The organism is Pseudoduganella sp. GW821-FHT11H04 (genome assembly GCF_058807935.1).
Map to the genome: position 1 here is coordinate 14,231 of NZ_JBXARE010000007.1, position 50,912 is coordinate 65,142.

The 50,912-nt window shown below is 62.4% G+C and carries 43 protein-coding genes; 12 read left to right on the plus strand and 31 right to left on the minus strand.

Annotated elements, in window-relative coordinates; genetic code table 11:
• Window positions 1-93: 93 nt before the first annotated feature.
• Entirely contained in the window at window positions 94-933 is an 840-nt protein-coding gene (locus AC1RTP_RS16545) for an HDOD domain-containing protein (RefSeq protein ID WP_498608728.1), read from the plus strand.
• On the opposite strand, the gene hmpA is transcribed toward AC1RTP_RS16545, so the two are convergent.
• On the minus strand, window positions 930-2,111 hold the full coding sequence (gene hmpA / locus AC1RTP_RS16550; protein WP_498608729.1) for an NO-inducible flavohemoprotein: 1,182 nt from the start codon (window positions 2,109-2,111) through the stop codon (window positions 930-932). The genes AC1RTP_RS16545 and hmpA overlap by 4 nt on opposite strands.
• 73 nt (window positions 2,112-2,184) lie before the next feature.
• Window positions 2,185-2,637 (minus strand): RrF2 family transcriptional regulator, encoded by a 453-nt coding sequence (locus AC1RTP_RS16555; protein ID WP_498608730.1) that lies wholly within the window; start codon window positions 2,635-2,637, stop codon window positions 2,185-2,187.
• A gap of 93 nt (window positions 2,638-2,730) precedes the next feature.
• Here AC1RTP_RS16555 and AC1RTP_RS16560 point away from each other — a divergent pair, with 93 nt between their 5' ends.
• A complete protein-coding gene (locus AC1RTP_RS16560; protein WP_498608731.1) occupies window positions 2,731-3,918 on the plus strand; it encodes an NnrS family protein in 1,188 nt (395 codons plus the stop codon).
• Here the strand turns inward: AC1RTP_RS16560 and AC1RTP_RS16565 are convergent.
• From AC1RTP_RS16565 to AC1RTP_RS16580, 4 genes are read right to left on the minus strand one after another with little or no spacing between them, the layout of a single operon-like run.
• The gene (locus AC1RTP_RS16565) at window positions 3,915-4,553 is read right to left on the minus strand and encodes an FABP family protein (RefSeq protein ID WP_498608732.1); all 639 of its coding nucleotides are present in this window, start codon (window positions 4,551-4,553) and stop codon (window positions 3,915-3,917) included. The two genes, AC1RTP_RS16560 and AC1RTP_RS16565, sit on opposite strands and share 4 nt — an antisense overlap.
• Window positions 4,554-4,582: 29 nt before the next feature.
• Window positions 4,583-7,198 carry a bifunctional diguanylate cyclase/phosphodiesterase gene (locus AC1RTP_RS16570; RefSeq protein WP_498608733.1) on the minus strand — a complete coding sequence of 872 codons (2,616 nt, stop codon included), beginning with the start codon at window positions 7,196-7,198 and terminating at the stop codon, window positions 4,583-4,585.
• Window positions 7,199-7,200: 2 nt separating this feature from the next.
• Complete coding sequence (locus tag AC1RTP_RS16575) at window positions 7,201-7,623, minus strand: type 2 periplasmic-binding domain-containing protein (protein WP_498608734.1); 423 nt, start codon at window positions 7,621-7,623, stop codon at window positions 7,201-7,203.
• A 13-nt stretch (window positions 7,624-7,636) separates the two neighbouring features.
• On the minus strand, window positions 7,637-8,872 hold the full coding sequence (locus AC1RTP_RS16580) for a porin (RefSeq protein WP_498608735.1): 1,236 nt from the start codon (window positions 8,870-8,872) through the stop codon (window positions 7,637-7,639).
• A gap of 195 nt (window positions 8,873-9,067) precedes the next feature.
• Between AC1RTP_RS16580 and AC1RTP_RS16585 the strand changes: the two genes are divergently transcribed.
• A complete protein-coding gene (locus AC1RTP_RS16585; protein WP_498608736.1) occupies window positions 9,068-9,487 on the plus strand; it encodes an NUDIX hydrolase in 420 nt (139 codons plus the stop codon).
• Here AC1RTP_RS16585 and AC1RTP_RS16590 read toward each other — a convergent pair whose 3' ends face one another.
• Window positions 9,488-10,228 carry an SDR family oxidoreductase gene (locus AC1RTP_RS16590; RefSeq protein WP_498608737.1) on the minus strand — a complete coding sequence of 247 codons (741 nt, stop codon included), beginning with the start codon at window positions 10,226-10,228 and terminating at the stop codon, window positions 9,488-9,490.
• Window positions 10,229-10,611: 383 nt separating this feature from the next.
• On the opposite strand from AC1RTP_RS16590, the gene AC1RTP_RS16595 reads away from it, so the two are divergent.
• The 3 genes from AC1RTP_RS16595 (at window position 10,612) to AC1RTP_RS16605 (ending at window position 12,043) form a co-directional block, all read left to right on the plus strand.
• A complete protein-coding gene (locus AC1RTP_RS16595; RefSeq protein WP_498608738.1) occupies window positions 10,612-11,070 on the plus strand; it encodes a hemerythrin domain-containing protein in 459 nt (152 codons plus the stop codon).
• A gap of 97 nt (window positions 11,071-11,167) precedes the next feature.
• On the plus strand, window positions 11,168-11,578 hold the full coding sequence (locus tag AC1RTP_RS16600) for a DoxX family protein (protein ID WP_498608739.1): 411 nt from the start codon (window positions 11,168-11,170) through the stop codon (window positions 11,576-11,578).
• 60 nt (window positions 11,579-11,638) lie between these two features.
• Window positions 11,639-12,043: a universal stress protein gene (locus AC1RTP_RS16605; protein WP_498608740.1), complete on the plus strand. Its 405-nt coding sequence runs from the start codon at window positions 11,639-11,641 to the stop codon at window positions 12,041-12,043.
• Window positions 12,044-12,256: 213 nt separating this feature from the next.
• Here AC1RTP_RS16605 and AC1RTP_RS16610 read toward each other — a convergent pair whose 3' ends face one another.
• From AC1RTP_RS16610 to AC1RTP_RS16635, 6 genes are read right to left on the minus strand one after another with little or no spacing between them, the layout of a single operon-like run.
• Window positions 12,257-13,003 (minus strand): YoaK family protein, encoded by a 747-nt coding sequence (locus AC1RTP_RS16610; RefSeq protein ID WP_498608741.1) that lies wholly within the window; start codon window positions 13,001-13,003, stop codon window positions 12,257-12,259.
• Window positions 13,004-13,025: 22 nt separating this feature from the next.
• Entirely contained in the window at window positions 13,026-13,937 is a 912-nt protein-coding gene (locus AC1RTP_RS16615) for a dihydrodipicolinate synthase family protein (protein WP_498608742.1), read from the minus strand.
• A gap of 1 nt (window position 13,938) precedes the next feature.
• On the minus strand, window positions 13,939-15,204 hold the full coding sequence (locus AC1RTP_RS16620; protein ID WP_498608743.1) for an FAD-dependent oxidoreductase: 1,266 nt from the start codon (window positions 15,202-15,204) through the stop codon (window positions 13,939-13,941).
• Window positions 15,201-15,467, minus strand: coding sequence for a 2Fe-2S iron-sulfur cluster-binding protein (locus AC1RTP_RS16625; RefSeq protein ID WP_498608744.1), 267 nt, complete (start codon window positions 15,465-15,467; stop codon window positions 15,201-15,203). Before AC1RTP_RS16625 ends, AC1RTP_RS16620 begins: the two co-directional genes overlap by 4 nt.
• Entirely contained in the window at window positions 15,460-16,581 is a 1,122-nt protein-coding gene (locus AC1RTP_RS16630; protein WP_498608745.1) for an NAD(P)/FAD-dependent oxidoreductase, read from the minus strand. The genes AC1RTP_RS16625 and AC1RTP_RS16630 overlap by 8 nt, the downstream gene beginning before the upstream one ends.
• Window positions 16,582-16,583: 2 nt before the next feature.
• Window positions 16,584-17,519 (minus strand): 4-hydroxyproline epimerase, encoded by a 936-nt coding sequence (locus AC1RTP_RS16635; protein WP_498608746.1) that lies wholly within the window; start codon window positions 17,517-17,519, stop codon window positions 16,584-16,586.
• 110 nt (window positions 17,520-17,629) lie between these two features.
• On the opposite strand from AC1RTP_RS16635, the gene AC1RTP_RS16640 reads away from it, so the two are divergent.
• Entirely contained in the window at window positions 17,630-18,385 is a 756-nt protein-coding gene (locus AC1RTP_RS16640; RefSeq protein WP_498608747.1) for a helix-turn-helix transcriptional regulator, read from the plus strand.
• Here AC1RTP_RS16640 and AC1RTP_RS16645 read toward each other — a convergent pair.
• Genes AC1RTP_RS16645 through AC1RTP_RS16670 form a run of 6 tightly spaced genes read right to left on the minus strand, consistent with a single transcriptional unit; the run spans window position 18,382 to window position 22,475 of the window.
• Entirely contained in the window at window positions 18,382-18,981 is a 600-nt protein-coding gene (locus tag AC1RTP_RS16645) for a glutathione S-transferase family protein (RefSeq protein ID WP_498608748.1), read from the minus strand. The genes AC1RTP_RS16640 and AC1RTP_RS16645 overlap by 4 nt on opposite strands.
• Before the next feature lies 1 nt (window position 18,982).
• Window positions 18,983-19,711 (minus strand): ABC transporter ATP-binding protein, encoded by a 729-nt coding sequence (locus AC1RTP_RS16650; protein WP_498608749.1) that lies wholly within the window; start codon window positions 19,709-19,711, stop codon window positions 18,983-18,985.
• On the minus strand, window positions 19,701-20,459 hold the full coding sequence (locus tag AC1RTP_RS16655) for an ABC transporter permease (protein WP_498608750.1): 759 nt from the start codon (window positions 20,457-20,459) through the stop codon (window positions 19,701-19,703). The genes AC1RTP_RS16650 and AC1RTP_RS16655 overlap by 11 nt, the downstream gene beginning before the upstream one ends.
• Window positions 20,447-20,884, minus strand: coding sequence for a cupredoxin domain-containing protein (locus tag AC1RTP_RS16660; RefSeq protein WP_498608751.1), 438 nt, complete (start codon window positions 20,882-20,884; stop codon window positions 20,447-20,449). Before AC1RTP_RS16660 ends, AC1RTP_RS16655 begins: the two co-directional genes overlap by 13 nt.
• Entirely contained in the window at window positions 20,881-21,462 is a 582-nt protein-coding gene (locus AC1RTP_RS16665; RefSeq protein WP_498608752.1) for an SCO family protein, read from the minus strand. Before AC1RTP_RS16665 ends, AC1RTP_RS16660 begins: the two co-directional genes overlap by 4 nt.
• Window positions 21,459-22,475: an ABC transporter substrate-binding protein gene (locus AC1RTP_RS16670; protein ID WP_498608753.1), complete on the minus strand. Its 1,017-nt coding sequence runs from the start codon at window positions 22,473-22,475 to the stop codon at window positions 21,459-21,461. Before AC1RTP_RS16670 ends, AC1RTP_RS16665 begins: the two co-directional genes overlap by 4 nt.
• Before the next feature lie 100 nt (window positions 22,476-22,575).
• Here AC1RTP_RS16670 and AC1RTP_RS16675 point away from each other — a divergent pair, with 100 nt between their 5' ends.
• Window positions 22,576-23,019: a universal stress protein gene (locus tag AC1RTP_RS16675; protein ID WP_498608754.1), complete on the plus strand. Its 444-nt coding sequence runs from the start codon at window positions 22,576-22,578 to the stop codon at window positions 23,017-23,019.
• Between the two features lie 223 nt (window positions 23,020-23,242).
• Window positions 23,243-25,660, plus strand: coding sequence for a CehA/McbA family metallohydrolase (locus AC1RTP_RS16680; protein WP_498608755.1), 2,418 nt, complete (start codon window positions 23,243-23,245; stop codon window positions 25,658-25,660).
• Between the two features lie 2 nt (window positions 25,661-25,662).
• Here AC1RTP_RS16680 and AC1RTP_RS16685 read toward each other — a convergent pair whose 3' ends face one another.
• A complete protein-coding gene (locus tag AC1RTP_RS16685) occupies window positions 25,663-26,619 on the minus strand; it encodes a GlxA family transcriptional regulator (RefSeq protein ID WP_498608756.1) in 957 nt (318 codons plus the stop codon).
• A gap of 107 nt (window positions 26,620-26,726) precedes the next feature.
• Here AC1RTP_RS16685 and AC1RTP_RS16690 point away from each other — a divergent pair, with 107 nt between their 5' ends.
• Entirely contained in the window at window positions 26,727-27,026 is a 300-nt protein-coding gene (locus AC1RTP_RS16690; protein WP_498608757.1) for a putative quinol monooxygenase, read from the plus strand.
• On the opposite strand, the gene AC1RTP_RS16695 is transcribed toward AC1RTP_RS16690, so the two are convergent.
• From AC1RTP_RS16695 to AC1RTP_RS16740, 10 genes are all read right to left on the minus strand, one after another.
• Window positions 27,027-27,776, minus strand: coding sequence for a substrate-binding periplasmic protein (locus tag AC1RTP_RS16695; protein ID WP_498608758.1), 750 nt, complete (start codon window positions 27,774-27,776; stop codon window positions 27,027-27,029). It abuts the gene before it with no gap.
• A 12-nt stretch (window positions 27,777-27,788) separates the two neighbouring features.
• Entirely contained in the window at window positions 27,789-29,978 is a 2,190-nt protein-coding gene (locus AC1RTP_RS16700; RefSeq protein ID WP_498608759.1) for an NHL repeat-containing protein, read from the minus strand.
• A gap of 120 nt (window positions 29,979-30,098) precedes the next feature.
• A complete protein-coding gene (locus AC1RTP_RS16705) occupies window positions 30,099-31,811 on the minus strand; it encodes a ShlB/FhaC/HecB family hemolysin secretion/activation protein (RefSeq protein ID WP_498608760.1) in 1,713 nt (570 codons plus the stop codon).
• A gap of 20 nt (window positions 31,812-31,831) precedes the next feature.
• Window positions 31,832-43,159, minus strand: coding sequence for a YDG domain-containing protein (locus AC1RTP_RS16710; RefSeq protein ID WP_498608761.1), 11,328 nt, complete (start codon window positions 43,157-43,159; stop codon window positions 31,832-31,834).
• A gap of 9 nt (window positions 43,160-43,168) precedes the next feature.
• Window positions 43,169-43,591: a DUF6916 family protein gene (locus tag AC1RTP_RS16715; protein ID WP_498608762.1), complete on the minus strand. Its 423-nt coding sequence runs from the start codon at window positions 43,589-43,591 to the stop codon at window positions 43,169-43,171.
• Window positions 43,584-44,051, minus strand: a complete 468-nt coding sequence (locus AC1RTP_RS16720; protein WP_498608763.1) for a GNAT family N-acetyltransferase — start codon at window positions 44,049-44,051, stop codon at window positions 43,584-43,586. Before AC1RTP_RS16720 ends, AC1RTP_RS16715 begins: the two co-directional genes overlap by 8 nt.
• On the minus strand, window positions 44,051-44,578 hold the full coding sequence (locus AC1RTP_RS16725) for a phage tail protein (protein ID WP_498608764.1): 528 nt from the start codon (window positions 44,576-44,578) through the stop codon (window positions 44,051-44,053). The genes AC1RTP_RS16720 and AC1RTP_RS16725 overlap by 1 nt, the downstream gene beginning before the upstream one ends.
• Window positions 44,579-44,588: 10 nt before the next feature.
• A complete protein-coding gene (locus AC1RTP_RS16730) occupies window positions 44,589-45,122 on the minus strand; it encodes a phage tail protein (RefSeq protein WP_498608765.1) in 534 nt (177 codons plus the stop codon).
• Window positions 45,123-45,134: 12 nt separating this feature from the next.
• Complete coding sequence (locus AC1RTP_RS16735) at window positions 45,135-45,641, minus strand: phage tail protein (protein ID WP_498608766.1); 507 nt, start codon at window positions 45,639-45,641, stop codon at window positions 45,135-45,137.
• Between the two features lie 18 nt (window positions 45,642-45,659).
• Window positions 45,660-45,926, minus strand: a complete 267-nt coding sequence (locus AC1RTP_RS16740) for a DUF6916 family protein (RefSeq protein ID WP_498608767.1) — start codon at window positions 45,924-45,926, stop codon at window positions 45,660-45,662.
• Between the two features lie 232 nt (window positions 45,927-46,158).
• On the opposite strand from AC1RTP_RS16740, the gene AC1RTP_RS16745 reads away from it, so the two are divergent.
• Both AC1RTP_RS16745 and AC1RTP_RS16750 read left to right on the plus strand, forming a co-directional pair.
• Window positions 46,159-46,908 (plus strand): substrate-binding periplasmic protein, encoded by a 750-nt coding sequence (locus tag AC1RTP_RS16745; RefSeq protein ID WP_498608768.1) that lies wholly within the window; start codon window positions 46,159-46,161, stop codon window positions 46,906-46,908.
• Window positions 46,905-48,521 (plus strand): sensor histidine kinase, encoded by a 1,617-nt coding sequence (locus AC1RTP_RS16750; RefSeq protein WP_498608769.1) that lies wholly within the window; start codon window positions 46,905-46,907, stop codon window positions 48,519-48,521. Before AC1RTP_RS16745 ends, AC1RTP_RS16750 begins: the two co-directional genes overlap by 4 nt.
• On the opposite strand, the gene AC1RTP_RS16755 is transcribed toward AC1RTP_RS16750, so the two are convergent.
• Window positions 48,505-50,811 (minus strand): FdhF/YdeP family oxidoreductase, encoded by a 2,307-nt coding sequence (locus AC1RTP_RS16755; protein WP_498608770.1) that lies wholly within the window; start codon window positions 50,809-50,811, stop codon window positions 48,505-48,507. The two genes, AC1RTP_RS16750 and AC1RTP_RS16755, sit on opposite strands and share 17 nt — an antisense overlap.
• Window positions 50,812-50,912 lie beyond the last annotated feature (101 nt).

A 50,912-nucleotide genomic window follows, 5' to 3' on the forward strand; every position in this document is an offset into this window, starting at 1 on the left:
AATGGACATTTCGCTGCGCGAAATGTCCATTTGCTCGACCTGACCCCGACTTTCATTTGGCAAGAGAAGTCCCGGGGCCGTATAATTTTCGGCATGAATAAACTGGAAGCCTTTGGACATGTCGCCGCGCTGGCGATCCGCGGAGACCTCGTGTTCCCCACTAGCGTCAACGCTGCCTTGCGAGTGCAGCTCGCGCTGGACGATCCTGACTGTCCGATGGAGGATGCGATCAAGCTGGTGCTGGCCGAGCCGCAACTGGCCGCGCGCACCGTCTCGCTCTCCAACTCCGCCATGTTCAACCGCACCGGCGGTCCTGATATCACCAACGTCCGCAACGCCATCATGCGTGTGGGCTATCACAACCTGTATGCGCTGGCTGCGGCCATGGTGGTGCGCGCCTTCGGCAGCAAGATCGTCGATCCGGAATTGCGCACCAAGGCCGAGCAACTGTGGCAGCACACTATCCACGTTGCTTGCCTGTCGCGCATCATCGCGCGTGAAGTCACTGGTGTGAATCCTGATACCGCGCTGTTCGCGGCCATCGTGCACGAGGTGGGCAGCTTCTACCTGCTGTCGCGCGCTGACGAATTCCCTGGCCTGCTGGAACCTGATCCGGAAAACTGGCAGACCGCCAGCGAGGAAATCATCACCCGCGAAGTGCTGAAGAAGCTGGGCATTCCAGCCGAGGTGGCGGAAGCCATCGAGGGCCTTCGTGGCGGCATGCTGCAAATCCCGCCTGACACGCTGCTCGATACGCTGCTGCTGGCGAACCACTTCGCTACCATCCCGTCGCCGCTGGCGAACCCGGAAACGCAACAGGCTCCTCACGAAGATTCCGTGATGGACCTGTTTATCGATTCCGAAAAGCGCGAAGAAATGCTGGAAGAAGCGGAGGCCGACGCCTCCGCCATGACCGCGGCCCTTCTGGTTTAATCCAGCGCCTTGGCTGGGCCGAAGAACTCGTAGTGAGTCTGTGCTTCCGGCACGCCCAGTTCACGCAGGCTGCGCTTGACGGCCTTCATGAATGGCAGCGGGCCGAGGAAGTACGCGTCGACGTCGCGCGATTGCGGCAGCCATTCTCCCAGTTCCTTATTACCCAGCATGCCGATCGCGTCGGCTTGCGGCTGGCCCGCGCGCTCTTCCGCGTAGATGTAGTGGCGCTTTAACTGCGGGTGGCGTTTGGCCAGGCCGTCGATATGTTCACGGAACGCGTGCACGCCGCCGTGGCGGGCTGCGTGGATGAAGCGGATTTCGCGGCCGGTTTCCAGCGCCTGGTCCAGCATCGCCAGGGTTGGGGTAATGCCGACGCCGCCGGAAATCAGCACGATCGGGCGGTTGCCTTCAGCCAGCGTGAATGCGCCGGTCGGCGGGAACAGGTCCACCGTGTCGCCTTGGTTCACGTGTTCGTGCAGGAAGCCGGATACCTTGCCGCCCTCTTCTCGCTTGACGCTCACCTGGTAGCTCATGCCGTTCGGCGCGGCGGACAGCGAGTATTGGCGGCGCTGCTCTTGGCCATTCACCATCAGTCGCACGCCGATGTATTGGCCTGGTTCGAACGCCATCACTGGCTCGCCGTCGGCAGGACGGAACACGAAGGTGGTGATCTCGTCGCTCTCAATGCGCTTGGTCACGACGATGAATTTGCGTGCGCCTTTCCAGCCGCCCGGTGCTGCCGCTGCGGCTTCGTAGGATTTTCCTTCGGCGCCAATCAGGATCTCGGCCAACTGGCCATACGCTGCGCCCCATGCTTCCAGCACGGCGTCGGTGGCGGTTTCCGCGCCCAGCACTTCGCGGATCGCTTTCAACAGGCTGGCGCCGACCATCGGGTAGTGCTCCGGCAGGATCTGCAAGGCGACGTGCTTGGTCACGATGGTATTCACCAGCGGGCCCAATGCTTCCAGGCGTTCGATATTCTTGGCGTACATCAGGATGCCGTTGGCCAGGGCGCGCTGCTGCTCGCCGCTTTGCTGGTGGGCCGTGTTGAAGAACGGCTTCACCTGAGGAAAGTCGTTAAACAGCGTCTGGTAGAAGTGACGGGTCAAGGCTTCACCGCCCTGCTCCAGGATTGGGACGGTGGCGGTGACGATTGCGCGGTGTTCGGCGGACAGCATGATGCAGCTCCTTCTCGTTAAACATGCATTAATCATACATGTTTACCTTAAGCTGCGTCAATAAAGATGCATATCAGATGCGTATTTTCTGAAGGAGTACAGTTTTTTCGCCAGATTTGCCTTTCGGACCAGGCAGGATATCGGCCAGCGTCATGCCATCAAGTACATGCAGGAAGGCTTCCGTGGCTTCGCTCAGCTTGCGTTTCAAGGCGCAGTCGCGCAGGAAGGCGCAATGGCCCGGGTCCGACTCGAAGCATTCGGCGATGTAGAAGTCCGATTCGCTATCCCGCACCACTTCGCCAATATTGATATCTTCCGGCTCGCGGTTCAGGCGCAAACCGCCATGACGGCCGCGCACGGTTTCCACCAGGCCGCTGGCGCCCAGCTGGTGAATCACCTTGGTCAGGTGGTTCTTCGAAATGTCGTGCAGGTCGGCGATTTCCTGGATGGTGACCAGCTTGTCGCGGTTCATGCCCAGGTACATCAGCGAGCGCAGGGTGTAGTCGGTGAAAGATGTCAGTCGCATGATCTAGGTCATTCAAAGATGCATTTGAAATATTGCTTAACATTAGACGCTAATGTAGCATTCATTATACATCTTAAGAACCTGAGGCCAGCCATGCGCAGCATCCATATTCCCACCGAGCCCACGCCTGCCGGACAACCGCATCCCTTGCTGCGACTGGGTTTCCGCCCCTTCTACCTGCTGGCGGCCGCACTGGCGGCGTTGTCGGTGCCGCTTTGGCTGGCGGGCTACAAAGGCGTCCTGCCCGCGCTACCGGCGGTAAACATGCTGTGGCATATGCATGAAATGGTGTTTGGTTTTGCGGGCGCAGTGATCATCGGCTTCCTGTTCACGGCGGGCCGCAACTGGACCAACCTGCCAACACCCGCCGGCGGCCAGCTGGCCGCACTGTCAGCCCTGTGGATTGCGGGACGCGTGGCGATGCTGCTGGCGCCGGGCTTGCCGGCAATGGTGGTTGATGGCTTGTTCCTGCCTCTGTGCACCCTGGCGTTTGGCCGCGTGCTGGTACAGGCGCAAAGCAAGCGCAATTACCCTATCTGCGGCATCCTGATTCTGCTCTCGGTGGCGAACCTGCTGTTCCATGCGGCGGCGAATGGCTGGATCCCACTGTCCGCGTTCAAGCCGGTGCATGGCGCCATCCTGATGATCACGGTGCTGGAAGCAGTGATCGGCGGCCGCGTGATCCCGATGTTCACGCGTAATGGCGCGCCGGGCAGCCAGCCTGTGACCGTGGCGTGGCGCGAGAAGGCCAGCATCGCCTTGCTGCTGGCGACTGCGCTGGCCTGGGTCGGCGGCTTGCCTGGCGTAGTGGTGGCGGTGGTGGCCTTTGCTGCGGCGGGCGTGAATGCTGTGCGCCTGCATGGCTGGGCGCCGCTTTCCACCGTGCGCGTGCCGCTGCTCTGGATCCTGCACCTCGCCTACGCATGGATCGTGGCGGGCTTGCTGTTGCTGGGTTTTGCGGCGCTGGGAATCGGCTCGGCCAGCAGTGCTTTCCACGCAGTGGCAGTGGGCGGAATGTCGGGTCTGATCATCGGCATGATCACCCGCACGGCGCTTGGCCACACCGGCCGCATGCTGCGCGCGGGCCGCGCCGAAAGCGCCATGTACCTGCTGCTGCAGGTGGGCGCGGTGGCGCGCTTGTGCGCCAACCTGCTGCCTGCCGAAGCCCGCGATGCGATGCTTGGCGTCTCCGGGCTGGCCTGGGCAGCGTCGTTCCTGACCTACTTATTCGTGTACGGGCCTTACCTGGGCAAGGCCCGCGTCGATGGGCGTGAGGGTTAAGCCTTGCGCGCCAGCGGGTTCGGGGTCGGTTCGGCGACCTTGTGCAGCAGGTTGCGGTCGACATGGTGGAATGGCTCCGACTCTTTGCCGCGAATGAGCATGACGGTGTCTTCTTCGTAACCCCAGGTGCCGTCGTCGTTGATGGTGACCTTGATACGGTATTCGGTGGTCTTGAAACCGAATTCCAGGAAGGGGTTGGAGCAGATGCCGTAGTCGTTTTTCTCCCGTTGCGCCACCAGTTCGAAGGTTTTCGCATCCGGCAGAGCGGTGCCTGACGCCATGGCGATCTGGCCGCGCGGGATAGCTAGCGTCTGGATCACGGTATTGGTGGCCGGTTCCCACAGCCAGTAGCCGACCTGCTCGTGGTAGGTCTTGATGTTGTCCGGCTTGTTGATGATCAGGACGTAGCGCAGGCCGTAGAACAGCTGCGGGCCGTTGGTGACCGGGTCGATCGGCTGCAGCTCGATGCGCTCGACGTAGGCTTGCTTGCGTGGGCCGTCGGCCTTGGGCTTGATGTCCAGGCCGCGCTGGCCTTCGAAGATGCCGGCCATGGGGCGCAGCGGGCCGAGGTTGGCCAGCGTGTCCAGGTCGATATTGGAAGGTTCGGTGTAGATGTCGTTGCTAAATTCGGTCATGGCTAGCTGCTCTCGTGTGACGGGAACAACTATTGTACCGGCTCCAGCATCTCCGCGATCTCCGCCGCCGGCACCGGGCAGCTAAACAGGTATCCCTGCACTTCGTCGCAGCCATTGGCGTGCAGGAAGCGGCGCTGCTGCTCCGTCTCCACGCCTTCCGCAATCACCTTCATATCCAGCTGGTGCGACAGCGAGATGATGGCGCAGGTGATGGCCTGGTCGTCCGCGCTGCCGCACAGGTCGCGCACGAAGGACTGGTCGATCTTCAGGCGCGAGATCGGGAAGGACTTGAGCGCAGCCAGGCTGGAATAGCCGGTGCCGAAATCATCGATCGACAGCGCAATGCCCATCGCTTCCAGCTCGCGCATCTTGCCGATGGACTGCTGCACATTGCGCATCACCATCGATTCGGTCAATTCCAGCTCCAGCCAGCAGGAATCCAAGCCGCTCCAGGCGAGGGCCGCGGCAACCCGCTCCACCAGGCGCGGGTCGTCGAACTGGCGCGCCGATACATTGACCGATACCGACAGCGGCGGAAGGCCGGCATCCTGCCAGGCGCGGGCCTGGCGGCAAGCTTCGCGCAGCACCCATTCGCCGATCGGGATGATCAAGCCGTTTTCCTCCGCCAGCGGAATGAACTGGGCCGGCGACACCAGGCCGCGCTCCGGATGCTGCCAGCGCAGCAGCGCCTCCACGCCGAACATGCGGTCGCTGCGCAGGTCGATCTTGGGCTGATAGGCGAGGAACAGCTGCAGTTCATCCAGCGCCTTGCGCAAGCCTTCGGTCAGCGCCAGCTTTTCTTCCAGGCCGGCGTTCATTTCGCGGGTATAGAACTGGCAGTTGTTCTTTCCGCTTTCCTTGGCGCGGTACATGGCGGCGTCGGCGTGCATCATCAAGGTGTCGGCGTCGCGGCCGTCGCGCGGATAAACGGAAACGCCGATCGAGCAGCTGACCTGCACCTTCTGCCCTTCCAGCACGACCGGCTGCACCACCGCTTCCAGGATCTTGGCCAGAAGCGGCTCCAGTACCTGCGGGTTGTCGTTGACATGCGGCAGGACCAGTACGAATTCATCGCCGCCGAAACGGGCAACCGTGTCTTCGCGGCGCACGCAGCCCACCATGCGCTTGGCCACTTCCTTCAGCAGGTCGTCGCCGGCGGTGTGGCCCAGCGTATCATTCACCAGCTTGAAGCTGTCCAGGTCGATGAAGGCCACCAGCACCGATTCCTTATTGCGCTCGGCATGCGCCAGCGACTGTTCCAGGCGGTCGCATATCAGGCTGCGGTTCGGCAGGCCCGTAAGCGTGTCGTGGTGCGCCATGTGGTAGATGCGCTCCTCGGCGCGCTTGCGCTCCGTAATGTCGCGCACGATCGCCACCACGCCGCCTTCCACGCCCACCACCTGCCAGTGCAGCCATTCGGCACGCAGCTGAGGCACCATGTTCGGTCCCTCTTCCTGGTGCACGCCGCCCTGCAGCGTAACGCCCACCAGTTGCTCGAACATGCCGTTGTGCCGGGCGGCCGGCATCCAGGTGCACAGGGTTTGCGCGCGCAGCTCGTTACGGCTGCGGCCAGTCAGTTGCTCGGCGCGCGAATTGACAGCGCTGAACTTGAAGTCCACAACCACGCCGTCCTTGTTGCGGATCGCTCGCAGCACGAAGAAGGCGTCCATATTCGATTCGGAGGCGGCGGCATAGGTTTCCTGCGCACGGCGCACGCGGCGGCGCGCCTTGGCGCCCTGCCACACGCAAGCCCAGACCAGCGCGGCCAAGATGATCAGGACCGCGCTGGCCACGACCGCCTCCCACAGCAACTGGCGGCGTTGCGCGGCGAAGCCCGCCATCTGCTCCTGCTCCGACAGGCCGACCATGGCGCTCAGGCGCAAGCCGCCCAGTTCGCGCACCTGGGTGTAGCGGCGCACGCCATCCAACGTGCTTACGGCTTGCACGCCGGGACGCGATTGCAGCGCCGCCAGGTTCACTTGCTGGCCGAAGGACTGCTTATCACCGACCCGCAGCGCGCGCACAACGCCATCATCGCCGACCAGGCCAAGCATTCCCTGCTCGCCCAGGCGGCTGCGTTCGTAGCCACTGGTGAAATAGGCCGGCTCAACTTCGACGATGACCACGCCGGCGAATTCGCCCTGCTTATCGTCCAGGCGGCGCGTGAAGTGCAAGTGCCAGTCCTGGTTCGCCTCGTCGCGCATGGCCTGCGAAATGAAGGTGTAGCTGCTGCGGTGCTGCTGGTGGAAGCGGAAGTATTCCTGCTGTCCCACGTTGATCGAACGCGCGGCTGGATTGCTGGCGACCGTGTCGCCCTGCGCATCCACAATACTGACCACGAACACCAGGCCAGATGGCAACAGGCTATGCGCCTGGAGCTCCGGCAGCGCGCCTCGTGCACCCTGGCGCTCAGCGCTGTACTTCAGCACTTTCAAGGTCTGCTCGATGCCGTTGATGCTGCGCGCCACCTGCGCTTCGTAGGTGGCGATCAGTTCACTGGCCGATTCGGCCGTCATGTCGCGCGATGCGGCAGCCTCGCTGTCGATGAAATGCAGCGTAGTCGCCCACACCACGGCCAGCAGCACGATGGTGAACAAAGGCAAGGAGACTTGCGTCTCGAGGCACATTCGGAGCCAGCGCTTCATGTTCAATGCACCACCAGAACCGGACGCACGCTGGCATCGAGCGCGCTGCGTTCGATGTAACCAATCAGGGTCGGGTTGTCGGCGATCAGCTTGCGCACCGCCATGCTGTTAGGCAGTTCGCGCGGAGGCTGGCCACGGCCGGTAAAGATTTTCTTGGTCCAGTAGGCCTTCATCAACGCCGGCGTGCGGTTCGCCACCTTCATGTAGAAGTCGTCGCGCAGCGGCGAGCCGATAGGCAAATCGAGCGCTACCACTTCACCGCCGTCGGGGAAGCGCGTCGCCTCGGAAAGGAAGATGTCGGCCACCTGCTCCGCGCGCAGTGTCGTGATCGTGCTGTGCACCGACACGACGACCACCAGTTCGCCAGCGGCGGCGGCGCCGGTTAGCAGCGCTAACATGAGGCAGCAAATGAGTTTCGTGAACATGGCGGGCTTCCCTTTAGAACACGAAGTCCAGCGAAGCGCTGACCACGCCGTAAGAACGGCCATAACGGTAACCCGGCTGGATGTTTTCCAGTGTGCCGCTGCTGCCGCCGTGTGGGCGCACATGATCAAACTGCAGTTTAAGAGCCGTGTTGCTGCCGGCATCCCAGCGCACGCCGACGCTGGTGCTGTCCTGATCCGCGATCATGCTGAGGAGGCCATTCAGTTCCGCGTTCACGCGCTGCGCGGCCGGCACATAGGGCGGCGGCAACATGGACAAGTCCAGGCCCGCAACATTGATCGGGGTATTCGCCACCACCTTGCTGAAGGTGGCATACGGTGTGAAACCACCCAGGCGGTAGCCGCCGCTGACATAGCCGGCCGATTTATCCCCGAGGAAGGAACGCGCATTGATACGCCCCACTTCGCCCATCACGAACCAGTTGCCCGGATCGTAGGAAGCGCCAAGGCTCAGCACCGATGCACGCTTGCGGTCCGGTTCATAACGGCGCGCGAGGGTCTCGCCCTGTGGCCCAAATTGGCGCAGGGCCGCCCACAGGTCTTCCGCCAGGATCATTTCCAGGTCACCCTTGATGGCAGTGGCGCGCACGGTCAGTGCACCGACAGTGCTGGTATTGGAAATGCCGGTCAGGTGATGCGCGGAAGCGCGGCGCGTGTCGGACAGGCGCAACTTGGTGCCGCCATACAGCACCTGCGTGGAATTCTTGACCGCGCCGGCATTCCAGCGGTAGGTGGCGTCGACGCCATCGCTATTACTGATCGGGAGCGCGCCATACAATTCGATCGGCGTGCGCACCCAAGGCAGCGCATAGCTGGCCTTGCGATAATCGCCCGACAGGAACAGCGGCAAGGCAATGCGGCCAAAGCGCAGGCTTAATTCCGGCGTCACCTGATATTGCACATTTGCCCATTCCACCACCGGCTTCCACGAATGCGTGAGGTTGCGCTCGGCGACCACTTGCAACACCGCCGACCAGTGACCACCGTTGTAAGAAAGCTGCGTTCCGAGGCGGCTATCGACGCTATGGCTCCAGTTATCCGTGGCGCCAGCCGTTCCCGGGGTCAAAGGATTTGCCGAATAGTCAGCCTGCTTCTCGCTCGAATGCACCGCGCTGAGGGTGCCGAAACCGCCGAAGGTCCAGCCACTCTCCTGGGCGTGCGCAGTCGACTGAAGCAGCAGTGCTGCTACTGCGGCGGCGATCAGGACAGGCGTCTGGTGCGGCTTTGGCATAATGGCTCTCTTGGCAAGAAACGTCGGCAATACAAAGGCGCCGCTTGCCGGATTGGCATGCGTTACGCGCTTGGGGTGGAGGGGAATTCTCACACTTTATAACAGTGCTTTGTAACTGTCGAGCAATTCCCTAGAGTACTTTCACTATCTCTTTGGAAACACTTAAACATATAAAAAAGCAAAGGAATCAATGACATGCAGCAAGTTTCCTGTGGCACGCTGGTGATAAATGCAGCCCGCCAGCTGTTGCTTTGCCACGTCACCGGAACAGCCAGCTGGGACATTCCCAAGGGCTTGCAGGACGAGGGAGAAACGCCGCTTGAATCGGCGCGGCGCGAACTGTTTGAGGAAGCCGGCCTGGATTTCGACGCCGGCCGTTTTGAGGATTTGGGCGAGTTCACCTACCGCCCCGACAAGCGCCTGCACCTGTTCAAGGTGGAAGTCGGCGAAGACTTGTGCAGCCTGGACCACCTGCGCTGCACCAGCTTCTTCCCCCACCAGCGCACTGGCGAGCCGACGCCCGAAGCGGACGGCTTCCGCTGGGCCTCGCGCGAAGAACTCAGCTCGCTGTGCTGGCCGCGCATGGCATCGCGGCTGCTATCGATGGAGTGGTAATCAGGCGCCGCCCGACACCCTGATCGTAGTGGCTGTAACGTAGCGCGCCGCCGGCGACAGCAGCCACACCGCCGCCTCCGCAATTTCATCCGGCTCGCCGACGCGCAGCATTGGAATGCGCGAAGCAACGCGTGCCGGACGTCCCGGATCTCCCGACGTGGTGTGGATGTCGGTCTGCGTCGTGCCCGGCGCCACGCCGCAAACGCGGATGCCTTCCGGCGCCACTTCCTTCCCCAGGCCCATAGTAAAGGTATCGACCGCCGCCTTGCTGGCCGCGTAAGTCACATACTCGTTCGGGCTACCCGCCGTCGCAGCGGTGGAGCTGATATTCACGATCACCCCGCCCTGCCCATGCGCGCGGAACGCCGCCAGCGCACGGCGGCTCGCTTGCATCAGTCCCAGTACATTGGTGCGGAACACCTGCTCTACCACAGCGGGCGTGGTATCGCCAAAAGTCCCAAGCCCGCCCGTGATGCCCGCGTTATTCACCAGGCCCGCCACCGGACCCAGTTCACGTTCAACGGTCGTGAACATGCGCTCGATATCCTCATCGCGCGCCACGTCAGCCTGCACCGCCAAAGCCCGGCCCCCGGCCGCCTCAATCTCCGCCACCACCCGCGCCGCCGCCTCGGCATCACGCACGTAATTCACGGCCACCACCCAACCATCCGCCGCCGCAAGCCGCGCAATGGCAGCGCCGATGCCGCGGCTCGCACCGGTAACGATCAGTATTTTTTTCATAGCCGTATTGTATTTGATCTGTGACAGGCGAGAGCCGGTGTTAAGAGCCGCTGCCATAGCAAGAGCCGGTGCCAAGAGCCGGTGCCAGGTCTGACAAATGGACAGCTAGCGCTCTCAGTTGAGGAATATCAAAGCGCGAATTCCACCGGTTTCGCGTATTGAGACAAATCAAAGGTTCCGTGCCTGTGTCCAAATGACAGACCTGGCACCGGCTTTTTGGCACCGGCTTTTTGGCACCGGCTTTTGGCACCGGCTTTATTATCTCCGCAATCGCGGGCTAGTTTTTCGGTTAAAGGGACATGCAAGCAACACCCCAATTGATCTGCGTCATGGAATCCCGATCCCCGTCGCGCGAGACTGGTGGAATTGATAAGGAGACCGCCATGCAACGCCTCGAATGGAGCGCCCTGCTGGAAACCGGCGTGGCTGAGATGGATGCTTCCCACCGCGCCTTGCTGCAAGCCATCCACTCAACCATCGACGCGGACGATAGTTCGCTGCCCGTCCGCATCAACGAACTGCTCGCCGCGCTGGCCGCCGATTTCGCGGAGGAAGAGGCGCTGATGGACCAGTTGTATTACCCCACCGACCACGAACACCGCGCCGCGCACCGCCGGGCATTAGCGGCGCTGCAGCACGCGTTGCCCGTGGCGCATAGCGACCCGGCTGGGGCGCGCGCACTGCTGGAGCGCTTGCCGCGCTGGTTCCTCGGCCACTTGAGCGCCATGGATTTGCCGCTGGCCGTGGCGGTAGAAAACACCAGCCATCCCCATAGCCAACCGTCCAACGCCAAGCTGCGGCAGCAGCTGGCGCAATTGCTACAGGAGCAACAATCTATCTGATTTGACGATACATTGCATCTAAATATATTGGCTTCCGGAATATGTCACTGAGGCATAAGATGACTCCATCAACTACATTCCTTGAAGGAGCCAGACCATGAATACCGATAACAAATACCTGCCACTCGCCGCCCGCATCCTGATGGCTGCTATCTTTGTCCTGAGCGGTATCAACAAGATCGCCAACCCGACCGGCACCATCGGCTATATCAGCGCCATGGGCCTGCCCTTCCCTGAACTGGGCCTGGCTGCGGCCATTGCCATTGAGGTGATTGGCGGCGCGCTGCTGATGGTCGGCTTTTACACCCGCCCTGTCGCCCTGGCGCTGGCTGCGTTCTCGATCATCACTGGCTTGATCTTCCACAGCGCGATCGGTGACCAGAACCAGATGATCCATCTGATGAAGAATTTCGCCATGGCTGGCGGCTTGCTGCAGATCGCTGCTTTCGGCGCCGGTAGCCTGAGCCTCGATGCTCGCCGTAATCCGAGCGCCCTGCGCACTGCCTGATCACTTGCAGGTATGTGGCGGAACACTTTAGACTGCGGCACCTGAAGGAGATCCGTACTGATGTTTCGCCACATTTTGATTCCAAGCGACGGTTCCGCCGCTTCGCAACTGGCAGTGAACGCCGCCCTGCGCATGGCCCGCGAAAGCGGTGCCCGTGTCACGGCGGTTCATGTGCTTCCGGAAGAACCGGCGCTGGCCAGCGTCAGCGCGCCACAGCCGGAGAACACCATCCTGGCCGATATCGCGCGGCAGGCCGCTACCCTGCACGTGAACTGCGCTACGATTGAAGTGCGTGCCGACCAGCCGCATGCGGCCATCATCTCCACTGCCCTGCAGCGTGGCTGCGACCTGATTGCGATGGCTTCACGAGGGCGCAGCGGCCTGGCGAGCCTAATGCTGGGCAGCCAGACGCAGAAGGTGCTTACACACAGCAAGATACCGGTGCTGGTCTTCCGCGAAGGTTAGGTCTTTGACGGATTACCCGGAATCCTGTTCTCCGGCCAAGGACCAAAGCAGATCGGGTCTGACCCTGGTTTACCGGGGCTGCTTTGAAAAAAGCATGGGGATCAGGTAGCAAAAGCTTAGAGCTTCACTCTAGCTAACACGAAGGTGCCGATGCCGGTTCAGAAAATTAACCCGGTAAACCTGGGTCATAGCCAACTCGTTTGCAATGGCTGCCTAACGGCGGCGGATGGCTACCAGGTCGTCGTAGATCGGGACGGCGGCCATGGCCAGCAGCACGCAGGCCAGCGGCAGCACGGCGCCAAAGCCGACGGCCTTGAAGCCGAAGGCGCCTGCCACTGCGCCGATAAAGAAGGACGAGACCAGCGAGGCCAGGATGCGTATCCGCTTCCAGTCGGCCGCCACGCGCGGCACGGCCTGGTCGTCGCGATTCCAGTAAAGAGCCTTGCCGGCTTCGATCCCAAGATCGGTCACGATGCCGGTCATGTGGGTGGTGCGGATTTCCGCGTTGGAGAGCTTGGTGATGACGGCGTTCTGCAACCCCATCATGAAGCAGAGGAGCGTCACGGTCGCGGGCAGCACGATCACGTCGATTGTTTGCAGGCGCGCACCCAGTACGCCGAATGCCAGCAGGAGCACGGCTTCCACCAGCAGGGGCAAGGCGAATTCACTGTGCAGGTTGCGGCGACGGGCGAAGTTGACCATGACGGCGCAAGTGGCCGCTCCGGCCAGGAAGGCGAGCAAGGCGCCGGCGCAGTCGATGGCAGCGTCGATGGCGCCCAGCGCCAGGCTGTCTGCTGCGGACGACAGGATGCCTGTCATGTGGGAGGTGTACTGCTTGACGGCGAGGAAGCCGCCAGCGTTAGCCGCCCCCGCTACGAAAGCGAGGGCGACGCCGAGGTGGCGATTAGCCTGGGCGGCGCGCTGCCGCCCTGTAAGGCGTCTTACATAGTTGATCGGCATTCGTCCCCGGCATGGCTTGACCTCAGAGGTAAGCGCTGACGTCAGGACGGGTTGCCAGTGCCTGCTGCACCACTTGCACCACGAATTCACGGTCAGCGCCGCGCAGTGGCTGGCGTGGGCGGCGAACGTTTTCGTTGCCGACACCGACCAGTGCTTCCACCAGTTTCAGATTTTGCACCAGCTTGGTCGAAACGTCGAGGTGCAGCAGAGGCATGAACCATTGGTACAGTTTCAGGGCTTCTGCCAGGCGGCCGGCTTTCACCAGGTTGTACAGGGCCACGGTCTCTTTAGGGAAAGCGACTACCAGGCCGGCCAGCAGGCCGTCGGCACCCAGGGCCAGGCCTTCGAATGCCAGGTCGTCCACGCCCATGAAGATGGCGTAGCGGTCGCCCACGACGTTGCGCAGGTCGGTCACGCGGCGGATGTTGTCGGTCGATTCCTTGATCGCTTCCAGTTCTTCGCAGTCGGACAGTTCTTTGAAGTCGGCTGGGGTCAGGTCGACTTTGTAGGTGACCGGGTTGTTGTACACCATGATCGGCAGCTTGGCGGCCTTGGCGATGGTGCGCAGGTTGGCCTTGGCTTCGAAGGCGTCGGCTGCGTACAGCACGGAAGGCATCACCATGAAGCCGTCCACGCCCAGGTCGCGCGCTTCCTGCACATAGCGTTCGGCGTTGGCGGTGCGGGTTTCGCTGACGTTGGCCAGGACCGGCACGCGGCCGTTCGCTACTTTAACGGCGGTCTTGGCGACCGCCAGCTTCTCGTCGAACGACAGGGTGCTGGCTTCGCCCAGGGAGCCGCAGGTCACCAGGCCGTGGCAGCCGCTGTCGATCATGAAGGAGAAGTGCTTCTCCATTTCTGCGTGGTCCAGTTCCTCGTTCGCGTGGAATTTGGTGGTTACTGCAGGGAATACGCCTTCCCATTTGATTGCTGCCATTTCAAGTCTCCTTGTGAGGTTCGAGGGTGATAATGCTGCCGGCACGTGCCGGCGCGATCGGTGTACGTACGGCGTCCGGACGCCATCCGTACAGGAAATCGGTTGCGTTGCCGCAGATGCGGCCCTGGCATGGGCCCATGCCGCAGCGGGTGTGCAGCTTGGCGCTGCGCCAGCTTGGCTGCTCGCGCAGTTCGTCGTGGCAGACGTCTTCGCAGCGGCAGACAATGGTGTCTGGTTGCACGAGCTTGCGCAGTTCTTCGCGCGGGGCGAAGGTTTTGGCGAGCCTGGCGGCGAAGCCTTGCCAGCGGGCGCGTTCGGCGAAGTGCTTTTGTGCTTCTTTGGCGCGGCCGCTTGCGGTGAGGCCCGCGATACGGCCTTCTACCAGTGCGAGGTCAACGCCGCCGACGCCTGTTCCTTCACCGGCGCACAGTACGTTGTTTTCGCTGGTGCGCTGCCACAGGTCCACTTGCACGGCGCCTTGTGCGATTTCGCAGCCAAGGGCGCGGGCCAGTTCGGTGTTTGGCAGCAGGCCGTAGCCGCATGCCAGGTAGTCGCAGTCGATGTCGAGCTTTGCGCCTTTGCGCTGGACTTGCACAGATTGCAGCTGGTCTTCGCCACGTGCTGATGTGACGTAGCTGTTGGCGTAATATGGGATTCCGCGCAGTTTTGCTGCCAGCTGGATTGCTTGCGTGGCTTTCGATGGGGTCAGCGCAAGGCCGGCGGCGAAGCTTGCCAGGGCGGGCATGGTTGCTTGTTCGACGACGGCTACGATTTCGGCGCCGCGCTCTTTCAACGTGGCTGCCACTGCCATCAGCAGCGGGCCGGTGCCGGCGATGACGACACGCTTTCCTTGCACGGGGTAGCCGCCTTTTGCCAGCGCTTGCAGGCCGCCTGCGCCTGTTACGCCGGGCAGGGTCCAGCCTGGGAATGGCAGCAGCAGTTCGCGTGCGCCGGTAGCCAGGATCAATTGGTTGTAGCGCAGCGTTTTTGCTTGTTCGGAGTCTTGCACCAGCAGCTCGCCGGGTTGGGTTTGCATCAGCACGCGGGTGCCGGGCATGTAGCTCACATTGCTCGCGGCTTCCAGCGACTGCCATAGCTGGCGGGCGCGCTGGTCTTGTTGTTTCGCTGGGCCGCCGCGCCATATCTGGCCGCCGGCGAGCGGGTTGTCGTCGATGATGGCGATGCGGCATCCATTGGCTGCGGCGTGGGCGGCGGCCAGGCCGGCGGGCCCGGCGCCGACGATCAGTATGTCAAAGAAATCAGTCATGCCGCTGCTCCCGTCTTCACGTCCATGCCTGGCAGGCAAAGCGTTTGGCAGGACAGCACGTGGGCCCGGCCATTAATCGTTACGCGGCACTCCTGGCACACGCCCATGCCGCAAAGCGGCGCCCGCGGTTGCCCGCTGACCGAGCGGCGCGTGATGCCCGCCGCGTCAATGGCTGCGGCGCATGCGATGGCGGCGGCGACGGTGGTGCCGACGTTGACGGACGTGCTGCAGCCGTCGATGGTCAGAGCGATGAAATCAGCCATATGCCCTCCCCTGCGCGCTGAATCGGCTTGGCAAGTAGGGTTGCGAATCGATGCCGGCACGGCTGCCGACCATCTGTGCGACCAGCAGTTCAGCTGTCGCGAGCGAGGTTGTGATCCCAAGCCCTTCGTGGCCAGTCGCCAGCCACACATTGCTGCGCGAAGGGTCTGGGCCGATCAACGGCAAGCCATCCGGCGTTGCCGCACGAAGGCCTGTCCAGCAACGCAGGACGTTCAAGCCTGCCAGCGCTGGTACGTATTCAACCACACGGGCCAGCATGCGCGCCATCATCGATGGTTCTGCCGCCATGTCGACCGTATCGAACTGTCGCGAGGAGCCGATCAGCACTTGCCCGGTCGGGCGCGGTTGGAGATTGAACGCCACCGATTCTCCATCCGAAGCATGGGCGCTCTTGATATAGCCCAGCTCCACCAGCTGGTGACGGATAAAACCGGGATAGCGGTCGGTAATCATGACGTGGCCCTTCTTGGGGCGCAGCGGCAAATCCGGCGCCAGCGACAGACAACGGGTGCCCGCGGCCAGCACAACCTGCCCCGCCGACAGGCGCGAGCCGTCTGCCAGCACAACACCGCCCTGCTCCAGCGCCACCACTTCGCCCATCACGAGCGAGGCACCACGCGCGACGGCCCGCGCCAGCAATATGCGTGCGCTCTTGGGCGGATACACCAGGCCATCGCCTTGCACCAGCAGGCCGCCGGCCAGGCCGCGACGCAATTGCGGTTCGAGGCTGTACAACTCTTTCGCACCGATTACGCCGCATTGCAAACCATGTGCGGACATCGTTACAGCCTTAGAGCGCGCGGCTTCCAATTCTTCGTCATCGGCGGCCACCCAGATGGTGCCGCAGTTGCTGTATTCGTGGCGTTGCGGCTGGCCTTCGACCAGGTCCGCCCACAATTCCAGCGAATGGGAGCTCAGGGCCAGCTCGGCCTCGTTGTCATCCATGGCCACCAGGTGGCCCATACCGGCCGCCGTAGCACCGCTGCCAACTGCATCGCGTTCGATCACAGTCACGCGTAAGCCCTGCGCGGACAAGGCATCAGCGCATGCAGCGCCGATTATTCCCGCGCCGACGATCAGGACGTCAGGTTTCATGATCAGCGAATGCCCCATACAAACGGATCGCTCGGGTCCAGCACCAGGGTCGACGTTGCATTGACCCAGGCCTTGCCGCGGATGCTAGGCAGCACGCGGTCACCATCAAGGCGATACGAGCCTTCGAACACGGAGCCGACGATGCTCTCCTGGCGCCAAACTTCACCTTCGGCCAGTTTGCCGTCGGCAGCCAGGCAGGCCAGCTTGGCGCTGGTGCCGGTGCCGCATGGCGAGCGGTCGTAGGCATTGCCCGGGCACAGTACAAAGTTCTGGCTGTCGCCCAAGCCGCTGCGGGAATCTGCAAAGAGTTCGATATGGTCTATCAGCGCGCCGTTATCGCCGGTGATGCCCTGCGCTTCGAGTGCATCCATGATGGCAGTGGTGTAGTCGGACAACTGGCGCACATTTGCCAGGTCCAGCTGCTGGCCGTGGTCGGACACCAGGAAGAACCAGTTGCCGCCCCAGGCGATATCGCCGCGCACCACGCCGTAGCCAGGCACCTCGACCGGCACGCCGGCAGCCTTGCGCCACGATGGCACATTATTCACGGTCACGCTGCCGTCTTCGTGCAGCTGCGCCTCCACCACGCCAACCGGTGTGTCGATGCGGTGCACGCCCGCACTCAGGCGCCCCATGAAGGCCAGCGACGCCACCAGGCCGATGGTGCCATGACCGCACATGCCCAGGTAGCCGACGTTGTTGAAGAAGATGACGCCAGCGGCACAATCGGGTGCATGCGGTTCGCACAACAGCGCACCCACCAGGACGTCCGAACCGCGCGGCTCGCACACTACGCCGGAGCGGAAGCCGTCATGTTCGTTGCGGAAGCGCGACAGGCGTTCGTTCAGAGGGCCGCTGCCCAAATCTGGGCCGCCGTCAATCACCAGGCGGGTCGGTTCACCGCCGGTGTGGGAATCGATAATGGCTATGGTTTTCATGCTTCACATCTTATGCCTTCCCAGGGCCTCCGTCTTGCATCGCAAGGACGCTGATGATGACGAAATCTGCACAATCGTGTAAAAATGGACAAATTCATCGGGAGAGCAGCATGACAGCACATCTTTTACATAGCGCGGCGCGCAACGACCTGGCTTCCAGGATAGGCGACGTTTTCTTCTCCGAGCCATTGTTCGACGCCCTGCCAGATGTGGTGTTCTTTATCAAAGACCGTGAAGGCCGCTACGTGGTGGTGAACCAAACCCTGGCCCGCCGCTGCGGCATGAAAGACAAGGCAGGCTTGCTGGGCAAAACGGCGAATGAAGTCTTTGCCGCGCCGCTGGGCCAGCGCTTCCAGGCCCAGGACCAGTCCGTCCTCGACGAAGGAGTGCAAATCGAAGACCAGCTCGAACTGCACCTTTATCCCAACCGCGATCCCGGCTGGTGCCTGACCCAGAAGCGCCCCCTGCGCGATGCCCACGGCGCCATCGTGGGCCTGGCCGGCGTGTCGCGCGACCTGGCGATGGCAGACCACAAGAATCCGGCCTATCACAAGGTGGCCGATGCGGTCCGTCTAATCCATGACAAATACGGCGAGACCCTGAGCTTGCCGCAGCTGGCGCGCACCGCGCATATGTCGGTGGCGCAGATCGAACGCTATTTCGAACGTATCTTCCACCTCACGCCGCGCCAGATGATCATCAAGACCCGGCTCGAAGCGGCATCACGCATGCTGGCCGGCGATGCGAGCGTGTCCGACATTGCGCAGGCTTGCGGCTACGCCGACCACAGCGCCTTCACTCGCCAGTTCCGCGCCACGGTCGGCGTCACACCGAGCGAATACCGCCTGCTGTTGCGCGACGCTTAAGCGATGCCGTTGCGGCCGAATTCTCTGTAGCCGGGGCGCTCAAGCAGGCGCTCGACGTAGGTGTTGACGGCCGGGTAGTCCGGACGTTCGATGGGGGTCATCAGCCAGCGGTTCAGGGACAGGCCGAGGACGATATCGGCCAGCGTGAACTGCGCTCCGGCGGCAAACGGGCCACCGAGAGCCAGATGGCGGTCGAGGATGCCGATGTTGCGGGTCCATGCTTCGGCGCTGGCTGCGATTTGCACTGGGTCGGTAAAGGCGGGACTTTGGCGCACCAGCGCCATGAAGGCGTAGCGCCAGGATGCATTCAGGTCAGTGGCCTGCCAGTCCATCCATTGCTCGACGCGGGCGCGGGCCTGGGGCTCAAGTGGCAGGAGATCGTGGCGCCCTGCCTTGCTGCACAGGTAGCGGCAGATGCTGTTCGACTCCCGCAGCACGAAATCGCCATCCACCAGCACCGGCACCAGGCCGTTCGGATTCAGTGCCGCGTGTTCCGGCTGCCATTCGATGCGCTCATATGGCATGCCTGTTTCGGCCAGCGTCCACAGTACTTTGCGTACATTGATCGAAGTTTGCTTGCCAATGAGTTTCAGCATTTTATAAGCCCAGTTGCGAGAGGATGTCTTCTTTCAATTGTTGCAGCTCCGGATTGGACAGCTTGCGCGGGTGCGGCTGTTCGACCTTGAAGCTAGCCTGGATGCGGGTGGGGCGCGGCGAGAGCACCAAGATGCGGTCGGCCAGGTAGATCGCCTCCTCCACATCGTGCGTGATCAGCAGCACGGTGTGGCGTTCCTCCGCCAGCACGCGCAGCAGCTCATTGCGCATCTTGAGGTTCATCAGCGCGTCCAGCGCGGAGAATGGCTCGTCCATGTAGAGGATTTCGGGCTTGACCACTAGCGCACGCGCGATCTCGGCGCGTTTCAGCATGCCACCGGACAGCTCGTGCGGATAGGCGTTCTCGAAACCCTTCAAGCCCACCATTTCGGCGTAATGATCGGCCAGTGCCGCTTTGTCGCCATGATCATTGCCATTCAAGCCGAACATCAGGTTCTGCTGCACCGTTAGCCACGGGAAGACAGATCCGTGCTGCGAGATCACGATGCCTTTCGGGCTTGGTTTGACCAGCAGATGGCCGTCGATCTTCACAGAACCTTCGTCGGGATGCTCGAAGCCGGCGACGATCTTCATCAGCGTGGACTTGCCGCAGCCCGAAGGCCCGACAATCGCCACGAACTCGCCATCGGCGATTGAAAAATCGACCCCGTCGACCACCGGCAGCGCGTTGAACTTTTTCCTGAGCTTGTTGACGACAATCTTAGCGTCCATAGCGCCACCTTACGACTTTGAGTTTTTCCAACAGACGCATGATGCCGTCCAGCGCCAGGCCAATCAGGCCGATGATGATCATGCCGGCGATGACGAGGTCATAGCGGTTGCCTGCGTTACGCGAATCGATGATCAGGTAGCCCAGTCCGGAGCGCAGCGCAATCATTTCCGCCGCCACCACTACGAGCCAGGCTACGCCGAGCGAAATGCGCATGCCGACGATGATCTCCGGAAGCACGGCCGGCACAATCACCTGGCGGAACAGCTTTGCGCGTGAGACGCCGAAGTTTTCCGCCGCACGCAGGTAGCGCTTTTCAATGGTATGCACGCCGGCTGCCGTCTGCACGATCATCGGGAACACAGCCGCGATAAAGATCAGGAATACTGGCGAGGCGTTGCCAACACCGAACCACAGGATAGCCACGGGAATCCAGGCAATTGGCGAGATCGGGCGCAAGATCTGGAATACAGGGTTCAGTGTACGGAACGCTCCTTCCACACGTCCCATCCAGAGCCCCATCGGAATCGCCACGGCGGTCGCCAGCGAAAAGCCCATCCCCACCCGCATCAGCGAAGCGCCAATGTGCTCCCACAGGCTGCCATCCTCCACCAGCTCCATGGTGCCGGTGACCACTTGCGCAGGCGTCGGGAAAATCAGGCTTTCGGTGGCGACGACCGCGTACCACCAGACAGCGACAATCGCCACCAGCACCGCCAGCGGCGGCCATATCTTGTTCAGTCTTTCCATGCGGCTTTCGATATCAAAAATTGCAGGCGCCATTGCAGCCGCTGCCAGCCAGCTTGCGGTGTGGCCTTGACCACGACCGTCATCTGGCCGCTGGCGTGGGCGGTGCAGGCGAAGGGATGATCGCCGGCCTGCTCGAACGGCAGGCGGAAATCCTGGCCCGGCATGATCAGCACGGGGCCAAAGATTTGGGGCACGGTGTCGCTGTTGCGGAGCAGGAGAACGTCATTCACGCCGAGCACCAGCGTGATGGTGTCTGGAAGGATCTCCGCTTTCTCTCCCGCCATGCGGCGTGCCCAGGTACCTTTGGGGATCTCGAACAGGGCGTCGCGCGAGACTGCCTGGATCGGCGCGTACGCGGCCCAGCCAAGCGCGCCCGCAACGGCGGCTGTCAGCAGCAAGACAATGACGGCCAGCCGACGCTTCATTTGCCCTGCGCCAGCAAAGTCACGTCGTGCACAATGTCGTCTGCCGGGCGGCCGAACGGCATCAGCGCGCGCAATCTGCCTTGCGGATCAATAAAGTACAGGTAGGACGAATGACCCATGGTGTAGGCGGTCTTGCTGCCTTCGACCATTTTCTTCGTCGCCGAGATGCCGTAGGCACTGCGGATGGCGGCCATCTGCGCTTCGCTGCCAGTCAGCCCGACGAAGCTCGGGTCGAACTGCTCAAGGTAAGCCTTCAGCTTCGGCGCAGTGTCGCGCTGCGGGTCGACGGTAATGAAGACCACCTGCAGCTTATCGGCCAGTGGGCCGAGGCGTTCGCGGGCCTGCTTCAGCAGCGCCAGGGAAACCGGGCATACGTCGGCGCAGCTGGTGTAGCCGAATTCCAGCACCACCACTTTGCCGCGGTATTTATCGAGCGCGAAATCCTTGCCGTCGGCGGCTTTCTGCGCGATCTGCGGCGCCATGCGGGGCGGATCGAAGGTGCCCGATTTGAGCTTATCTGCGGCGTGGGCAAGGCCCGCTGCGGCCAGCAGCAGTGCGAACAGGCTGCGTTGGATCATAGGGCGATGCTGACAGGTTTTATGGACTTGACGAAGCTCTCGTCCACATAAGTCTCATAGGCCACGGGACGCTTGAGGGTGCCGGCTTCGATCGAGAGCTGCATCAGCTCATCGAATTCCGAACGGATCATGCGCAAGTCGCCGTAGGTGACGCGGTCGGCCGGATTGTCCATCACGAACTGGATCACTTTCGGATCCTGGTTGAAGAACTTACGCGTGGAGGCTATTTTGGCGGCCTTGGCGCGGTTCGCCGGCGTGGCGTCGAGCCAGTTTCCTGCGGCCTGCACGTGGTTCACCAGGTCCTGCACCAGTGGGCGGTTTGACTTGATCAATTCTTCGCGCACGGTCAGCACGCAGCAAATATAGTTGCGCCACTCGTCGCGGGTCATCGACAGCGGGCGTGCATAGCCGGCTTTCTGGGCCGCGGCGCCGAATGGCTCGCCGGTGCAGTAGGCGTCGACCGCGTTGGCATATAGTGCGGCCGGCATGTCTGGCGGCGCCATCTCGATGATTTGCACGTCTTTAGGCGACATATTCTCGCGCGCCAGCATCTTGCGCAGGAACAGGAAGTCGACCGCAAAGCGGCTTGGAATGGCGATACGCTTGCCGCGCAGGTCGGAAAAACGCTTGTAGGCCGAATCGGTGCGCACCATGATCACGGCGCCCGAACGGTGGCCCAGCGAAACGATCTTGAGCGGGATCTTCTTGTCGGCAAGGTCCATTACCAGGGGCGCCAGCATGTAGGCGGCCTGGATGCGGCCCGTCATCAGGGATTCTTTGATCTCCGGCCAGCCGCTGTATTTGCTGTACTCGAAAACGTCGCCGCGCGCACTACAGGCGACTGGCAGCGTGAGGTTGCAGGTAACTGGCAGGCCGCCCACCACCAGGGGATCGGCCGCACGGGCCAGGGATGGCAGCAAGGCGCCGCCGAGTCCCACGGCCGGTAGCGCTAACGCACCACCCAGCAATTGGCGCCTGCGATGGAAATGTTCAAGTTCGGTCAAGGTTGGCATCTGAACATTCTAGCACTACCAAATCGAAACTTGACCCAGGTCATGGCAAGGCCCCCTCACGGCGCGGAAACTGCCTATATCAACCCGATGGGAGCCAGCCATGTTCAAACATATCCTCTTCCCGACCGACGGATCGCCGGCGTCCAGCGCCGCCCTGCATTCTGCCATCAAGTTTGCCCATGAAGCCGGGGCGCGCGTCACTGCCCTGCATGTGATCCCGGAGTTCCACATCTTCACCTACCACCCGGAAATCCTGGAGGACACACGCGGCGTCTACCTGAAGGACAGCGAAGTCCATTCGGCAGCCGTGCTGGATGAAGTGGCCAAGGTCGCCAACGACTACAACGTGCCGTGCGACGTGGTGCAGCGCCGTTCCGACCAGCCTTTCGAAACTATCGTTGCGACGGCGATCGACTACGGCTGCGACCTGATCGCGATGGCGACTCATGGTTACAAGGGCGTGCGCGGCGTGTTGCTGGGGAGCGAAACGCATCGCGTGCTGTTGAATACTCCGGTGCCGGTGCTGGTGTTCCGGCCACAGTAAGCTGCGGCTAATACGCCACAGCCGCAAACACCATCGCTAGGAGATTTATGACCGTTCCGTCACACTAGTCATGCAAATTCGGACAATCCGGACGTCTTGTTTAAATTGGGACAATTCAAACCGGTATATAAGGCCTTCGTCTTAATCGCCAAGGATTTCCGTATTTGTCCGCCGTACCGTGCTGCTGCATATTCTCGCCAACTATCACAGCACGGGGAAAACCATGACTTTCGCACTTCGCAAACTCGCACTGGCCGCAGCGCTGGCCACTATCGGTACCGCACAGGCGTCCACCGCCGACCACCAGGAATTCGAAGCCACGCTGCACGCGCCTTACCGCGCTGTCGCCGGCGCCAACGAGGCGCGCAGCTTTAAACTCGAATTCAGCTTCCCTCACGCAGAAAAGGCACAGGCAGTCAGCTGGGTGCTGGAAGTGGTCGCACCTAACGGTAATGTGGTCGAACGCTGGACCGGCGTCGAACAACTGAAAGACAAGCCCGTGTCCGTCAACGTTGAATGGGCCGGCCGCAACCGCCGTAACGCGCTGGCCAGCGGCATATACAAGGCACGCCTGCGCGCCATGTCGGAAGATACCCAGCGCGGTATCGCATCCGGCACCGATGCGGTACTGCGCCGCCTGGCCGCACCCGAAGCCGAAGTGGAAACACAGGAATGGGAAATCGCCATCGGCCAGCCAAAGCCACAGCCGCAGCAGGCCAGCGCCGATGCCCCAGCCATCATGGCCATGGCCGCCGCGCCATCCTCCCTGCCCTACACCGTCTACTTCGGCAACCTGCACAGCCAGACAAACCACAGTGACGGCGGCGGCGCGCTGTCCAGCTGCACCGGCGCACAGAATCCGCAATCGGCGGCCTACAGCCCGACCGACGCGTTCAACTACGCCAAGGCGCATGGCCTGGACTTCCTGATGGCGTCCGAGCATAACCACATGTACGACGGTTCGGATTCCACCAACACCTCCGCCAATCCGGCGACGGCCAAGGCGCTGTACCAGTCCGGCCTGAGCATGGCAGCGAACTTCAATGCCGCCAACCCTGACTTCCTGGCGATCTACGGCATGGAATGGGGCGTCATTTCCAATGGCGGCCATATGAACATCTTCAACTCGAACGAGCTTCTGGGCTGGGAGAGCAACAGCTCCGGCCAACTGCTCGCCGATACGTACACCGCCAAGAACGATTACGCCAGCCTGTACACCCTGATGAAACAGCGCGGGTGGCTGGGCCAGTTCAACCACCCATCGACCAGCGGCCAATTCCTGGTCAACGGCGTGGCGCTTGGCTACACGGCAGACGGCGACGAGGCCATGGCGATGTGCGAAGTGATGAACACTTCCGCCTTCTCGACCAACACCACCGAGACCGAAACGAGCCGCAGCAATTACGAAGGCGCCTGCAAGAAAGCGCTGGAAGCAGGCTTCCACGTCGCCTTCAGCACAGACCAGGACAACCACTGCGCCAACTGGGGCGCGTCCTACACCAACCGTACCGGCGTTCTGATCCCAAACGGCACTGCCCTGAGCACCACCGCCTTCATGGACGCGATCCGCGCCCGCCGTGTGTTTGCGACCATGGACAAGACTTCGCAACTGGTTCTGACCGCCAACGGCCATATGATGGGCGAGCGCTTCAACAATACCGGCACCCTGAACCTGGTGGCGAACTTCTCCAGCAGCAGCGGCAAGACCGTGTCAACCTCGGAAATCTATGAAGGCGTCCCTGGCCGCAACGGCACCGTGACTCTGCTCGCGTCTACCGCGAACACCACGATTACCCCGGCCGATGGCGCCCACTTCTACTACGCCAAGGTGACCCAGTCCGACGGCAATATCCTGTGGTCGGCGCCGGTGTGGGTAACCCAGGGGGCAGGCGGTGGCGGCGATACCACCGCGCCGACCGTGAGCGCAAGCAGCAGCGGCACCAGCGGCACCATCACCTTCAGCGCCAACGCCAGCGACAACGTCGGCGTGACCAAGGTGGAGTTCTACGTGGACGGTGCACTGAAAGGCACGGACACCGCTTCGCCATGGAGCTACGCCTTCAACTCCAGCGGCGTATCCAACGGCAGCCACGTGCTGACCGCGAAAGCATTCGACGCCGCCGGCAACAGCGCTACTTCCGCTGCGGTCAACTTCAGCGTGAACAACGTGACTGCGCAGCAGCTGGTGCTGAACAGCGGTTTCGAATCGGGCGCCACCAACTGGACCGCTAGCAGCGGCGTAATCACCAACGACGCTTCCGAGTCGGCACACGCAGGCACCTGGAAGGCATGGCTGAATGGCTACGGCAGCGCGCACACCGATACGCTCTACCAGCAAGTGAGCATCCCTGCCACCGCCAACACCGCCAGCCTGGCCTTCTGGCTGATGATCGATTCGGCGGAAACCACCACCACCCAGGCTTACGATACGCTGAAAGTCCAGGTACGCAGCAGCAGCGGCGCCGTGCTGGCGACGCTGGCGACCTACTCGAACCTGAACAAGGGTACGAGCTATGTGCAGCGTACCTTCGACATGAGCGCGTACAAGGGCCAGACCGTGCGCATCTACTTCGAGGGCGTGGAGGGTTCGTCGGTGGCCACTTCCTTCATCGTGGATGACGTTACGCTGAACGTGCAGTAAGGTCATCTGCGTATCTCGCGCAAGCCCTTGCCAAGCTTGCGCCGCAACAGCGTGCGCAATGTCACGCCGTCGCGATAGCCCACCTGCTCGGCGATGCGGTCGATATTCTGGCCGCTGGTCTTGAGCAGGTGGACTGCGCGCTCGATGCGCAAATCCTGCACATAATTCACGGGCGTCTTGCCCAAGACCTCCTGCATGCGCCGCGCCAGCGTGCGTTTGCTGGTGGCCAGCGCGGCAGCCGCCGCTTCCAGGTTGAATCCCTGCGCCAGATGCTGCCTTACCCAGCGATCGAAGCCTGCTACCAGGGGGTCGGCATGCGCCAGGTGATCGGAAATCACATAGGACGATTGGGCCGGACGCGAATCCACCACGAGGTAGCGCGCCACCATCGCCGCCAGTTCCGGGCTGGCCTGCCGGATCAGGGCAAGCGACATGTCCAGGTGGCTAAGGGCCGCACCCGCCGTGATGAACTGTCCCGATGACACCACCATACGCTGCGCATCCAGTCGCACCGAAGGATAACGCTGGCGGAACATGGGCGTAAGCCACCAGGTCGTCGTCGCCTCTTCCCCATCCAGCAGTCCGCTCTCCGCCAGCACGAAGGTGCCGATACAGGCGGCGGCAATACGCACGCCTTGTTCGGCCAGGCCGCGCAGCGCTGCGCAGGCCTCGCCCACTTCAACTGTCGCCAGTGCGGCTTCCAATGGCGCCGGCATCTTGTGGCCGATAGCGGGCAGGATAAGCAGGTCCGGTGCTGGCACGGATTCCAGCGGCACGATGGGCAAAGCCATGCCCTGCGCGCTGTGTACGGCCGGGCGCAGGCCCGCCAGCGTGACATGGAAGTTCGGCTGCGGCGACTCCAGCATGGGCGCCAGCTCGTTGGCCGTGGTGAAGGCATCCAGCACGGCGGCCAGGCCGGTGTCGAAAACGCCGTCCAGCACAAGCACGGTGATATTCATGGCTCGATTGATACCAAAGCTGTCAATCTCGCCAATTTAACGGCAATCGCGGCGCCGGTAAAGTCTCTCCATCGCAGTTTCGCGATCAATCCAACAAGGAGATAGCCATGATCAAGTACGCACTGTTCGCCCGTTTCGAAGCCAAGCCAGGCAAAGAATCCGCCGTCGCCGACTTCCTGCACACCGGCCTCACGCTGGCCAAGCAGGAACCGGGCACCAAATACTGGTTCGCGTTGCGCCTGTCCGAGCGCGTGTTCGGTGTGTTCGATGCGTTTGAAACCGAAGACGCGCGCCAGGGCCACCTGAACGGCCCGATTGCACAAGCCCTGATGGCGCAGGCGCCCGAGCTGTTTGCCACGCCGCCGAGCATCGAACCGATCGAGGTGCTGGGCCTGAAAGCACAGTAATCACTGGTCGTCGGAGGAGATGAAGTTGTATTTCTTCTTCAGCTCCTCCACTTCCGCCCTGTTGGTTTGCATGAAACGGCGGAATTCGTCCACCAGCTTGGGATACTTGTGCGAGGACAGGTACCACTGGCCGGAAGCATGCGGCAGGTCCGGGTCGTACAGCACCGGCACATGCGGCAGTTTGCGGATCTGGGTCCAGTAATGGCGTGCGATACGGGTATTCATGTAGGCGCCGTCGACTCGGCGCATGATCAGCTTTTCGTAGAGCGCGTCGTAATCGGCGGTTTCTTCGATGCGCAGCGAACCGGCCGACATCAACTGCTGATAAGGGTAAGGCGTGAAGCCGAGCGGGATGCCGAGGGTTTTCAAGCGCCCCACGCCGCGCCCCAGGTATTCCGGCCGCACCAGCACGCCGTCGGTAAATTCCAGTACCGGTGCGTAGCTGATTTTCAGTTCCTTCTTCATCTCGACCACCCAGTTCGGATTATCCGGGAAGGCCAGGTCAACCTGTCCATCGACGAAGAGGCGGTCGCGCCGTTTCAGGGGATAAGGTTCGTAGATGAAGGTGTAGCCCATCTGCCTGGCGAAGGCGTCGAGAATGTCTTTTCCCAGGCCGCCGTACACGCCATTCCGGACTTCGGAATACGGCAGCCAGTTCCTGTAATCCTCAACGCCTACGGAGAAGGTTTTTTTGTCGGCCGCCTGCGCGGCGCCAACCAATAGCAGTCCAGCCAACAAACCTCGCCACATGGCTCACCTCCGTCACTCCAGCTGGTAGGCGTAGATATTGACGACGTTGAAGGTGGTGTCAGGCACATACACGCGACGGTCGCGCGCATATATGAAGAACGGCATCCACACGCCGCCGACTTCGGGGTACTTTTTAAATACAAGCTCTCCCGTTACGTATTCTAGCGTGTCCTCGCCAATACGGAAGACCTTCAATGCGCGGTTGACCAGGTCATTGACGATCAAATGCCCTTCCTGGTCGACGCACAGGCTGGCCGGCAGGTAGAATTTGTCAGCATCCTTTTCCAGGTCGTCGCAGTAGCCTGCGCGGCCATAGCTCCACAAGCTCTTGCCCTCGCGGTCGAAGACGCGGATGCAATTATTGAACTGGTCGCACACGAAGACGCGGTCCTGGGCGTCAATCGCCACATCGCAAGGCGCGAAACTGGACAACGGCTTGTCGTTTTCCACCCACTGGAAATTTTTGACAAACGAGACCAGGCCGGAAGGCTGCAATTGCCACATCGAGATGCGGTTATTCAGCGAATCGGCGATGTAGATTTCGCCGTGGCTGTTCACTTCCAGTCCCTGCGGCGCCTTCAGCGTGCCGTTGCCGCCCAGGCCTTCGCGCCCAAACGGCAGGCCGTAGTTCAACAGATGGCCGTTAGGCCCAAACTGGAACATCGACACCGTACAGGCATTGAAATTGGTGACGAAAACCAGCGGCGTGCCGGGACAGATCTGGCCCAGCAGCGGTTGCGATGGATAGTAAACGGCCATCGCCAGGCCGCCCGGCGTGAAGAAGCCGCGCATCATGTCCTGCAACTGGGCGATCGGGTCGGCCGCCGTGTCGAAGGTCTTCATGCACCAGTTGCCGGAATCGATGTTGTAGGAAGACGTCGCGGCTTGCGCCAGCGGGTCCAGGCGCGCATGGTGCTTAAGCTGGTCATACCAGTATTTGTAGATGTTGGCAGTGGCCGTGGCCCAGTTATCGATCCAATTAGATTGCGGCAAGGTGCCGCTGCCGGCGCGCTTGGGATCGACACCGATCACGGCCGTCATGCAGTTGAATTGCGAGGTGGCGGCTTTAACGGTGGTGTTGTCGCGGCGGTGCCCGACCGCATCGAGCAGGATCGCATCCTGGTCGCCGCCGTCGCGGTCCGGCGCGATGCGCATTTTCAGCACGGTGGAGGCGAAAGGCTCGGTCACATAGTAGACGTTGGCATCGGCAGCGGCGCAGATCTGGTAAGGGCCGACGAACACCGCGTCTTCCAGCGCTCCGTACACCAGGTCCGAAATCGAGTGCATGGCTTGCGGCTTGTGGTTCCACAGCGGCAGCATGCCCTCCACCACCGTCAGCAGCTTGCCTTCGGTGTCGTAGATCGTGATCGAGTCTTCCACCTGCCCCGGGACGAAAATGCGGTCGTCAATCACGCATACCGAGCGCATGACGTTGAACTTGCCGATGCCGGCCGGGTTGCCAAAGCTGTGCAGCAGCGAAGTCTCGCCCGGGCATTTCACGCGTTCGTCCTTGATCGGCCAGGCCGTGTCGATCTTCAGCACTTCGTAGTGGCCGGTGTTGGCCAGGTACAGGTTGCCGTGCGAGTCGGATGCGAGGCCTTGCGGCCACAGCAGGTCGTGCGTGCTGTTGGCATCGTCCACGGTGCGGAACTGCAGCACGAACTTGCCTTCCGGCGTGAATTTCACGCAGCGGCTGCGGTCATCTTTCTTGGTGTGGAAGAATTCATCGCAGACGTAGACGAAATGCTCGCCGCCGGTTTCTTTCACGATGGTGATGCCATTCGGGTCGCTCAGTGGCTCGAAGCCCTCGCCGTTGATGCCGTCCGCCGCATCGCCGAATGCGAATTGGAAGTCCACCGTGTGCTCATCGTACTCGAACACCACCACGCGGCCATTGCCCATGTCGGTGCAGTACATCAGGTCCTGTTCGGGATGCGGGCATAGATGGAAAGGCATCATCAGGCGGCGCGCCTGCTCGCTGCCCTCGCCGGGTGTATCGATCACGTGCAGCAGGGTGTCGAGGTTGGCGCTGAAGACCAGCAGGCGGCTGTTTCCGGTATCGCACACCCAGACATGGTCGTAATGGTCGCGCGCAATGCCGACCGGGGAATTCATGGTGAAGTCGTCCGGCAGTTCGCCGCGCGCCGTGGTGCCCGGCATAACGAGTTCACCGTAATGCGTAATATGATGAAATTTGCTCATGGCCGCCCCTGCCTGTGATGGAGCATTCCAGTATCACGGTTGCCAGGGATTTCAGCAACATTGACAGGAAAGCCTGTATTTAGCAGGGACAGCGGACTATCAATTAACTAGGTTGACAGCTTAGAACGGCAGAGAAGCATTGAACCAGGCACGTACTTTCGAGGACTTGCCATCGCCATCTTCGCCCTTGGCGTTGGCGCCCGGATTGGAGCCGATCTTGCGCGCCACCTGCAGCTGCAGCGAGGCGCCATTGGCTGCGCGCCATGTTGCGCCAAGGCCGGCGCCCTTCAACGTGTAGTTGTTGCCGGGACCATTGGCCGCGAGTGCGCCTGCGTACACGCCGTTATTCAGGCGCACGTGGCCAACGTCCACAAAGGCTGCCAGGTCGGTGCGCCATTGCGGCAATTCATAATGCAGTTCGGTGATCAGCACGTGGCCTTCGTCGCCGCTAGCTTCGCCGGCTGGATAGGCGCGCACGCGGCCCGGGCCGCCCAGCGACATCTTCTCGCCCGATTCCAGGTTGCTGGACGCGAACTGGCCGCTGGCATTCACCAGCAAACCGAGGTTGCCCGCCAGGCGCTGGTAGCGGCCCAGCGCGTAGGCCAGGTGGCTGAATCGTCCCTGGGTGTGGGCGCCGGCGGCATCGGCTTCCAGCGATGCGGTATTACCGCCCAGGTCCAGGCGGCCGAGGCTCAGCTCCAGACTGGCCTGGGTCATGGCGTCTTCCTGCTGGCGGCTGAAGGTCACGGCCAGCGGCAGCACTTGCACGTGCTTGTCGCTGGTCTGCGCGCCGTTGGCGAAGTTCTCGTAGCGCTTGTCGTCGAAGCCGCTGCGCAGCTGGATATTGGTACTGCGAGAGCGCAGCAGCGGGTAGGTAGCGATTACTTGCGACACGGAGGCGGTGCCGTGCGCATCGAGCGAAGCGAATTCCTCGCCCAGCTTGTAGCGCAGGCGCGAGAACGCGGCGCCCAATTTCAGGCCGCTGTCGCCAACCGGCGCGACATAGCCCGCGCGGCCGTAGCGGAAGCCATCGCCGGCGGTGGAGGCGAGCAGCGAGAGCTGGCCACCCAGTCCGCCCAGGTCGTTCAGTGCGACGTTGCCTGACAGGCGGGTGGCGCCGGTGTAGCGGTTGCTGGAGTTATCCAGGTTAACCGTGCCGCTTGCCAGCGGGCCTTCGGTCAATTGAACCGCAAGCTCCGATTCGCCCAGGCCCTGCCCTTTGCTCAATTCAGCGCGGGCGCCCATGCCTGGCAAATCCTGCGTCAGCAACAGGGCGCGCTCAAGGCGATCTTCCTGTACTGGCTGGCCAGCCGGCACCAAGGCATCGAGGTAGCGGCGCGCAATTTCAGGCTGCATGCGCACGTTCGCGTCGGGCACCATGGTGACCTTGGAAATGCGGCCTTCCAGGACCTGTATCGTCACTTCGTCGTTGCCGATTTCCTGCGCTGGCAGCACGGCGCTGGCAACGAAGTAGCCGCGTTCACGGTAGAAGGCGGTGATGGCATTGCAGGCTTGCTGCAGTTCGGTGAACGTCAGCTCGCGGCCAGTGTAAGGCACCAACACTTGCTGCAATTCCGCCGACGAGAAGGCGCTCGCGCCTTGCAGCACGAAGCGGCGCACCATCACCTTCTGCGCGCCTTGCAGCACCAGGCCCTGCACGGGCGCGGCGTCCGGCACGACTTTTCCGCTCGGAGCGGGCTGGCGCACCAGCGCCGGCGGACGGTTCTGTTCGAGGATGCGGCCGGCGTCAGGCACGGATTGAGCCTGCGCGAATACGATGGCCGGAACGCTCAGGATGGCCAGGGCCAGGCTGTTTTTTGTATGTTTCTGCACTTGCTTATTCCTGCTTCTTATTAGTTAGGAGCGCCGGCGGTGTTCACGCCACCGTCACGCACCATCACGCGGCTGCCGCCGCCAATCGTGTATTCACGCACTTCGCCACCGCGCAACTGGGGCTGTGGCTGCGCCGGGCCAGCGGACGCTGGCCCCTGTGCCTGTGTCACTGGCTGCTGCTCGGACTCCGTCGAACCATTCGCTGCAACGCGGGCTGGTTCGGCAGGAGTGGCCGAGCTATCCGGATTTGCCTGGTTAACCGAAGCAGACGCACCATCCGCGCTGCCCGGGACTGCCGGGCTAACCGACGCCACCAGGCTACCCTGGTTCACCGGATTCGCCGGGCCGGCCGCAACGTCTTCGGAAATCACCGGTGCGATTGGCGCCGGCATCGGAACCAGCGTACCGCCGTCATTGGCAAGCTGTGGTCCTACTGCACCGCCCTGTCCCGCCGCGACCGGCACCACCGGCATGACCGGGTTCACCGCATTGCCAATGGCGTTGTTGATTTCCTGCGGTGCGCGCTGCACGGTCATCACAGCATTGACGTAGCTCACCGCGTAGTTGGCGAGGCTATTGCCGCCGATGTTGATGGCGTAGGCGCCAGCCGGCGATTCACGAGTCGCACCGGTGGCAATCTGCACGCTGTCCAACAGCGCGGCCGAGTCACCGCCGACGAAGCCGGTGGACGTCCAGGTCAGCGCAGGGTTAGCGGCGCCATAGGCACGCACCTGGTCGTTCGCCTTGACTTCCAGCGCCTTAGGCGTGATCGAAGCCTTGGTGCTGGCGCCAGCGTTGCCGATCGCGTAGTTACCCGCGTCCGCACCGGACAGGGACAGCTCATTGACGGATACCGCCTTGTCCTTGCCAGCGTTCTTGTCAGCGAAGGTCGCGAGGCCCGCCACTTGCAGGACATCGCCAGCCACGCGGTTGTCGCCAAACGACACCTGCGCCGCTTGCAAGCCGTCATACACCTTATCGATACCGGTCGCGCTGACATTGAGTGCACGCTTGGCGATGTTGGCGGTCTGCTTGGCGACGATGGAAACGTCGTAGTTGCCGGCATCGGCCCCACCTACACTGACTCCGGACAGCGCAACCGCTTTGCCGTTGCCCGCATTCTTATCGGCGAAACTGCCAACGCCGCCGGTCAGTTGCAACTGGTCGCCTGCCACACGGTCATCGCCGACCAGGACCACAGAAGCGCCGGTCGTGCCGTCATAGACCTTATCTGCAGCGGCCACGTTGGCGATCAGCGCACGTGGCGTGATGGTGCCGGTACCGCTTGCCGTTGTGGAAGTCAGCTGGTAGTTGGCTGCATCGGCGCCGGTAACGGTGATGCCGTTAGCCGTGACCGCTTTGCTGTTGCCCGCGTTCTTGTCGGAGAAGCTGCCGTTTGCGGACACTGCCAGCGCATCGCCTGCGACGCGGTTGTCCGCGAGGCTCAAAGCCGCCACCGCGTTGCCGTCGTAGACCTTGGTGTTGCCGTTTGCGGTGACCGTCAGCGCGCGGCGTGCCATGTTGGCTTGCGCGCCGGCGTTGGTGTTGGCCAGCACGTAATTGCCCGCATCCGCACCGGACAGCGCCAGGCCGGTCACGTTGATTGCCTTGCCGTTGCCGGCATTCTTATCCGCGAAGGCCGCATTGCCGCTCACCGAGACGGTATCGCCCACCAAGCGGTTGTCCGCGTAGCTCACGTTGACGGCGGTCGTGCCGTCGTACACCTTATCGGCGCCGGTCGCGGTTGCAGTCAGGGTACGGCGCGTGATGTCGGCCGTTGCCGACGCCGAAGTTGCACCCAGCGTGTAGTTGCTTGCGTCTGCACCCGACAGGGACAGTCCGCTTACCTGCACGTTCTTGCTGGTGCCGGCATTCTTGTCCACAAACACGGCGCCAGCCTGGCTCACCGTCAGCGTGTCACCGCTCACACGGTTGTCGCTCAGGGACGCGTTGGCGTTCACACCACCGTCATACACCTTGTTTGCGGCGATTGCGCTCACGTTCAGTGCGCGCTTGGTGATGTTGGCAGTGGCGCCGGCAGTCGTCGCGGTCAGCGAATAGTTGCCTGCATCCGCGCCGGACAGCGCAATGCCGCCCACGCTGACAGCCTTGCCGTTGCCGGCGTTCTTGTCGCCAAACGATGCATTGCCGCCGACGGTCAGCGTATCGCCGATCACACGGTTGTCGCCGAAGTTCACGCTGGCAGCAGTGCCGCCGTCGTATACGCGGTCGATACCGGTCGCGGTCACAGTCAGGCTGCGCGCCGTAATGTTAGCGCTGCCCGCAGCCGAGCTGGATGCCAGCGAGTAGTTGCCGGCATCTGCGCCAGACAGGGTAATCCCGGTCACGGAAACCGCTTTACCCGTGCCGACGTTCTTGTCGCCGAACGATGCGCCGCCGCTGATACCCAGCACGTCGCCAGCCACGCGATTGTCGCCGAAGTTCACGCTAGCGGAAGTGCCGCCGTCATATACCTTGTTCTGGCCGATTGCCGTTACCGTCAGCGCGCGCGGCGTGATCGCCGCAGTGCTGGTGGCCGTGGTCGAAGCCAGCGAGTAGTTGTTTGCATCGGCGCCCGACAGCGCCAGGCCATTGGCCGTCACAGTCTTGCCATTGCCAACATTCTTGTCGGCGAAGCTTGCGTTGCCCGATACAGCCAGCACATCGCCGCCGACACGGTTATCGGTAAAGCTGGCAGCCGCCGCCACGGCACCGTCGTACACCTTATCGGATGCAGTCAGGCCCACAGTCAGCTGACGCGCGGTAATGTCGGCTGTGGTCGACGCCGAAGCCGCGCCCAACACGTAGTTGCCCGCATCTGCGCCCGACAGCGACAGACCATTGGCCGTCACGGTTTTGCCGGTGCCCACGTTCTTGTCCGCGAACACTGAGCTGGCCTTGTTCACCGTCAGCGTATCGCCACTTACGCGATCGTCGCTGAGGGACGCAATAGCGTTCACGCCGCCGTCATAGACTTTGTTCGCTGCGGTCGCGTTCACGTTCAGCGTGCGCTGGGTGATGTTGGCGGTGGCGCCTGCGGTGCTTGACGCCAGCGAGTAGTTGCCAGCATCCGCGCCGGACAGCGCAATACTGCCGACGCTGACAGCCTTGCCATTGCCGGCATCCTTGCTACCAAACGATGCGTTGCCGCTGATGCTCAGCGCATCGCCGTTCACACGGTTATCGCCGAACGTCACACTTGCTGCAGTGCCGCCGTCGTACACGCGGTCGATACCGGTCGCGGTCACATTCAGGCTGCGCGCGGTGATGTCAGCGCTGCTGGCGGCCGAGGTCGATGCCAGCGAGTAGTTGCCCGCATCCGTGCCGGACAAGGTAATACCAGTGACGGAAACTGTCTTGCCGGTTCCCACATTTTTGTCGCCAAACAATGCACCGCCGCTGATGCCCAGCACGTCGCCCACAACACGGTTGTCACTGAAGTTCACGGTGGCCGCGGTGCCACCGTCGTACACGCGGTCAACGCCGGTTGCGGTCACGGTCAGGCTGCGCGGCGTGATCGCCGCGGTGCTGGTCGCCGTGGTGGAAGCCAGCGAGTAGTTGTTTGCATCCGCACCAGACAGCGACAGCCCGTTTGCCGTCACGGTCTTGCCAGCACCAACGTTTTTGTCGCCGAAGGTCGCATTGCCCGAAACGGCCAGCACGTCGCCGCCGACGCGGTTGTCGGTGTAGCTAACAGCTGCCGCCAGCGCACCGTCATACACCTTGTCGGACGAAGTCAGTCCAACAGTCAATTGACGCGGGGTGATGTCGGCCGTCGTCGACACGGAAGCCGCACCTAACACGTAGTTGGCCGCATCCGCCCCGGACAGCGACAAGCCGTTGGCCGTCACGGTCTTACCGGTACCCACATTCTTGTCCGCAAACGCAGCGCCGGACTGGCTCACTGCCAGCGCATCGCCGCTCACACGGTCGTCGCTGAGGGACGCGGTGGCGTTCACGCCGCCGTCATACACCTTGTTGCCGGCAGTAGCGCTCACGTTCAGCGTACGCTGCGTGATGTTCGCGGTGGTGCCCGCAGTGGTAGTGGTCAGCGAGTAGTTACCCGCGTCTGTGCCGGAGAGCACGATGGCGCCCACGCTGACAGCCTTGCCGGCGCCAACGTTCTTGTCACCGAAGGAGGCATTGCCGCTGATGTTCAGCGTATCGCCACCCACACGGTCGTCGCCGAAGTTCACTGTGGCGGTATTGCCGCCGTCGTACACGCGGTCGATACCGGTCGCCGTCACGGTCAGGCTTCGCGCAGTAATATCGGCGCTGCTGGAGGCAGTCGTCGAAGCCAGCGAATAGTTGCCAGCATCCGCACCCGTCAGCGAAATGCCGGTCACGGAAACGGTCTTTCCGGTGCCCACGTTCTTGTCGCCAAACGACGCGCCGCCGCTAACGCTCAGCACATCATTTGTCACGCGGTCGTCGCTGAAGCTTACGGAGGCAATATTGCCGCCGTCGTACACCTTGTTGTTGCCAGTAGCGGTCACCACCAGGCTGCGCGGCGTGATCGCCGCGGTGCTGGTCGCCGTGGTGGAAGCCAGCGAGTAGTTGTTGGCATCCGCACCAGACAGCGACAGGCCGTTGGCCGTCACGGTCTTGCCGCTGCCAACGTTCTTGTCGCCGAAGGTTGCAGTGCCCGAAACAGTCAGGACATCGTTCACGACTCGGTCATCGGAGTAGCTGGCTGCCGCCGCCACTGCGCCGTCATAGACTTTATCGGCGGCGCTCAGGCCCACAGTCAATTGACGTGGGGTAATATCGGCCGTGGTCGACGCCGAAGTCGCGCCCAACGCGTAGTTACCCGCATCCGCGCCAGACAGCGACAAGCCGTTGGCCGTCACGGTCTTGCCGGTACCGACATTCTTATTCGCAAACGTCGCACCCGACTGGTTTACCGCGAACACATCACCGATCACACGGTCGTCGCTGAGGGACGCGGTAGCGTTCACGCCGCCGTCATACACCTTGTTGCTGGCAGTCGCGCTCACGTTCAGCGTGCGCTGCGTGATGTTCGCGGTGGTGCCCGCAGTGGTAGCGGTCAGCGAGTAGTTGCCCGCATCCGCGCCGGAGAGCGCGATGCCGCCCACGCTGACAGCCTTGCCGGCGCCAACGTTCTTGTCACCGAAGGAGGCATTGCCGCTGATGTTCAGCGCATCGCCGTTCACACGGTTATCACCGAAATTCACGGTGGCAGTCGTGCCACCGTCGTACACACGATCGATACCGGTCGCCGTCACGGTCAGGCTGCGCGCAGTGATATCGGCGCTGCTGGAGGCCGTCGACGAAGCCAGCGAATAGTTGCCAGCATCCGCACCCGTCAGCGAAATGCCGGTCACGGAAACCGCCTTGCCCGTGCCGACGTTCTTGTCACCGAACGAGGCGCCGCCGCTAACGCTCAGCACATCATTGGTCACGCGGTCGTCGCTGAAGCTTACGGAGGCAACATTGCCGCCGTCGTACACCTTGTTGTTGCCAGTAGCGGTCACCACCAGGCTGCGCGGCGTGATCGCCGCGGTGCTGGTGGCCGAGGTCGATGCCAGCGAATAGTTGTTGGCATCCGCGCCAGACAGCGACAGGCCATTGGCCGTCACGGTCTTGCCGCTGCCAACGTTCTTGTCGCCGAAGGTTGCAGTGCCAGAAACAGTCAGGACATCGTTCACGACTCGGTCATCGGAGTAGCTGGCTGCCGCCGCCACTGCGCCGTCATAGACTTTATCGGCGGCGCTCAGGCCCACAGTCAATTGACGCGGGGTAATATCGGCCGTGGTCGACGCCGAAGTCGCGCCCAACGCGTAGTTACCCGCATCCGCGCCAGACAGCGACAAGCCGTTGGCCGTCACGGTCTTGCCGGTACCGACATTCTTATTCGCAAACGTCGCACCCGACTGGTTTACCGCGAACACATCACCGATCACACGGTCGTCGCTGAGGGACGCGGTAGCGTTCACGCCGCCGTCATACACCTTGTTGCTGGCAGTCGCGCTCACGTTCAGCGTGCGCTGCGTGATGTTCGCGGTGGTGCCCGCAGTGGTAGCGGTCAGCGAGTAGTTGCCCGCATCCGCGCCGGAGAGCGCGATGCCGCCCACGCTGACAGCCTTGCCGGCGCCAACGTTCTTGTCACCGAAGGAGGCATTGCCGCTGATGTTCAGCGTATCGCCGCCCACACGGTTGTCGCCGAAGGTGATGCTGGCAACGTTGCCGCCGTCATAAACGCGATCGATACCGGTCGCGGTCACGGTCAGGCTGCGCGCGGCGATATTGGCGCTGCTGGTGGCCGTTGTCGAAGCCAGCGAGTAGTTGGCAGCATCCGCACCCGTCAGCGAAATGCCAGTCACGGAAACCGCTTTGCTGGTGCCCACGTTCTTGTCACCAAACGATGCGCCGCCGCTAACGCTCAGCACATCATTGGTCACGCGGTCGTCGCTGAAGCTGACGGTGGCAGCATTACCGCCATCGTAAGTCTTGTTAACGCCGGTAGCCGTCACAATCAGGGTACGCTGCCCGATATTGCCCGTTGTCGCTGCCGTATTGTTCGCCAGCGTATAGTTGCCCGAATCTGCTCCGGACAGCGCAATGCCGCTCACGGAAATTGCTTTGCCATTGGCCGCATCCTTAGTGCCGAAGGAAGCAGTGCCGGTCAAGCCCAGCGCATCGCCCGCCACACGGTCATCGCCGAAGTTCACGGTGGCGACGGTGCCACCGTCATACACCTTGTTATTGCCGGTAGCAGTCACCGTCAACGCGCGCGGCGTAATGGCCGCGGAGCTGGTAGCCGTCGTCGAGGCTAGCGAGTAGTTGCCGGCGTCGGTGCCGGACAGGGACAGACCGGTAGCCGTAACAGTTTTGCCATTGCCAACATTCTTGTTCGCGAAGGTCGCATTGCCCGACACGGTCAGCACGTCGTTCAAGACGCGGTTATCGGTATAGCTGCCAGATGCCGCCACTGCCCCGTTGTACACCTTGTCTGACGCAGTCAGGCCAACCGTCAGCTGACGTTGGGTAATATTGGCCGTAGTCGATGCAGTCGTCGAGGCCAGCGAGTAGTTGCCAGCGTCGGAACCGAACAAAGAAAGACCAGTCGCTGTAACGTTCTTGCCGTTGCCCACGTTCTTGTCCACGAACGAAGTCGAGCCCGACGACACAAACACCGCGTCGCCGCCGACTCGATCGTTACCGAGCGTCACGTTAGCGAAGGATCCGCCGTCATACACCTTGCTCGAGGCAGTCGCCGTGACGTTCAACGTACGCTTGGTGATATTGGCCGTGGTGCTGGCGGTCGTGTTGGACAGCGAATAGTTACCGGCATCCGCGCCGGAAATAGCAATGCTGCTTACGCTGACAGTTTTGCCGGTGCCTACGTCCTTGTTGCTAAACGATGCGCTGCGGCTGATCGTCAGTGCGTCGCCGCCGATACGGTTGTCGCCGGTGGTCACGGTGGCGCCCAGCAGGCCGTCGTACACCTTATCGACGCCTGTCGCAGTCACACTCAGCGCACGTTTGCTCACAGTTAGCGTGTTGCCGCTGACCAGATTGATTTTGTAGCCAAGCGAGCTGGCGAGGGAACCAACGTTATAGTTATAGACACCGACGTCCTTGTTAAAGCCCGTAGCCCCAACCGAACCACTGAGGTTGTTCGAATCGCCGTCGATGTAGCCGTTGACGTTGTAGGTTACCGAAGGCAGTGCGTTGGTTCCGTCATAAGTCTTGCTCGAATTCTGCGCAGTGACGGTCAGGGTCGGCTGGTATGCATAGAAGAACCGGTTGCCGGCGAAGTCGGCTGCCTGCGGATTGTAGGCCTGGTTGTAAAGCTTGCTGTAGCCGATCATGCCTTCGGTGGTGGTCACGGGCGAATCCGCATACACGTTGTAGAAACCGGACGCCCCGCCACTCAGGCCGGTGTTAACGGCTGCATTGTTCGTGAAAGTACCGCTGCCTGCACCAGCTACTGCAACGACCACCGTCGCCACATTCCCGCCGCCAGAGCCAACCAGCTTGCCGTTCGCCCCGACCACGACATCGCTGCCCGCGCTCGGCCCCAGGTTGGTCACCTTCACGGTCTTGCCGGTCACCGTGCCATTGATAGTGATATCTCCGCTAGCGGAATTGCTCTGGCCAGTTCCGGTATCGATCTTCAGCTTGACGTTGCCGGCATTAATGGTCGTGCCATTGGCAACGGTAATGGTCGCTGCACCGCTATTGCGATACGCATCAACCACGCCAGCGGCGGTGCCGGCGTTCGCCACCGCGTCCAGCGTGCCGCCCATGGTGACGCTGGAATTCAGTGCGACACTGCGGCCTGCCTGCAAAGTCAGGTTGCCATTGCCGGCGGAAGCGTTGATAGCGCTGCCCGCCTGCCAGGTGATGTCATTGTTTGCCTGCAGCGTGATATCGGTGCCGCTGGCCAGCGCTGCGGCCAGCTTTTGCGCGTCAACCGAAGCGTTCACCAGATTTTTCGGGTAAGCCTGGTCGAACGCCAGGCTGCCTGCGGTTGGCGCCGGCAGCAGGCGGAACATGCTCATGGTGCCGCTGGCGACCGTGTTGCCATCAGCGGAATTTTCAAACGGCTGGGCAACCACCAGCGCATCGCCCGCGCCATTCATGGCAAGGGCAAAACCGAAGTTGCCGAAATCGGAGTTATCCAGGCTGGCGTTCACGCCTTGCGTGTAATCACGGCCGATGATGGCGGAAATATTCATCCCCGCAAAGTCGCCGGTGTAGTCGAAGATGCGTACCGCACCTGGGCCGGGAGCCGTGTTGCCAAGGCCGCCGTTGCCCGGCGCGCCTACCGCAAGGCGAGTGCCCGCGTCGTTGATCGCCAACGAGGAACCGAACAATTCGCTTTCATTCAAAGCGATGTTCATCCAGTCGCCGCCAAGGCCAATTTTGCCCTTGAGGGTAGCGGTTCCGAACGGCGTCGTGTACAGGTAAACCGCGCCGCGGCCCGAGTCTTCGCCAGGCGCGCCGACAGCCAGCTGGGTACCTGCATCGTTAAGCGCCAAGGCGGTGCCAAACTGCGACTCCGGAGCATTGCCGCCAGAGAGCGTCGACAGGTAGCCGAATGTAGCGCTCTTGCTGTAGAACTCAACGCTGTTGTTCGCAAATGCGCCCACCGCCAGCTTATCGCCGACGCCGTTCAGCGCAACCGCCACACCGAAGCCGGTGCCCGCACCGTTATGGCTGGTCAGGGTCTGGTTCAAGACCGGCGCCGTAAAGCCCGTGTTGAAGCCGAAGGTATAGACGCGTTCCGTGCCCAAGGCGCCTACAGCCATCACGGTGCCGTTGCTGTTCAACGCGACGGAGCTGCCGAACATGTCGGCGCCGCCCAGGTGCCCGGTCATGCTGTAGTTGTTGCCACCGGTGTAGCCGTAGCCGATGGTACCCACCAGCGCACCGCCGCCAAACTGGCCGTCGGTGAACGTGAACAGGCGAACAGCTCCGTAGTTGTTGGTCGCCGGGGATGTAGTGCCCTCGTTGTAAGGCGCGCCCACCGCCATGCCTTTGCCGTCGGAGGTCAGCGCCACGCTATAGCCGAAACCTTCGCCATCTTTCAGGCTCGACACGTCCACATTCTTACCGCCGGTGAAGCCCTTGCCGATGATGGCGTCGTACGTCCACTGGTTGGTGAAGTCGCCGATCACGATGTCTTTCGGATCGAGCAGCAGCCTGCCGCCGGCGCCGATCGCAAGGCGTTCCAGGCCGACGTGGCGCAATTGCTCGTGCGCAGAGATTTCCACCGTGCCGCCGCTGGCAGCACCGGTGGCCTTGAGCGCGCCCAGCATGGTGGTCTGCTTCTGCGACCAGATGATGGCGGTGCCGCCCTGGCCAGCGGCGCCGCGCGCCGAAACGTCGATCACCGAGCTGTCGTTGATGAAGGTCGCATCTGCGTTGGCGATACTCGCCGTTGCGCCCCAACGCGCAGTGAAACGGTCGGCATCCGGCGCGTCCGCGCGCTGGGCGCCACCCTGGAAGGCGCCGCCTACGCGCACCAGGCCGCCCTGGGTAGCGCCGGAAGCATCAACCTTTGCGCCCATCAGGCGCACATCGGCGCCGCTGATATCGACGCGGCCGCCCTGCCCCGCAACGCCATTGGCGTCGTGCTGGCCGGAGGACAGCAGGCTGCCGCCAGCTTGCAGCGACATGGCGCCGCCGTCAGTGGCGCCGGCCACGCTGGCCGATGCCACATTGTTTTCCGCCAGCGTGGCGCCGGCGGAGAGCGCAATGCTGCCGCCCTTGCCTGCAGTACCGGACGCCGACAGCGCCGATGCAGCCGACAGATCGCCTTTCGCTTTCACGTCAATGCTGCCCCCACGCTGGCCGTCGGCGCGCACCGCGCCGCCCAGCGAGACAAAGCCGCCTTCCACGCCCACGCTGCCGCCCTGGCCTTTAGCCGAAGAAGCATCGAGCTGGCCGGACTGCACCAGGCCGTCGCCCACCAGGACGATCTTGCCGCCGTCGGCCACCAGCCCGCGCGCTTGCACGACGCCTGCATTATTGACGGTGGAACGGGCCAGCGCATCGGCCGCCTTCGCAGTCAGGAGCACCTGGCCGCCATCGGCTTGCAGCAAGCCCTTGTTCTCAACCAATGCATCGAGCGCGCCCTGCTCCACGCGTACCGTGATCAGGCCGTCGCCGCGGAAGTCCAGGCCGACCGCATTGCCGGCCGCCAGCGCCACGCTGCCATTAGGCGCCGTGATATTTCCGCTGTTCGACACGGCAGGCGCCAGCAGGGCCACCACGCCGCCATTGGCGTTGATGTTGCCCTCATTGCGCACAGCGCCGGCGCCATTGCCGCTGAAGCGGTAGCTGCCGGCCAGGAAGTCCTGGTCGCTGATGCCAAGGCTGGTGGCCACCAGACCGCCCACGTCCACCTGAGCGCCGGCGCCAAACAGCACGCCCTGCGGATTGACCAGGAAGACTTTGCCGTTCGATGAAAGCTTGCCGAAGATTTCGCTGGCGCCGCCACCCACCACGCGGTTCAACGCCACCGCCGATGCATTCGGCTGGTTGAAGCGCACCTGCGCGTCTGCGCCAACGTTGAAGCCCTGCCAGTTCAGGATCGCTTGTTGCGTAGCCTGGCTGACAGTCATGTTATTGCCCTGCACATTCACGCCCGCCTGGCCCGCGACCACCTGCATGCCGGTCGGCAGTGCATTCGATGGCGGTGCTCCTCCCGCGACGGCGGTGCTCGCGGCCAGGCTACCGGCCAGTACGGCCGCGGCGCGGCGGCGCGCGCCGCCCTTGCCATGGCTGCGCGTTCCTTCGGCTACTGCCACCCAGCAGCGGTGCACCGTGCTCCAGACGAGACGATAGAAGCGGTTGGCGGAGGCGTGTTTGTGCATTGTGTTTCCTTAGACGTGCAAGTTGAAGTCGGCGCGCAGCGTGATACGTGCGCCCTGGCGGGCACCCGGCTGCAGGAACACCAGCTGGCGTCCCGTCGCTTCATTTTCGATTTCGTAGCTGCCGGCCTTGATGACCGGTTGCGCGGCGGCGGAGAACACCACCGTGAATTGCCTGGTTTCGGCGCCGTGAGGGGCCAGCTTGGATACCTGTACCGCTTCCAGCTTGATTTGCAGCGCGCGGTACTCCGGATGGTTCAGCCAGAATGCCTGGCCGACCAGGCGCTGAGCAGCGGCTCGGCTCCAGGCAAAATCAGCGGCGTTTTTGGTGGCCGCAGCCGCCTCCCCGGCCGGCGCAATACCCAGTCCCGCCACCAGCAGCGAACCGCTGCCGGCTTTCAGCACGGTGCGTCGCGAAGTCACTCGTTCAGTCATTATCGTTCTCCCATTCCATTGCCCGGTGCATGCCGGACATCCCAGTTTCTTTGAAGCCCAGGCGGCGATACAGCGCCTCGGCCGGATTATTGAGTGCTACCTGTAAGTGCAGCGGCAAACCTGCACCGGCCGCTTCCTGCTGCAGCTTGCGCAACAGTGCGCCGCCGATGCCCTGCCCGCGCCATTGCGCCAGCAAGGCAACGTCGACCAGATGCAGGGCGTCGCCCGACTGCGCTACGACCTGCCGCCCGGCAGGCAGGCCGTCCACTTCGATGACCTCGAAGCGGGCGTCCGGATAGGCCTGGCGGTAAGACTGCTGCTGCGCCATGTACTGCATGTCGAGCAAAGGGCGCAGCAGCGCCGGGTCCAGGCCGGCAAATTCCTGCGCGCGCACCTGGTCGAACAGGCCGCGCAAGAACTCGCGGTCCGCTCCGGTTTCAGCGCGCAGCGTGGTTTCCATCAGCCGCGCGGCGGGAACACGCCTTGCAGGGCGATGCAGAACAACAGTCCCAGGTAAGGCTGGCGGTTGTTGTGCGGCAGCCCGGCTCCGCTGTTTTGCAAGACTTCCGGCCGCATCATCTGCGCGCCGGCGACGGTCTTGCTGAAGGCCTGGTTGACCTGGGTGTTCTTGGCAAAGCCCACCGAAGGACTAGGCGCCAGCGAGTCGCCTTGCACGTTGGTGGCCTGCAGCTGGTGCGTATGCCACGGAATCTGCGACTCGTCCAGGCTGACGGTTTTGCTGCCGCCGGTCTGCCCCAGGTCATAGAGGGACAGGCCCGGACCCTGGCCCGGATGGATAGGCGCGCGGCCATTCAGGTCCGGCAAGGCAAAGGTGCTTTTGCCGTCGCCGCCGTAGGTCGTGCCGAGCAAGGAAAACAGCGCCGTGTTTTGCGAGATAGGCAGGATTTGGCCGTCGCAACGCGCCCAGCCGGTCGGCGCAAAGTTGGTCGGGAAGATGCGGATTTCCGCTACAAATGGTGAGCTCATCGGGATCTCCTCAGGTTTGGCTCGGGAACACGCCGAACAGGCTAATAATGAAATTGACGCAAATGTACGGCGCCATGTTTTCGTGAGGTTGCGAACCGCCGGCCGAGGAAACAGCGTTAGCCGCCATTGCCACAACGCCGCCGTTGGTGGTGCCGTAAATCGCCGTTCCGGCAACCGCCGTAGCCGCCGGATAGCCGGTGGTATTGGTGAAGGCGGCAGTGCCGCGATCGGCGCTGGCCGTGATCAGGTGGGTGTGGCTTGGAATCTGCTGCGCCGTCAGCGTCACGGTTTCTACGCCGGCCTGCTCGCCGAACGTGAAAGTGCGGCCCGACGGCGGGTGGGTGCCGCTATGCACTGGCACACGGCCGCGCAGGTCGGGCAGCGCGAAGGTTTCCTGGCCATCGCCGCCATAGGTCGTACCAATCAGTTGGAACAAGGTCTCGTTTTCCGAAATCGGCATCAACTGCCCTTCGCAAAACGCCCAGCCGGCCGGCGCGAAATTACCGGCAAACATGCGGATCTCGCCTACATAACAATCAGACATGCTCTACTCCGTTCAGTTCTGGGAAGGGAAAACGCCCTGCAGCGCGATCACGAAATACATCGCCAGGCAGGGTTGGGTATTTTCGTGCGGCTGCGAGCCGCCGACATTCGTCACCTGGTTCGCCACCAGGGTGGTATTCGGCGTGCCGTTGAAGTTATCGGCGGTCAGGCGGCCTTTGCGCGCCAGCAGTGCACCCGTCGGATCCGCGAGGTTTGCCTGGGCAATACTGGCATTAGCACGGTGCGTGTGGCGCCCCATCTCGTTCACCGACAGGGTATGCGTAAACGCACCGCTCGATTCGCCCAGGTTGACGTCGTAGCCGGAGTGCAGCGGCATGCGGCCGCGCAGGTCCGGCAAGGCGAACGTGGTCTGGCCGTTGCCGCCGTAAGTGGTTCCCAGCAGGGAGAACAGGGCCTGATTCTGGTTGATCGGCAAGTACTGGCCATTGCAGAGGGCCCAGCCCTTAGGGGCAAAATTGAACGAGACGAGTTTGATCTCGCCCAGGTATGGGGTTGTCATCGGAACTCCTGGTGGGGGTCAGTTATTGAACACTGCGTGGTACTGCACACCGTCCGTGTTGCGGGCGAACGGCACAATGAAAATGGCCAACGGCTCGTCGCCGGCGCGCTCCAGCACCACGGTTTGCTGCTCGAACTGGGGCGCGGACGGGCCCTGGAACGTCAAGGAAAAAGCCTGCGGGTTTGCCGATTCCGCCACTTCGGTCAGCACTAAAGTCACCTCCGTGCAGGCAATGGAAAACTCGGCCCCGAGGCGTAACTGGAAGTAGGTTACATTTGTTGACAAGGCAAACCTGCAATCATTCTATTGTTGAAAAATTGAACATTCTACGATGTTTTTTCCTTAACCTGAATTACGTTTTTACAACAAATCTGGAATTTCAACACTTTATTTTCGAATAATTCCTGGCACGTTGGCGGCCTATGGTTCCGCAACAACAGCGACTTCAAATAGTTAAACGCAAGTCAACGAAAAGTTTATACTTTTCAACATGCAGCCTTGCGCGGTGCCCATCCGAATGTGCCGTCTATCCCATATCCTGCAATTCATCGTCCTGTTTGCCGTGCCCTCGCTGCGCGCCTGGGCCGGTCCGGCGTTGATCATCGGTGCGGAAGACGACTGGGCGCCGTATTCATCGGCGCCGCATGGGCAACCCGTGGGATTTGCCGTCGACGTGGTACGCGAGGCGTATGCCCTGCGCGGCATCACGGTGCAATTCCGGGCACTCCCCTACTCGCGCTGCATGGCCGAAACGCGCGCCGGGCGGTTGATGGCTTGCTTTGACGCTGTGCCCAATAGCCTGATCAGGCCTTACTACCGATGGCCGCAGCTCCCCCTGTTTTCCACGCATATGAATATCTATGCGCGCGCCGATTCGCGCCAGCGAGGCTTGCGCGCAAAAGACCTGGAGGGGCATACCGTCGGTGTGCAGCGCGACTACGAATATGGCGAAGAATTCGACATCAATACGCGGATCCGGCGCTGGACGGTCGACAAGAACGAATATGGCTTCCGCATGCTGATGGCCGGGCGCATCGAATACATGGCGGCCGAGGAGCGCATTGCCAACAGCCTGTTTCGCAGCAAGCCGGAAGAATTCGGTCGCCACTTCGCCCTGGTAGGCACCGTCGCCACGCCTGACCTGTTCATTGCATTCAGCAGGAATGCGCCCGGCAGTGCAGCAATGCTGGCGCGCTTCAACGAAGGTTACGCCGCACTGCGCAAATCGCCGCGCTACAAGGAAATCGAAGAGCGGTGGTTCAAATGACCCGCTCCATCGCCGCCCGCCTGCTGCGCATCATCTTCGGCTGCTATTTCATCGTCACGGTGCTGGTGACAGTCATCCAGCTGGCGGCGGAGTACAAGCACACCCGCACCCGGGTCGAGAGCGAGATCGAGGCCATGCAGAGCACCTTTGGTCCCGGCATCGCAGACGCCATGTGGCGCTTCAACGACGACATCATGCGCGGCATCCTTTCCGGCATGAAGGAACTGCCGATCGTGGTAGGCATCAAAGTGGTGGACGACCAGGGCAAGCTGGTACGCGCGGTCGGCACGGTACTCGACGAGCGCGGTCAGCATATGCAAGTGCAGCACGACGGGCGCCTCGCGCCGCCATTGCGCGAGGACGGCCTGCTGGGCGAAATCTTCAGCCGGCAATTCCCCATCACGTACAAGCTGGAAAACGGCGGCACCCAGGACATCGGCAAATGGACCGTGTATTCGAACCGCCGCATCGTGATCCGCCAGGTCGAATATGGCTTCTTCCTGATCGTGGTCAACTCGGTCATCAAGACTTTGGCCCTCTGGTTCATCTTCCTGTTCGTGGTGCGGCGCTTGCTGGGCAAGCCCCTGCACCAACTGGCCGATTACGTGGGTCACCTGAATATCGGAAACATGAGCAAGGAACCTCTCCTACTGCGCCATGGCGGCAATACGGAGCTGGATCTGCTGGCCGACAAGATCAACGAGATGCGCGAAAATATCCTGGCCGGCCTGTCCGAGAAGGCCGTGCTCTACGAGGAACTGGCCGCGCTCAATGAGACGCTGGAACGGCGCGTGGCAGAGCGCACGGAAGCGGTGCGCCACGCGCAAGACGAACTGGCGCGCAGCGAGCGCCTGGCGGCGCTGGGCTCCATGGTCGCTGGCGTCGCACATGAACTGAATACGCCTATAGGCAACGGCCTGGTTGCCGCCAGCACGCTGCACGACAAGGTGCGCGCGCTGGACGAAACGTTCGAAGCAGGTTTGCGCCGCTCCGACCTGCGCAAATTCATCGACGATGCCAACGGCATCAGCGAACTGCTATCAAGGAACATCGAGCGCGCCGCAGGCCTGGTATCGAGCTTCAAGCAGGTTGCGGTGGATCGCGCCAGCTCCCAGCGCCGCAGGTTCGACCTGGGCGCCGTAATCCAGGAAAATATGGACACCATGGCGCCCACCTTCCGCAAACTGCCTTATCAAGTGCAGGTGGACGTGCCACAGCTGGTGGCGATGGACAGCTATCCTGGCCCGCTGGGACAGGTGCTGTCAGCCCTGGTGAACAATGCCATCTTGCACGGCTTCCACGGCCGCAGCCACGGCCGGCTGTCGATCACCGTGCCGGTTCCAACCGGCGACCATGCCGACATCATCATCAGCGACGATGGAGCGGGCATCGCCTCCTCCCACCTCAATCGCATTTTCGACCCCTTCTTCACCACCCGCATGAGCGAAGGAAGTTCAGGCCTCGGGCTGAATATCGTGCACAACATCGTCACCACCATCCTGGGCGGCAAGATCCACGTCGACAGCATGCCTGGCGTCGGCACGACCATCCGGCTCACCATCCCGCTGGACGCGCCGATGCACCACGAAGAGCCGATTATTCCGCAGGCTTGAGCAGCACCGGCACTTCCTTGAACGCTGGCGTCAGTGAACCGCGCGCCACCAGGGCCGGAGAAATCAAGGGCGTCAATTCAGGGAAGTAGCCGAAGACATCGCCATCCGGCACATCGTACTTCACCAGCTGGTAGCCATTGCACTGGCGCGCGATGCCGTCCGGCGCAGCAGCGTGGACATCGACCAGTTGGCCGTCGCGCAGGCCAAGGCGCGCCATGGTTGCGGCGGAAATGAACAGCACCTTGCGCGTGTGGTGCACACCGCGGTAGCGGTCCACTTCACCTGTGGTGTCGCGGTAAACGGTGGTGTTGTACTGGCGGTGCGCACGCACGGTGGCCAGGCACAGCACGTCCTCGCCAAAAGCGGCGCGGGCGCGACCCATGATGGTGTCCCGCGGCAGTTCAATAGCGGTGAACTGCGCCTTTCCGCTGGCGGTGCGCCAATCGCGGTTACGCGCACTGTTCGGCAGATGGAAGCCGCGCGGCTCCGTAATGCGCTGGTTGTATTGCTCGAAGCCCGCCACCGCAGTCTGCGCAACCTGTTCAATCAAGCTACGCGTCACGCTGTAATCGCGGCCCATGCCTTGCCAGTCGATGCCGGCTGTACGCGAGCCCTCGCCCAAAGTATGGCGCGCCAGTTCGGTCACGATATGCGGCTCGGAGCGCAGCTTGGCGCTGGCCGGCTCACCACGTCCGGACGAAGCGTGCACCATGCTGGCGGTGTCCTCCACGCTGACGAACTGGCGGCCGCCCTCCTGCTCATCGCGCTCAGTACGGCTAAGGCAAGGCAGCAGCAGGCCGACGCCCCCCGGATGCAGGTGGGTGCGGTTCAATTTGGTCGCGATGTGCACTGTCAACTGCAGCTTCTCCATCGCCTCCAGCACGCGCGGCGTGTCCGGACCGGCGACGGCGAAATTACCGCCCAGGCCAAGGAATGCATGCACCGATCCATCCATGATGCCGTTGATGGCAGCCACCGCGTCAAGCCCGTGCTCCGCAGGCGGCGCAAAACCGAACACACGCTCCAGCCCTTCCAGCCACTCCTTCTTCGGCCGGTTGGTCACGCCCACGGTGCGGTCGCCCTGCACATTCGAGTGGCCGCGCACCGGCATCAGGCCAGCGCCAGGCTTACCCACGTTACCTCGCAAGAGCATCAGGTTGACCAGCATCTGGATGGTTTCGATCGCATACTCATGCTGGGTCAGGCCCATGCACCAGGTGGCGACGGTGGCGTTGGAAGCGATATACATCGCCGCCGCCCTCTCGATCTGCTCACGCGGCAGACCGCTATCGAGCACGATCTGCGGCCAGGCCTGCGCACGAACGGCAGCCGCGAAGTCCTCGAAGCCGCTGGTATGACGCGCGATGAAGTCACGGTCCAACACCTTGCCGCCAACATCCTCCGCCTCCAGCACCGCCTTGCAGATACCGGTGATCGCCGCCAGGTCGCCGCCAACGCGCACCTGGAAATACTCATTCGCGATGCGCGTGCCGCGCCCCGTCAGCGTTTCAAGCGGCGACTGCGGATCGGCGAAACCACGCAGGCCCGGCTCCAGCATCGGATTGAAGGCCGCAATACGGCAACCGCGCAGCGCAGCCTCACGCAAATCCCCCAGCATGCGCGGATGATTGGTAGCCGGGTTCTGGCCGAAGACAAAGATCGCATCCGCATGCTCGAAATCCTCTCGCGTGATGGTCGCCTTGCCCACTCCCAGCGTAGCGCCCAGCGCCATGCCGGAAGACTCGTGGCAATAGTTCGACGAGTCCGGCATATTATTGGTGCCAAAAGCGCGCGCAAACAACTGGTAAGGAAAAGCCGCCTCATTGCTGCTGCGGCCAGAGGCGTAAAACACCGCACGGCTCGGAGCTTCCAACGCACGCAGCGCCCCCGCAGCCAGCTTGAACGCATGTTCCCACTCGATTTCGCGATAAGTATCGCTCGCGCCGTCGTACAGCATAGGCGCAGTCAAGCGACCAAAACCCTCCAGCTCCCACTCCGCACGCGTGCGCAGCGCAGACAGCGGATTCGCCGCAAAGAACTCCGGCGTCGCACGGCGCAAAGTTGATTCATGCGCAATTGCCCAAGCACCCTGCTCGCAAAAATCGACCGCCTTATCCTTTGGCGAATCCGGATAAGCGCAACCAGGGCAATCGACCCCGCCAGGCTGGTTCAGCTGAGGCAATACTTTCAACGCCGGCAAGGCGCTATTACTGCGCAAAGCCTTGGCCGTACCATGCAACGACCCAAGGCCGCCGGCGGGTTTGTCATAGAAGCGAATCGGATGCTGCACGGTGAACTCCGGTCTATACAACTTAGTAAGTCCGCGATCCTAACATATTAAAAGTCGGGGTCAGGTGGGGGGAAGGGGAAAAAGGTGAGAGAAGGCGTTCA

Bases quoted from the DNA above. Each gene is read 5' to 3' on its own strand.
- AC1RTP_RS16575 (WP_498608734.1), bottom strand. From the start codon at position 7,623: ATGTTCACGAAACTCATTTGCTGCCTCATGTTAGCGCTGCTAACCGGC.
- AC1RTP_RS16670 (WP_498608753.1), bottom strand. From the start codon at position 22,475: ATGCCAACCTTGACCGAACTTGAACATTTCCATCGCAGGCGCCAATTG.
- AC1RTP_RS16675 (WP_498608754.1), top strand. From the start codon at position 22,576: ATGTTCAAACATATCCTCTTCCCGACCGACGGATCGCCGGCGTCCAGC.
- AC1RTP_RS16680 (WP_498608755.1), top strand. From the start codon at position 23,243: ATGACTTTCGCACTTCGCAAACTCGCACTGGCCGCAGCGCTGGCCACT.
- AC1RTP_RS16565 (WP_498608732.1), bottom strand. From the start codon at position 4,553: ATGACCGAATTTAGCAACGACATCTACACCGAACCTTCCAATATCGAC.
- AC1RTP_RS16580 (WP_498608735.1), bottom strand. From the start codon at position 8,872: ATGCCAAAGCCGCACCAGACGCCTGTCCTGATCGCCGCCGCAGTAGCA.
- AC1RTP_RS16545 (WP_498608728.1), top strand. From the start codon at position 94: ATGAATAAACTGGAAGCCTTTGGACATGTCGCCGCGCTGGCGATCCGC.
- AC1RTP_RS16590 (WP_498608737.1), bottom strand. From the start codon at position 10,228: ATGAAAAAAATACTGATCGTTACCGGTGCGAGCCGCGGCATCGGCGCT.
- AC1RTP_RS16650 (WP_498608749.1), bottom strand. From the start codon at position 19,711: ATGGACGCTAAGATTGTCGTCAACAAGCTCAGGAAAAAGTTCAACGCG.
- AC1RTP_RS16615 (WP_498608742.1), bottom strand. From the start codon at position 13,937: ATGGCAGCAATCAAATGGGAAGGCGTATTCCCTGCAGTAACCACCAAA.
- AC1RTP_RS16720 (WP_498608763.1), bottom strand. From the start codon at position 44,051: ATGGAAACCACGCTGCGCGCTGAAACCGGAGCGGACCGCGAGTTCTTG.
- AC1RTP_RS16625 (WP_498608744.1), bottom strand. From the start codon at position 15,467: ATGGCTGATTTCATCGCTCTGACCATCGACGGCTGCAGCACGTCCGTC.
- hmpA (WP_498608729.1), bottom strand. From the start codon at position 2,111: ATGCTGTCCGCCGAACACCGCGCAATCGTCACCGCCACCGTCCCAATC.
- AC1RTP_RS16635 (WP_498608746.1), bottom strand. From the start codon at position 17,519: ATGAAAACCATAGCCATTATCGATTCCCACACCGGCGGTGAACCGACC.
- AC1RTP_RS16640 (WP_498608747.1), top strand. From the start codon at position 17,630: ATGACAGCACATCTTTTACATAGCGCGGCGCGCAACGACCTGGCTTCC.
- AC1RTP_RS16715 (WP_498608762.1), bottom strand. From the start codon at position 43,591: ATGACTGAACGAGTGACTTCGCGACGCACCGTGCTGAAAGCCGGCAGC.
- AC1RTP_RS16600 (WP_498608739.1), top strand. From the start codon at position 11,168: ATGAATACCGATAACAAATACCTGCCACTCGCCGCCCGCATCCTGATG.
- AC1RTP_RS16560 (WP_498608731.1), top strand. From the start codon at position 2,731: ATGCGCAGCATCCATATTCCCACCGAGCCCACGCCTGCCGGACAACCG.
- AC1RTP_RS16555 (WP_498608730.1), bottom strand. From the start codon at position 2,637: ATGCGACTGACATCTTTCACCGACTACACCCTGCGCTCGCTGATGTAC.
- AC1RTP_RS16710 (WP_498608761.1), bottom strand. From the start codon at position 43,159: ATGCACAAACACGCCTCCGCCAACCGCTTCTATCGTCTCGTCTGGAGC.
- AC1RTP_RS16655 (WP_498608750.1), bottom strand. From the start codon at position 20,459: ATGGAAAGACTGAACAAGATATGGCCGCCGCTGGCGGTGCTGGTGGCG.
- AC1RTP_RS16620 (WP_498608743.1), bottom strand. From the start codon at position 15,204: ATGACTGATTTCTTTGACATACTGATCGTCGGCGCCGGGCCCGCCGGC.
- AC1RTP_RS16695 (WP_498608758.1), bottom strand. From the start codon at position 27,776: ATGTGGCGAGGTTTGTTGGCTGGACTGCTATTGGTTGGCGCCGCGCAG.
- AC1RTP_RS16585 (WP_498608736.1), top strand. From the start codon at position 9,068: ATGCAGCAAGTTTCCTGTGGCACGCTGGTGATAAATGCAGCCCGCCAG.
- AC1RTP_RS16735 (WP_498608766.1), bottom strand. From the start codon at position 45,641: ATGACAACCCCATACCTGGGCGAGATCAAACTCGTCTCGTTCAATTTT.
- AC1RTP_RS16685 (WP_498608756.1), bottom strand. From the start codon at position 26,619: ATGAATATCACCGTGCTTGTGCTGGACGGCGTTTTCGACACCGGCCTG.
- AC1RTP_RS16595 (WP_498608738.1), top strand. From the start codon at position 10,612: ATGCAACGCCTCGAATGGAGCGCCCTGCTGGAAACCGGCGTGGCTGAG.
- AC1RTP_RS16690 (WP_498608757.1), top strand. From the start codon at position 26,727: ATGATCAAGTACGCACTGTTCGCCCGTTTCGAAGCCAAGCCAGGCAAA.
- AC1RTP_RS16700 (WP_498608759.1), bottom strand. From the start codon at position 29,978: ATGAGCAAATTTCATCATATTACGCATTACGGTGAACTCGTTATGCCG.
- AC1RTP_RS16750 (WP_498608769.1), top strand. From the start codon at position 46,905: ATGACCCGCTCCATCGCCGCCCGCCTGCTGCGCATCATCTTCGGCTGC.
- AC1RTP_RS16725 (WP_498608764.1), bottom strand. From the start codon at position 44,578: ATGAGCTCACCATTTGTAGCGGAAATCCGCATCTTCCCGACCAACTTT.
- AC1RTP_RS16665 (WP_498608752.1), bottom strand. From the start codon at position 21,462: ATGATCCAACGCAGCCTGTTCGCACTGCTGCTGGCCGCAGCGGGCCTT.
- AC1RTP_RS16745 (WP_498608768.1), top strand. From the start codon at position 46,159: ATGTGCCGTCTATCCCATATCCTGCAATTCATCGTCCTGTTTGCCGTG.
- AC1RTP_RS16660 (WP_498608751.1), bottom strand. From the start codon at position 20,884: ATGAAGCGTCGGCTGGCCGTCATTGTCTTGCTGCTGACAGCCGCCGTT.
- AC1RTP_RS16605 (WP_498608740.1), top strand. From the start codon at position 11,639: ATGTTTCGCCACATTTTGATTCCAAGCGACGGTTCCGCCGCTTCGCAA.
- AC1RTP_RS16570 (WP_498608733.1), bottom strand. From the start codon at position 7,198: ATGAAGCGCTGGCTCCGAATGTGCCTCGAGACGCAAGTCTCCTTGCCT.
- AC1RTP_RS16610 (WP_498608741.1), bottom strand. From the start codon at position 13,003: ATGCCGATCAACTATGTAAGACGCCTTACAGGGCGGCAGCGCGCCGCC.
- AC1RTP_RS16730 (WP_498608765.1), bottom strand. From the start codon at position 45,122: ATGTCTGATTGTTATGTAGGCGAGATCCGCATGTTTGCCGGTAATTTC.
- AC1RTP_RS16630 (WP_498608745.1), bottom strand. From the start codon at position 16,581: ATGAAACCTGACGTCCTGATCGTCGGCGCGGGAATAATCGGCGCTGCA.
- AC1RTP_RS16645 (WP_498608748.1), bottom strand. From the start codon at position 18,981: ATGCTGAAACTCATTGGCAAGCAAACTTCGATCAATGTACGCAAAGTA.